This window comes from Parapedobacter lycopersici (assembly GCF_024643285.1).
GTDB classification, from domain to species: domain Bacteria; phylum Bacteroidota; class Bacteroidia; order Sphingobacteriales; family Sphingobacteriaceae; genus Parapedobacter; species Parapedobacter lycopersici.
Map to the genome: position 1 here is coordinate 57,672 of NZ_JAMSLW010000008.1, position 52,434 is coordinate 110,105.

The window sequence follows — 52,434 nt, forward strand, 5'->3', positions numbered from 1 at the left end:
GCACTGTTCCCGCTGTTTGTGACTGCCCAGATCGGGCGTAGCACGATCACTACAGGAGCGTCCTTTCTTTTGCTGAGCCCGGATGCCCGGACTACCGGAGTAGCCGAGGCAGGAACCGGACTTGTGCCGGATGCCAACTCGGTATTCACCAACGCGGCTAAACTGAACTTTGCCGGGGAGAAGGGGTTGAGCTTTTCTTATACACCGTGGATGCGCCAGCTGGTAAAGGATGAACATCTTGGTTACCTGACGGCTTTTCACCGGTTAAGCCAGCGCGAGGCCCTCGGTATGTCCATCAAATACCTGGATATGGGCGAGATCACCTTTAGGGACGAAATGGGGAACCTATCGCAGCGATACAATGCCGGGGAGATTTCCATAGATGCCAGTTACTCACGCCTGCTTGGCGACCACTTCGCCATGGCACTTACGGCCCGATACATCCACAGTAACTTAGGTTCAGGCGCCTATAATGGATTAGACATGGATCGCGCCAACGCTTTTGCGATGGATGTGGGGCTGTATTCCGAAAAAAGCTACATCACTTTGAAGCAATTCAGCAAGCGGTTTGCCTGGGGAATAAACCTGACCAATATCGGTACGAAGCTTAATTATACCAATGCGAAGGAAAGCTTTCTGCCAATGAACCTGCGGATGGGGGTTGGTTACGGATTAAACAACGACCCGGATAACCGCTTGACCTTATTGCTTGATGTCACCAAACTCTTGGTCCCGTCACGGCCGCAGTACCGGGTGGATGAACAAGGTAATGTAACTGCCGAGATCGAAAAGGGGAAAGACCCCGATCGAAGTGTGCCTTCTGCACTATTTACGTCGTTTTTTGACGCACCGGGCGGATTTTCGGAAGAACTATCCGAATTTACCATCTCCGGAGGCTTCGAGTTTTGTTACTACCGGCAGTTTTTTATCCGTTCGGGCTATTTCTATGAAAATCCTGCCAAAGGAAACCGGCAGCATTTTGCGGCTGGCGTAGGGCTCCGGGTTAAATCGCTGCAGATAGACATTGGCTACCTGACTCCAATGGCACGGCGTTATTCCGTTCGCAACGAATTGAAATTTACACTCAGTTTCCACCCCATGGATGTATTGGGTGGGGAAAAATAATCATGCAATCGAATTAAAATATAAATACATGAAAAGACAGACAATCTACCCCCTGCTGATCGCGACATTGATGACGGTCCTCGCAGTGCATGCCCAGGCGCAGACCAGGCAGGATCATGTGTCGGAAGCGCGTATCCGTCGCCTCTTATCCGGGGATGGTACCGAAAATAAGCCGATTCAGTTCGGCGCGGGAGCCATAAATAAAATACAGACGCTTTCGATTAATCCCAAGTCTGAAGTTTCTCCGAATTCATCCCAGGAACTGCGGGCACTGATTTTCGAAAACTATACGCCCCCCGGATCCAATCGTGCAGCCCTGAGGAGTGCGGCGACACCGCAACTGTCCGGAGCCGCCAAGCTGCCATCGGAGTCAGCAGCTACAGAAATCATCGGGACTGAAACCACTCTCCCGGTGCAGGCGGTACCGACGCAGGGCGATGTAAAAGAGGAACAATAATGACATGCTAACTAATCAGATACATAAGCATATGAAACGATATTTTTCTTATTGCGTGGTTGTCGTCCTGATGCTGACTGGCCTTATGGCACAGGCGCAATCGGGATTGACCGGCATCAATTATCAGGCTGTCGCCCGCAATCTTGACGGGACGGTTATGGCAGGTAGGAATGTCGATGTGCGTATATCCATTATCGGTGGCTCGGCCAATGGTGTAGTGCAATACCGTGAAGAACACCGGGTAAAAACAAATACACTCGGTCTTTTCACCCTGCAGATCGGTAGGGGTACCGCATCACAGGGGACATTCGCAACGATCCCCTGGCAGGATGCCAATCAATTTGTTAAGGTAGAGTTGGCCGTTGACAATGGTGGCTATGCCGATTTGGGCACTACGCAATTGATGAGTGTACCATTCGCATTATATACAGCCGGTGGTAACACCGGTCCCGCTGGTCCGGCAGGGCCTACCGGCCCCATGGGACCTGCAGGTCCCGAAGGTTCCGCCGGTCTGCGGGGAGTAAAAGGAGATACAGGCCCCGCTGGCCCTGTCGGCCCGCGAGGCTCGCAGGGTGATTCCGGCCTCCAGGGTCCCGCCGGCCCTATCGGTCCGCAGGGACTACAGGGTGACCCCGGTTCCCAAGGCCCTGTTGGTCCTGTCGGCCCACGGGGTTCACAGGGTGATACGGGTCCCCAAGGTTCTGCCGGCCCTATCGGTCCACAGGGGTTACAGGGTGATACGGGTCCCCAGGGTCCCGCTGGCCCTATTGGTCCGCAGGGGTTACAGGGTGATCCCGGTCCCCAGGGCCCGGCTGGTCCGGCTGGTAGCGATGCTGCCATAACCGATGTGGCGGCAGGGGGAGATCTGTCAGGCACTTATCCAGATCCCGTGGTCGCCGGCCTTCAAGGTATTCCGGTTAGTAACACTGCACCTTTGGCCGGGCAGTCGCTGCGGTTTGATGGTACGCAGTGGACCCCTTCGGCTTTGGGCGGCGGCGGATTCGCGCTTCCTTATGCCACGGTTGAAAACAATGCGGCCACATTGTTTTCCATAGCGAACAATGGTGATGGGGTTTCACTCGAAGGCATTAATAATACGACGACTTCTAATATCGCGGCTGTCCGTGGTATTGTTTCGTCGACAGCCCCCGGTGGATTTTCGTCAGCTATTCGTGGGATTAATAATGGTACCGGCGGGTTGGGCGTTGGCGTATATGGTTCTCAGAATGGCTCAGGATGGGGTGTATATGGCACCACCCCAAATGGTTTGGGCGTATATGGCAACGCAACAGCCAACGGAACCGGTGTGTATGCCAACAGCAACACCGGCACCGGTTTGACGGCAACCAGCAATAACGGTATCCCGGCAAGCATTTCAATTTTCAATAATGCAAATAACAACAATGTGCTTGTCGCAAACACGGTGGGAAACGGTACAGTAATCAATGTCACCACAACCGGCAACGGCGCCGGTGTACGTGCATCAACGGTAGGCGGCTTTGGGATCCATGGCATTACAGCTAGTCAGACCTCCGCGGGTATCGTTGGCGATAACAATAACGGAGGCGAGGCGGTAGTGGGAAGGACAACCAGCGATATCGCCGGTGCTGTGGTTGGCCGCAACGACGGCGGAGGCTATGGTGTCCGGGGGTTTGTTGCAACGAATACCACAGGTACGGCTATCGGCGTGCTGGGACAGGTGGGCTTGAACAGTAGTACGGGCCGTGCGGGCAGGTTTGAGAACTTCAATCAAACGAATACGCAGGGCAATACGTTGGAAGTTGAAACCAATGGTAACGGAAACATTCCAGACAATACGCAAGGGAACGCCGCGTCTTTTCGGGTGGACAACAATAACAGCGTGGCGGCGGCGGTCCGAGCCGAAGTAAATACCATTTTTGGTAATTTCGGCGCTGCCGCCATCTTCGGTACGTCCTCCGGCACCGGCGGGGTTGCCGGTCTCTTCCATGCTTCGAATCCAGCCGGTAATGGTCCGGCGTTAGTCGCATTGGCCGACGGCAATGGCAATGCAATTACCGCCAATGCAGAGAACACAGGCAACGGTGTGGAAACCTCAGTTAATGGTGAGGGTGATGCATTGCATGCTTGGGTACCAAGCTTTGCAGATGGACGCGCCGGCCGGTTCGAGATTTTAAACGCGGATAATGAGAACGAAGTAATTACCGTAAAGACGGTAGGTAATGGGGCCGCGGGTAGTTTCATAGTGGACCGCACGACAGGCACTTCCCCCGCCGTGCGCGGCGAGGTTAATTCGCAATTCGCAAACTTCGGCACGGCTGGAGTCTACGGCATTTCTTCCGGCACGGGCGGTTATGCAGGACTCTTCTATGCCTCTAATCCAGCCGGTAATGGACCTGCACTACTCGCACTCACCAACGGAAACGGAAACGGGGTTACGGCCAATGCCGGAGGGACCGGCGATGGTGTCGAGGCATCGGCCGATGGCAGTGGTAATGCCATTTCCGGCTTTACCCCCAATTTCGGCACAGGCAGGGCCGGTCGGTTCGCGAATTTTAACAGCGCCAACAGCCAGCCAACCGTTCAGATCAACTCGAACGGCACAGGCAATACCCTCTTGATAAACCACACCGGGGCGTCTGGCAACCTGGTGACATTCCAAAGCGCGAATGCTAACGTTGCGCGGATCAACAAAGCTGGCCGAGGCTTTTTCGATGGCGGCACCCAAACCGGCGGTGCGGATATTGCCGAAGCGTTTGATGTAATGGGTAATTTCGCTGCGTACGAAGCCGGTGATGTACTGGTCATCTCGGTAGATGAAGACCGCACCGTGGAGAAATCTAATGAAGCGTATTCAACACTCGTCGTCGGGGTATATGCAACCAAACCGGGCGTACTGCTCACCGAGGAAAGTATGGATACGGACATTTCCGATAAAGTACCCATGGGCGTGGTAGGGGTTATCCCGACAAAGGTGTGCCTGGAAGGCGGCGCGATCAAGCGTGGCGACCTGCTGGTGACGTCTTCGCAGCCCGGTGTGGCGATGAAGGCTGATCCGGATAGGGTAAGGGTTGGTCAGGTGATCGGAAAAGCCCTGCAGGAGTATGACAGCAATGGCATAGGCAAAATAAAGGTGCTCGTAAATGTGAAATAATGTACCTTTGCGGGTACGATGCGTATTCTCGCTTTTGACTACGGAACCAAGCGGGTCGGCTTGGCGGTGACCGACCCGTTACAGCTTATTGCAACGGCGCTGGACACGGTGCATGCCAAGGACGTGTTGGATTATGTGAAAGCCTACCTCGCCCGTGAGGAGGTAAGTACTTTCGTGGTGGGCGAACCCCGCCGGCTCGATGGTACCGAGTCGGAATCGGCCCAGCATGTACGGGGTTTTATCCGGTCGTTGCAGCGTACTTTTCCTGCTATTCCCGTGGAAACCGTCGATGAACGGTTTACGTCCAAGATGGCCTCAACCAGCATCGCGCAAAGCGGCATCGCGAAGAAAAAGCGGCAGGACAAATCTCTTATTGATCGCGTATCTGCCGTACTGATCCTGCAATCGTATCTTGAGCGGCGCGATTTTCAGGGATAAACTTCCTACCTTTGGCGCTGTCATCATATCACTGAACATGGGGAAGGTCCATTTTTTTACGGAAGATACGGCGTATCGCCTACATCAGAAAATTGCGGTACGCCAATGGATCCAGGCAGCTATCCGCGAAGAAGGGTATAAGCCCGGTGAAATCAGCATCATCCTATGCAGCGACACACAGTTGCTGGATATTAACAAACAGTATCTCCAGCACGATACGTATACAGATATCGTCACGTTCGACAACAGTGAGCAGGCTGAAATAATCGCCGGTGATATTTTTATCAGTATAGACCGGGTGCGTGAAAATGCAGCCGCCTTCGGGGTTACTGAAAAAGATGAACTGCACCGCGTGATGATCCACGGTATTTTACACCTCTGCGGTTACGGCGATAAGGGAAAGCAGGAAAAAACCCGGATGACGGAAAAAGAAGACTTTTATCTGGCCCGGAGGGGTTTCTAAGTAATTGAAACCTAACAGGCAACCGCCTGTTAGGCTTACACATTTTTAAAACCGTTCGAACTGCGAAAAGAAGAAGTTACCTTCAATTTCCGCATTCTCATCGGAGTCAGAGCCATGGATGGCATTGGCTTCAATGGAGTTCGCATATTTGTTGCGGATTGTGCCGGCGGCCGCTTTTGCGGGATCTGTCGCACCAATCAGCGTACGGAACGCTTCCACCGCGTTCTCTTTTTCAAGAATAGCGGCCACAATGGGGCCAGAAGTCATAAAATTCACCAGGTCGCCATAAAACGGGCGTTCGGCGTGTACCGCATAAAATGCACCGGCTGTTTCTTCAGAAAGGCGGATGTATTTCATCGCCACGATTTTGAACCCCCCCGCAATGATGTCATTTAAAATTGCACCCACATGGCCGTTGTTTACGGCATCGGGCTTAATCATGGTGAAAGTTTTATTTGTTGTTATCATTTAAAAAATTTTGCGCAAAAATAGCCAAAGTTAAGTAGTTGTGCAAACGGCAAATATGTCCTCTACAGTACGTTCGTCGTCAAGAATGATTTCTATATTTGGAAATCAATGAACAATATTCCGTATCGATACCAACGGGGCATTCGACTGCTGATCTGTTTTTTGCTGTCTTTTACCGCCGGACAAGCGGCTGCCCAATACCAGGTTGCGACCATTCCTTCGCCGAAGGAACAGGGGCAGGCGTATTACGTGAGTAACCCTTCCGGTATCCTTAGTCCGCTTACCGTGGATTCACTGAACCGGCTGGCGCGTATGGTGGATGCAGCTGCATCGGCCGAACTGGCCGTGGTGGTTGTGGATGACTTTGTGGGTGAGGATGACTTCCGGTTTGCGCTGGACCTCTTCAATACATGGGGCATCGGTAAGGCACCGGCGAATAACGGGCTGCTACTGTTCGTTTCTACAGACAAACGGGCTTATCGGTTTATTACAGGTTATGGCATGGAAGCCGTATTGCCGGACGCATTGCTGAAGCGTATTGGTGAAACACGGATGGTGCCGTTATTCCGCGAAGGCGATTATGACGGTGGCGTGCTTGCGGCAATGGATGCCGTAAAAACCGTTGTACTTAACCCCGATGCCGCGGATGACCTTCAGCGGCGCCTGTTGCATGAAAGCTCGTTTTTCTATAGGAACCAGGCGGCGTTCCTCTCCTTTGTGATTGCTTTCGTGCTCTATTACCTGCTGTGGAAGGTGGCTTCCCGTGCCTATAACCGCATTCCGACACGCAGTGGACGGAAGCCAGTGAAGACATCAACGGGTATATACCTGGTCTTTGGCGGTGTCGGACTCCTGCTTTTCGGGTTTTTTTCCATATTTTTTATTGCATTCTTCGAAATACCCGTTTCATGGCTGTACCGATGGTCTTACCTCCCGCTATATGCGACTGTCTTTTTTGGGCTGGGTATCACGATGCTGTATTTCAAGGGATTGTCGCAAATCCGGAAAACGTTTGCAAATGCGGCCAACCGGCTTAGCGTAACCGCCGATTTCAATAAACGGATGGCATTGCCCATACTTGCCATGCCGCTTACCTGGATGCTTGGCTACGGCGTGTTCCGGCGGCGGCAGGCCGACAAACTGCGGCTTGTCGCGCCACCTGGGGATGGTTGGCAGCGGATAGACCGTGATAAACAAAAAGACGTGTCGCGCTACCTCGACAGGGGCCAGCGTAAAGAGGAAAGTGTGGGTGCCCTCACGTATGAAATATGGGTGCGTGACGGCCCGGAAGGCATTCGTCCCGTCTCTTTTCCGGGCGAAAACTACGCCACATACGGGCCATGTCCATCGTGTGGTTACCGCACATTTTCCCATACGTTTCTGAAAGTGCTGAAACGGCCTACGGTAATCAATAAGGGGGAAGGCGAACGCATACAGGAATGCAGTAACTGTAAACACACCGTCTCGCATGGCAAGGTGGTACTCAACCGGACGAAGCCAGTCAGTTCTTCATCCGGCAGCAGCCGATCGGGTTCCAGTAGTAGCTCGGGTAGCGGTAGTTCCAGCAGCTCGAGTAGCGGCAGCTGGGGTGGTGGCAGCAGCGGGGGCGGGGGCGCTGGGGGGCGATGGTAAACCAGCGGTGCCGACGGCTGCCGGCGAACAACACCTGCCTGATTTGCCAATGCCGGGTCGATTACCTAATTTTGGAATACTTTAGTAACATCACGGGATTCACGTTAAGCCTATGCAATTCCGGTAGCACATAACAACATATGATTAGCATTAAATCACTTCACTTATTACCCGCAGTTTTTATCCTATGGGCTACGGTCTCCCGCGCCCAGTCGGCAGCAGAAACAGAAATCAACGCCATCATGGCCAAATATCAGGCCGTGGGTACATCCGTTGCCGTCGTTAAAGGCGACGCGGTTATTTACAATAAATCGTTTGGCCTGAAAAACACGGAAACCGGAGAGCCGCTTGAAAATGACGGCATATTCCGTATCGCTTCCATCTCCAAGTCATTTGTGACCACCGGTATCATGCAGCTGGTCGAAGCCGGGAAGTTGTCGCTGGACGATGATGTGAGTGACCTGATTGGTTTCCGTGTGCGTAACCCGGCTTATCCGGATTCGGTAATCACCTTGGGCCTGATCCTGTCCCATCGCTCCAGTATCAACGATAAGAATGGCTATTTTACATTGGATGCGCTCAATCCGGATAAAAACCCCGAATGGGCCAACGCATACAATGCTTATGCGCCAAATGACGGTTATCAATATTGCAACCTGAACTTTAACCTCGCAGGGGCGATCCTTGAAAAGTATTCGGGCGAACGTTTTGACCGGTACATTCACCGGCATATCCTGGAACCGCTGGGTATATATGGCGGCTATAACGTGGACGAACTGGATAGCGGCCGCTTTGTCACCCTGTATGCCTATGACGGCGAAACGAAAGACTTCACGGCATCCCCGGAAGCGTACCGGTCGCGCGCCGATGCCTTGAAGACGTATGTAATGGGTTACAGCACCCCGGTCTTTTCGCCAACAGGAGGCATGAAAATGACCGTAGCGGATCTTGCAAAGGTCATGACCATGCACATGCACCACGGCATCGTGGATGGGACACGCATTATTTCAGCAGCGAGCAGCCGTGCAATGCAGGTGGTACGGACAGCGGAATCAGGTTATGGGATGTCCCTGCGGACCATCGGAAACCTCATTCCCGGAAAGCTGATGACGGGTCACGAAGGGATCGCTTACGGTTTGTATAGTGCAATGTACTTTCAGCCCGAGGAACAATTCGGCATTGTGGTGATTACAAATGGCTGCAACACCGGCTTTTCGCATGGCGATGTCATCAATGATTTTTTACTGGAGGTTTACGGCAGCTTGTATAGAAACTTCTTGCAATAGTGATTTATTGTATACCTTTGTAGTAGGATGGCCTATCAGTTACAGGTAACGATTGACAAAGATTCAGGGTTCTGCTTCGGGGTGGTTTATGCCATTGACATGGCGGAGGAAATTCTCGAAACGGACGGCTATTTGTATTGCCTGGGGGATATCGTCCATAATGATGAAGAGGTTGCCCGGCTCAAGGCCAAAGGGCTTCGCATCATTGACCACAGTAAGCTGCCTGAGCTTAAAAATGAGAAGGTATTGATCCGTGCACACGGTGAAGCCCCCGAGACCTACCGCATCGCACTCGAAAACCAGATCACCCTCATCGATGCTTCCTGTCCGGTCGTGCTCAAATTGCAGAACCGGGTAAAAACGTCTTTTGACCAGGCCGAAAAAATCCTGATTTATGGCAAACACGGCCATGCGGAAGTCATTGGACTACAGGGGCAAACCAATGGCGAGGCACTGGTATTTCAGGACCTTGCCGAGCTGGAGGGGATAGACCTCCCCGACCGGTTTACGCTGTATAGCCAAACGACCAAAAGCACGGATAAGTTTTACGAAATCAAAGCCGAGTTGCAACATAGGGGATATGATGTAAAGGCCAATGATACCATCTGCCGGCAGGTATCCAACCGGTACGATGAACTGGGTAATTTTGCCAGTCAGTATGATAAGGTGATTTTTGTGTCCGGGAAAAAATCATCCAACGGCCGCGTGCTTTTCGAAGTGTGCCTCAAACGCAATCCGAACACCTATTTTATTTCCGATCCTGCAGAACTGGAACCGGCATTGTTCCAACCCGGCGACCGTGTTGGCATATGCGGCGCAACATCTACCCCCATGTGGTTGATGGAGCAGGTTAAAACCGTACTGGAGGGGTATTAACCGGAACCCTGCACAGGCGCATCGTCATCTAATTTTCAAATTATCATCGCTTTTTCCGCTACCTTTAACAAATCCGTACCTTTGTATGGATGAATAAGCCCAAAAAAGGCATCTTGCTGGTTAATCTTGGTACGCCGGATAGCCCTTCCGTGCCGGATGTAAAACGATACCTCAACGAGTTTTTAATGGATGGCCGTGTAATTGATATTCCGGCATGGCGACGTACTTTATTGATCAAGGGGATTATTGTACCGTTCCGGGCACCTAATTCAGCCAAATTATACAAGGCAGTCTGGGATGAAAAGACCGGATCTCCGTTACTACACTACAGCCTGATGCAACAGCAGTTGCTGCAGGAGCAGCTTGGTGATGAATATCACGTCGAGTTGGCCATGCGCTATCAAAACCCTTCCATTGAGTCGGCCCTGGCTAATCTTCAGCGCCTGCGAGTGGATCGGATATGTGTGATCCCATTGTTCCCGCAGTATGCATCGGCATCCACAGGATCGGTTATCGAAAAAGTAATGCAGCTTATGCGTAAGTGGCATACCTTTCCTGAGGTATCTTTCGTGAACCAGTTTTACGACAATTCCCTGATGATCGATGTATTTGAGGAGAATGCTCGTAAGCATGATATCCGTGCGTTTGATCACGTGCTGTTCAGTTATCACGGATTGCCCGTGAGGCAATTGCGTGCGGTGGGGCAAACGGGTATGCACGACTGTGACCAGGCACATTGCCGCGATCGGATTACAGCTGAAAATAAATGGTGCTACCTCGCACAGTGTTACGCCACTACGCGTCTGCTGGCCGAGCGCCTGGAATTAAAACAGGAAGATTATACGGTATGTTTTCAATCCCGACTGGGGAAAACGCCATGGATACAACCATATACTACTGATGTGCTCAAACACGTAGCACAGCTGGGCAAAAAGAAATTACTCATGTTTTCTCCTGCCTTTGTGGCCGATTGCTTGGAAACCATCTACGAGGTTGGCACAGAGTATGCGGAAGAATTCAAGGCCCTGGGCGGTGAAAAAGTGCAATTGGTAGAAAGTCTCAACGACCATCCCAAATGGATAACCGCGTTACGACAGCTGGCAACTGCCGGCGAAGCGTTGGACGGGCAGGAACATAGAAAGCGGTAACAAGCTCATGGCTATTTTCACTACAATTGTTTTACTGATACTGGATTTTTATATTTATAAAGCCCTGCGGGCTACGTCCATCAAATGGGCTGCTACCAAGGCATTTCCCCGAATCTGGTGGGGGTACAGCGTATTGATCACCATGGGGGTTTTTGTGAGCATTTATGTGAATATCCCATTAATGCTGCGGTCCATTATCCTGGTTGCCTTTTTCATTACCTTCTGCACGAAGTCCATTTTCATGGTCGTACTACTGCTGGATGATATCCGGCGGGGAGGGATCTGGATTAAGCGGCTTGTTTTACCGGTGAAGAAAATGCCGGGACCCGGACAGCAACCGCTGGAATCCGGTGCCGTATCGGAAGCCCCGCTTCCGGAGCAGCCGGTAAAGGGGATCAAGCGCTCGGAGTTTCTGACCAAGGCGGGAATACTCATCGCCTCGGCCCCCCTGGTACCCATGGCCTGGGGTGTCATATCCGGTGCTTATGATTATCGCATCCGCCGGCAGAAACTGTATCTGCCTAACCTGCCGAAGGCTTTTCACGGAATGAAAATCGGGCAATTATCGGATATTCATTCCGGTAGTTTCTACAACAAACGCGCTGTGCTGGGTGGTGTGGAGCTGTTGTTGGCCGAGCGGCCGGACGTGATTTTCTTCACGGGCGACCTGGTGAACCACCTAGCCAATGAAATGCGCGATTATCAGGATATTTTTGCTAAGGTGCAGGCACCGCTGGGCGTTTATTCCACGCTCGGCAATCACGACTACGGTGATTATCATTTCGGTCCGGAACCCTCTGCTGCCAAGGATAGAAACCTGCTGGACCTGAAAGAGACACACGCGGTGATGGGATGGGACCTGCTGCTTAATGAAAACCGGAAACTCCGGGTGGATCAGGAAGAAATCAGCATCGTCGGTGTAGAAAACTGGGGCACGGGGCGCTTCCCCAAATACGGCCGCCTGACGGAGGCCCTGAAGGGCACCGATGACGTGCCGGTAAAACTGCTGCTATCGCACGACCCCTCGCACTGGCGTGCGGAAGTGCTGGCACACCCCGATGTCGACGCCATGTTCAGCGGGCATACCCATGGCATGCAGTTCGGCGTACGTACGCGGCACCTGCAGTGGAGCCCTGCCCAGTACATTTATAAGGAATGGGCCGGACTTTACCGGGAAGGCCACCAGCAGCTGTATGTAAATACCGGATTCGGTTTCCTGGGCTATCCGGGACGCGTAGGTATTTTACCCGAGATCACCGTATTCGAATTGATCCGTGGGGAAGCCCCTGCACGAACGTAATCCTCCTTTTTCCACGCTTGTTTTTCAGCAGTAAAGTAGCTACTTTTACCGGCCGCACCGGTGGATAGGCGACCCATGCGGAATCGGACTACCAAATCAGACTACCATGAAATACACATTACTGGCTACCCTTACCTATCTAAGTATGATCACGGCCGTTTCGGCGCAGGATCTTTCGATGTATGAAGCGAACACGCTGATTCACCGGGGCGATACGCTCCCTTACCGGATACTTTTCCCCGAAAATTACGATCCCAATGGAAGCTATCCGATACTCTTTTTCCTCCATGGAGCCGGAGAACGCGGAAATGATAATGAAAAGCAGCTCACCCATGGGGGCAAGATCTTTCTGAATGATACCATACGGCGGGATTTTCCCGCTATTGTTGTTTTTCCGCAGTGCCCCGCAGATTCTTACTGGAGTAATGTCGACACACGGGAGCAACCCAACGGCGGACGCGAGTTCTATTTCAGCACGGGAGGTAAACCAAGCACAGGTATGCGCCTGTTTTTGCGGCTGGCGCGCCAGCTGCTCAGGGACGAGGCGGTGGATCCGCAGCGTGTTTATATCGGCGGCCTGTCGATGGGTGGAATGGGCACCTACGAAGCGTTGCGGCGTAAACCCAAATGGTTCGCCGCTGCATTTGCCATCTGTGGGGGCGATAATACGGCCAATGTTGCCCGGTATGCCCATGTGCCGCTGTGGATCTTCCACGGCGAGCGCGACGACGTCGTGCCACCGATGCATTCGAGGGTGATTATCCAGGAACTTCAGCGGGAAGGGGCAAACCCCAAATATACGTTCTATCCCGAAGCAGGGCACAATAGCTGGGATGCTGCGTTTGCCGAGCCCGAACTGTTTCCCTGGCTCTTCAGCCATAGCAAGAAATAGGGCGCCGGCTGTAACAACAACAGCAAACTGTTGTCTAACCGTTATCAATTTTTTTGGGTATGTCGGTAAAAATGTCGAATCGTGAAAATGTAAAGCTGTCGCTTCAATCGATCAACAGCAACAAACTGCGTACATTCCTTACGGCCCTGATCATCGCCATCGGCATAACAGCACTGGTCGGCATCCTGACCTCCATCGACGCCATCAAAAATTCACTGACCGATTCGTTTTCGGCCATGGGTTCCAATGCGTTTAATATCCGGAACCGCGGACTGAATGTCCAGATCGGGGGGAGCGGCACGCGGCCAAAGACTTTTCCGCCCATCACTTATTACGAAGCAAAGGCCTTTAAAGACCGGTTCGATTACCCGGCGGTGGTTTCCCTGAATACGTACGCCTCGTTTGGCGCTACGGCAACCTTCCGGAGTGAACAGACAAACCCCAATATCAATGTGCTGGGTGCCGATGAGCATTACCTTGAGACGGCCGGCTATAAACTGTCCGCTGGGCGCAACTTTTCTCCCCGTGAAATTGAATTTGGCAATAACGTCGTTATCGTGGGATCAGAGATCGTTGAGCGGCTCTTTAAGAACAACGAAGAACCCCTCAACCAGCACATCAGCATCGGGAATAACCGTTATACCATTATCGGCGTGCTGGAAGACAAAGGGTCGAGTGCGGGCTTTGGCGGCGATAAAACCTGTATTATCCCGTTGATTAAAGCACGGGCGGTCATGGCCATCGGACATCCTTCCTATACCATTACCGTGATGGCCACCAACCCGCAATATATGGATGCGGCGATTGGTGAAGCCACGGCACTCTTCCGCAATATCCGCGGAGCCCGGGTAGGACAGGAAACCAATTTTGAGATTACCAAGAGTGATGCGGTGGCCCAGATATTGATTGAGAGCCTGACGTATGTGACCATCGGTGCGATAGTGATCGCATTGATTACCCTGATGGGCGCATCCATCGGCTTAATGAATATCATGCTGGTTTCCGTCACGGAACGTACCCGTGAAATCGGAATCCGCAAGGCGATTGGCGCTACGCCAACCGTGATTCGCCGACAGTTCCTCACGGAGGCGGTGGTTATCTGCCTCATGGGCGGCTTCGCAGGTATTTTCCTGGGAATACTGATCGGCAATATCCTGGCCGTGGTGATGGGAGCCAGCTTTATCGTTCCCTGGAACTGGATCATCCTGGGTGTCTGCGTCTGCGTGGGCGTGGGTATGGTATCCGGATATTACCCGGCCTCCAAAGCGTCCCGGCTCGATCCGGTGGAAGCGCTCCGGTATGAATAAAAAAACCGTCACGGAATATCCCATGACGGTTTGGCTACCGGATCCTCCGGTATATCAACTAAATTTAATCCGGTAAAGCAAACGCCATAACCGATCCTGCAGGATTTTTCTCGTCTCCTCCCACAGAAATAGCAATGTATTGTTTGCCGTTAACCTGATAGGTACTTGCATTGGCGTTGGCAACGCCCGGCAGATCAAATTCCCACAGTTTTTCTCCTGTAGCTTTGTCAAAAGCCCTGAATTTCCGGTCCATCGTACTGCCGATAAATACCAGCCCCCCTGCGGTGACGGTCGGGCCGGCTGAGCCTGCCTCTCCGGTTTCTTCCGGACCGGTCTGCAACTCGGGGTTATTTCCGATGGGCACGCTCCAGGCATATTCTCCCGTGTGCAGGTTAATCGCGTGCAACATACCCCACGGCGGTTTAATACCCGGGCGACCTTTATGATCACGGAAATGGCCGTATGCCGTCAGGTTCAGGTACCGGTCAAACGTGTCAAGCACTACGGTGTCGCTTACTGCCTGCTGATTGCTCGTAATTTCCTCCATCATCCGTGACTCCCGGCTCGGCCGCTCGCTGTTTTCCTTCTCGAAAAGGTAAGCCAGTATGGCCTGCTCTTTCGCCCGGTCATTGACGACGCTGGCGAAACCAGGCATCTTACCGCCGCCGTGTTTAATGCGGTTCAGTACGTCTGTCTCACTCATCCGGCTCTTCAGTCCCACTAACGAGGGATTACCCAATTCATCTCCGTTACGGTCGCGGCCGTGGCAGCTTACGCAATAGGTGTTGTACAACGTTTCTCCCTGACGGTATACCGACTGGTTGGATACAGCACTTTCACGTTCCACCAGTTTCATCCGCATCAGTTCAGGCGAGTCGTTTGACTTCACGTAAAATAAACCGGATGTGGCATCGTAAGCACCGCCTCCCCAGCTTGAACCGCCGCGTGATCCCGGAAACTGCATTGTACCCTGTACAGAGGGCGGCGTAAACAGCCCTTCGTACCGCAGTGAGCGGAATACCTGGAGCAGAGAATCGTGTGATTCAGGGGAATAATTTGCCAGATCATCTTCGGTAAGCAAGTGACGGGCATAGGGCGCCGGTTTCAATGGGAACGGCTGTGTGGGCCATGATTCTTCCCCTGGGATATCGGACTGGGGTACGGGCCGTTCTTCGACAGGGAAAAGCGGTTCGCCGGTTTCCCGGTCAAGCACGTACAGAAAACCTACTTTGGTGGTCTGCGCCACGGCATCTATTTTTTTGCCGTCGTGCTCCACCGTCACCAGGTTGGGGGGAGCCGGAAGGTCATAATCCCAAAGGTCGTGGTGCACGGTCTGGAAATGCCAGATGTACTCTCCGGTCCGGGCGTTCACTGCTACTACGGAATTGCCGAACAGGTTTTCCCCTTTACGGTCGGCGCCGTAGTAATCGTAGGTGGGCGAGCCGGTTGCAAAAAAGACCATGCCCCGGTTTTTGTCAAGGCTCAGGCCGCCCCAGTTGTTCGCACCGCCCACATATTTCCAGGCGTTTGCCGGCCAGGTTTCATAACCCACTTCGCCGGGTTGCGGTACCGTATGGAATGTCCATGCCAGTTCGCCGGTGCGCACGTTATAAGCGCGGACGTGGCCCGGCTCGGCGCCGTATAACTCCGACACCTCGGTGCCGAGGATCAGCAGATCTTCGAACACAATGCCGGGCGAGGTAGGAATAACGGAAATTTTATCCGGATCGCCACGCATGCCGATGTTCAGGTTTACCCTGCCGTTTTCCCCAAATGTCGAAACCGGCTCGCCGGTTAGCGCGTCGAGGGCAAATAAGCCATCGCCGCCGGTAAATAATATCCGTTTATCGGCACCGTCTTCCCAATACGTTACCCCGCGTTTTACCCCGCCGCCGCGCTCTCCGTTAAACGGGTCGAAGCTCCAGCGCTGCTCGCCTGTTGCGGCGTCCACGGCATAGAGCCGTCCCCGCGCCGACGTGGTATACATGATGTTGTTGATGACGATCGGGTTGCTTTCGCTGTTGGCTCCCCGGCTCCCCTCGGGTGCATCATCGGGGTTAAATGTCCAGGCCACCTGCAGCTGGGAAACGTTCCCCGTGTTTACCTGGTCGAGCGGCGAGTAGGCGCTGCTTTCAGCGTCTCCCTTATACACTCCCCAGTTGCGGTATACCTCCGAGCTGTTGTTGCAGCCGGCAAAAAGCAGCATCAATGACGCTGCCATCGGTAGTTTTAGCTTCATCTTCACAAATAGATCTAATTTATCGATAATAAGTCGTCAATATTAATTATTTAATTACACTTCTTACATAATCAACGAGCAAATTGTTACCTGAAGTTACGTCCAGGCTGTCCGGCAATTCCCGGAGATACCAGGTGACTTCCCATGACAACGTATCCCCCGATGAAAGTGGGGTATAGTTTCCCTGATGCTCAATTTCCACGTAACTTTTTCCCGGCTTTACATCACTGGCAAATAGCTCGATCTCCCCCTCCTTGGGCGCATTTTTCTCCAGGGGAACGTCGGGGAATTTTTTGATCAGGATCGTCCGGCCGTTGATGTGCGCCATCCAGCCTTCCGAACCATCGGTATACAGCTGCCTGTCGCCTTTCAGGGGCAAACCCGCTGCATCATAGGTAAACCAGGCAATGCCGTCGGTTACGGTGGTCAGCGGCAGCAGACCTCCCCGCATGTCGCCTTCCCCCCTGGGGAAAAAGGTGATGCCCTCCGTGTGTACACGTGTGACCTCCCACGGGGCAGCATACTGCGGTATGGGTGCCTGGTTGGTGAGCGTATAGCGCAGGATATAACGCGCAGGGTTTTCGGCGGCCGAAAATTCCTTGGTCACCACCAACCCGGTTTGCGGATCCTGCTGGCTCACCATTTTCAGCGTGTTGTCTGCGGTAATCACCTCATACGGTTTATTGTCCAGCTCGGCCGAAGGCGGCCAATGCCAGACACTTTGCGGACTCGGCCAGAATGTGGATCCCCAGTTGAAGTCATTGACCTCCGGACCGGTCAGGAAATCTTCACCGTCCAACGTCAGCGAGGTGATCCTGCCACCAATGGCAGGATCAACCGCTAACTGTTGATTTTCGAGCTGGAAAAGGTAACGTCCATCTTGCTCCTTAATCGGCACCAACGCATGGTCTGTCGATGCCCGGTCATGGCAACCCCATCCTAAACAGGGAAGCAGAAAAATCAACCGAATGAATTTCATGACCCGCTAGTTCCAGTCGTTGGCTACATCGGCAGCCAGTTCCGCATTCGAATTCCGCTCATCGATAGGAATCGGGAACAGGTAATGCTTGTCCAGGAACGGTTGCTGGCCCGGTCCGGCGGGATGCTCTGCATTCAGCACTTCTTTGGCAATGCCCCAGCGGACGAGGTCGAACCACCGCGATTGCTCACCGGCGAACTCGATCTGCCGCTCCCGCCGTAATGCCGTGCGTGCGGCATCCTGGCCAAGTCCCAACGGGTAATTCTCGGCCATGACGCTGGCCCGGTTCCGTACATCATTGATGTAACCGATACCGGTAGCCACATCCGGGCTGTTTTTCTCAATATAACACTCAGCCAGCATGAGCAGTACGTCTGCATAGCGGACTACGTGCGTGTTGATGCCGCTCATCGGCGCTTCGGTATATTGCTGGAATTCATAAGGCTGGTACTTGCGGTAACTGTTGCCGAAGAATCCGTAATCGTAATCAATCGGCCCGCCTGAACAGGCATCGCAATATTTCGTGTCACCTCCATTCTGCGCAGTGCCGTAATACGTAAGCTTAGCACGCGGGTCGATATAAGGTGCACCTGACTGCGGATTCGCATAGGTATGGGCCTCCACCAATGCATCGGATGCGACCACGTTCTGCCAGTCATTAAAGCCATATTCCTGGGCCCTTCCGGTATGGAACGTTTTACCATTCGTGCCTTCCTGGCCGCCGAACATGTAATACTGTGTATTTGATGTAGTATAGGTATGGTTTACATCAAATACGGTTTCCGGGCTGTTGATGTTATCTTCACTGAAAAGATGGTCATAGCTGGGGTCAAGCGAGTACGTGAACGGTGCGGCGGTAAGCTGTGCCAATTGCGCAATTGCCTCATCGTACTTCTTTTGAAACAGGTATGTACGGCCCAGGAATGCGATCGCAGCGCCTTTCGTGGCCCGGCCTTTTTGCTCAGGGGCATGGGCAACCGGAAGATCGGGGATAGCGGCAGTAAATTCGCTTTCTACCACTTGCCAGACGTCGGCTACCGATGACCTCGGAAACGAGTTTGACTGCGAATCCTCAAATGTCATCCGCAGTGGCACCCGCCCCCAGTTGGTGACCAGGTTAAAATACGCAAAACCCCGCAGCCAATGTGCCTCGGCTATGTATTGCCGCTTTGCGGCGGCCTCGGCTTCCGTGGCGGTTTCCCATCCCTCGATTACTTTCAGTGCCAGGTTAGCCCTGAAAACCATGCGGTATAATGACGACCATAACCCCACAATATCCTCATTGTTGTTGTTGAAACTGTAATCTGCCAACTGCAGTTCCGTACCAACCAGCGGTGAGGCACGTTCCGCATCATTGGCCAGCAGATCAAAAACAAAATACCACTCCCGTGCCATCATCCCCGTATGACTGAAAACAGCATACGTGGCCAACACAGCTTCGTTAAACTGGGTCTGTGTTTTGAAATACGACACGTCGGTATAATTATTCTCATTTTTTACGTCCAGCAAATCTTCATTACATCCGCTGGCAATCAACATACCTGCTGTGGCTAATAAAATTCCTATTTTCTTTTTCATGTTACTTCTGATTAAGATGATACCCTGACTTAAAACCCTAGCTGTACACCGAACATAAAGGTCCGCGGCTGCGGTATCTGGCCGGTGTCAATGCCTCTGCCGAAAATGAAGTCGCCGCTTCCGGTAACTTCCGGGTCATAACCTGAATAGTTGGTGAAGGTGAACAGGTTCTGCGCAGTTGCGTATATCCGCAGGCTGGAAACCACGTTACCCGTCCAGTACTTCATCCCGTCGGAAGAAAAAGTATAGCCGAGGGTAACGTTGCGGATCCGGGCAAACCCGGCATTTTCAACAAACCAGGATGACGGGCGCAGGTTCGCGGAAGTGCCCGGATTCTGGCCGATACGCGCAATATCCGTGATGTCACCATTCTGCTTCCAGCTGCTTAACACGTCCGTTTTGGCATTAAACGGAAGCGCTACCCCTTCCAGGTAATACTTGGTGCCATTGATCAGCTGCACATCAGCAACGCCCTGTAATGACGCCATAAAGTCAAACTGTTTGTAAGACAGGTTGATGTTTAACCCGTAATTCCACTTCGGAATCGGGCTGCCAAGGTAGGTTTTGTCTACTTCGGTCACTACACCGTCGCCGTTTATGTCTTTGAATATGCGGTCGCCCGGCAGCAATCCCGACTGGTACTCCGCATTGGGATCGCCGGTAACCTGTTGTGCCAATGCATTGTATTGGTCAACATCATTGCCGTCTATGGCAACGTGATCATAGATAAAGCCATAGTAGGAACCGATGGCGTAACCCACGTCAGTACGCGTCATTGCCGGTACAGAGTAGAAAGAGCCGTCCATAATGGGAACCGCACCCTGTGTGCCCAGCGAGGTTACTTGGTTTTTGTTGTACGACCCGTTGACGTTAATGGCGTACTTCCAGTTGGTTGTATTTCCCTGATAGCCCAGTGACACCTCAAAGCCGCGGTTATAGGCAGATGCGGCGTTGATCAGCTGACTGCTGCTGGCGCCTGAAACACCACCATAACCTGTCGACAATGCCAAAGGCACTTCAACCAGCAGGTCTTTATTGTTACGGTCATAATAACCAAGGCTTACCGATACGCTATTGTTAAATAAGCTCGCGTCGATGCCTGCGTCAATGGTGGTTGTTTCCTCCCATTTTAACGAAGGCGTTGCCGGTATGGCAATGGTTGCTCCATTTTGCAGGGTTTCATTGGGCCCTAACGGATATACTACACTGTTTGCCCGGCCGGTCCATACGTTAGACTGGAACGAGAATCCCGGGATATTGGAGTTACCCGTTTTTCCCCAGCTTCCACGCAGTTTCAGGTCGGAGATCCATTCGATATCCTGCATAAATGCCTCGTCGGATAGCCGCCATCCCAGTCCGACAGAAGGGAAATAACCTACCCGGTTTGCCTTGCTGAATAATGAGGTGGCATCCCGGCGACCGGTCAACGTGATAATGTAACGGTCTTTAAAGGCGTAGTTTACCCGGCCGAAGTATGAAATAAACCGGGCACCGGAGTTGGCGGATCCCGAACCGAAAGAGACGGTCTTTGCCGCCCCGATCTGATGGATCTCATCATTCGGGAAATTGCTTCCCACCAGGTTTACCGACCGGGAGACGCCGCCGTCACGGTATGAATTTCCCGCCGTTACGGTTAAACTGTGATCTTTGAAGCGTTTATCATAGGTAAAGTAGTTTTCCCAGATGTAGCTCAGGTCGTAGCCGTAGTTTTCAGAAATCTGGTTTTGGGTCACCAGCTGGTTCGCTGCATATGTGGGGTTGTAGTTGTAATATTGGCTGAAGTTGTAGACACCGCCGATTTGCGACCGGAATTTCAGGCCGTCAATGATATCGATTTCGCCGAATAATTGCAGGTAGTTGTTCAATCCGCGGTCCTTGACGTCGCGCAGGTAAGGCTGTATCAGCGGGTTCTGGCTGTCGTTGCCGTCCAGTAAGCTGGTGGCAATCCCGAATCCGCCCAGCTCATTGCTGGGATCATATACCGGAATATACGGGGGCATCCGCAGGCCGTTTACCACATTGGCGCTGACGCCGTTAATGGTTTGATGGCGGATACTCAGCGATTGGCCCAGCCGGATCCGCTGTCCTACGTGTTCCTGTAGGTTGATACGGATGTTGGCCCGTTGGAAATTGCGGTCCACAATCTGGCCGTCCTGCTTGGTATAACCTGCCGAAACATTATAGGTAATCCGCTCCGTTCCACCGCCTACATTCAGGTAATGTTCATGGATGGTGCCTGTTTTGAACATTTCATCCTGCCAGTCCGTCCGGGTAATCAGCGCATCGTCAGAGCCCACACGGGATGGAAGTACCTGTCCCTGATTAGCATACCATTCTTTGACAATGCCGGTATAGTCGGCGGCGTTCAGCATATCGAACTGTTTCCAGGGATTTGATATACCAACATATCCGTTATAGGATATTTGCGGGGCGCCGGTTTTTGGCCGGCGGGTTGTAACGATGACAACCCCGTTTGCACCCTGCGCACCATAGATGGCCACGGACGATGCATCTTTCAGCACGGTAATGTCCTGTATATCGTAAGGGCTTAACGAATTGAAGGTCCCCTGGTCACTTTGGATCCCATCGATTACGTAAAGAGGCGCCGCGTTGGTAAACGATCCGGTACCGCGGACGACGATCTGCGTACCCGATCCCGGGGCTCCGCTGTTGTTGATTACCTGTACGCCGGCAATCTTGCCCTGGATGAGCTGCGAGGTGTTGCTCACGGCCACATCGCCGAAATCTTCGGATGAGGCGACACCCACGGCGCCGATAACATCGCGCCGGCTTTGTACACCATAGCCCACTACCACGACTTCATCCAGGTCGCTTACCTGCGCCCGCATGGTGACGTTGACTGGTCCCGCACCTGATATCGCTACTTCCTGCCGTGCGTAGCCTACAATGGTAAATACGAGTGTCTGTGCATTTTCACCCAAGCTAAGCTCGTAATTCCCCTGGTTATTGGTTACGGTTCCTCCGGTCGTTTCCTTGACCGATACCGTGACACCCTGTAGCGGCTCACCCTGTTCGTTGGTCACCGTCCCGCGGATTTCCCGCTGAAGACGGACGGCAGTGGCCGTACTTCGTTCCGCCCGTGATTTCCGGTGCAGCAGCACGGTATTGTCCACAATCTGGTAGGTTAACGGCTGATTGGAAAAACAGGCATCCAGCACCCGTGCCAGCGGCGCGTTGCTGAATTGAAGGTCCACAGGTCTCGTGCCCGACAAATGGGACGAATTATAGAGGAAGTCATACCCTGTCTGTTCCCTGATTTCGTTCAGGACATCCGAAATGGAAGCCTTTTTGACATTGATTGTCACGCTCTGCGCATAGCCTATTGCACTCGCGTGCAGGAATGAAGCAGTAATCAACACGATGACAAGTTTCATGGCTAATAGTAGTCTGAATAATTGCCGCTTATAGCAGCAAAATACAATAGAAGTTTTATACATTTGACTAAATGTTTGGTTAGTAAATCGGTTTTCTGCTCAGGAAATGGATATTACAGGCCAGCCATTGCTGCCGGAAGCGCCGCGAACGCTTCTGGCTTTTTTGTGGCCAAAGCATGGTATTACTATTTCATGATGACCACCTCCTTTCCTTCTATTCTGAATTGTATGGGTGCAATCCGTTCCAGGTGATCAAAGAGCTGGGCGATGCTTTTGGACCGTTGGAACGTGCCGGTAAACCGGTCGTTGAACTGTCCTTCATACGCTACTCGCTCGATATCATACCACCTTGATACTTTGTTGATAATGCTCTCAATGCGCTCGTCATTAAATCGGAAATAACCGTTTTTCCAGGCCATGGCCGACTGGATATCTGCCTTGGACTGCCAGATACGTCCTGTCGCGCCGTCGGAAACAGCCTGTTCGCCGGGTTTCAATGCGACACGGCTGCCATCCATGGAAACATCCACTGCACCTTCCAGCAGGGTGGTTACCACCTGCGGGTCATCGGCATAGGCCGACACGTTGAAGTGGGTGCCCAGCACCGCGATGGTACTTCCGTTCGCCTCAACCTTAAAGGGTTTGGCCGCGTTGTGCGCGACTTCAAAATACGCTTCTCCGGTAAGGATTACCCGTCGTTCATCTCCGGTGAATGCCACGGGGAAACGGATGGCCGATGAAGTGTTTAGCCAAACGCGCGTCCCGTCGGGCAGAACCAGCTGGTGGGAATGCCCCTTGGGCGTACTGAATGTGTTAAACGGTACCTGCGCGTTGGTTGCCTGCATCGACCGCGTATCGTACCAGACACTGCCGTCGGCCGTTATGCGGATCGCAATTCCCACCTGGCTGGCCAGCATGCCGACCATGCTGTCGTGCAGAACCAGTGTTTCCCCATCTGCAAGCGTAAGCATGGCCTGCGTGCCATCGGGTAACAGGATGTCGTCGGATGCTGCTGCTGTGGCCGGATGTTTCGACGGGTATGCGGTGGATCTGTAGGTATAATACAACAAAAGCGCAGCGGAAATAGCAACCGTCCAGAGCGCCGCTATGCGGATCCACTGCCGGTAGGCCGGTCTTCGGGGCAGGGTAGGGGGCATCACCGCTGCTGCGCTGTGTTGCTGGATATGGGCAGCCAGCTTGTCATAAATGCGTTCCTGCCGGTCGGATCCAAACAGCGCCGTCGACTGTTCCGTTTTCAGCAGTTCGTCAACGAGTGCAGATACCTGTTCAGGATCGCTGTCTTCCAGCTGCTGCAGCAGGACCTCGCAATCGCTTTTATCGATCGTATTATTAAAATAACGGGCCAGTAATTGCCGTAGCTGATTGTTCATGTTGTTGGTTAGTTAAGCGGGTCTTTCCTCCCGCTTACAATAAGAACACCAGGGAGCACCGATAGGACTAGTGCGGCATGAAAAAAAATGAATAAGCCCAGTGCATGAGTTGCTGGCAGCAGAGTAACCCGATGAGGTAAGTATATCCGGACTGGTGCAGGGCACTTTTCAGCGTCTTTAACGCTTGGACCATGTGGTTTTTCACGGTGTTGGGGGAAACACCGAGCTGCTTGGCAATCTCTTTATGCGAAAGCCCCTCCGTGCGGCTTAGGTTGAACACCAGCCGTTGCTGTTGCGGAAGCGTGGCAATGATCTCCTGCGCCTGCCGGTCCATGTCGGCGGCAAAAAACTCTTCTTCGGTCCGGTTATGGGCCTGCTCAAGGTGATGCATCAGTTCGTCAAACAGCAACGTGGATTTCCGGATTTCCCGGATGCGGTTAAGGCACAGCCGCTTGGTAATAACATATAAGTAAAACCAGGTATTGCCAGATTCGTCCAGCCCCTCGCGGTTCAGCCATAACTTTAAAAAGACATCCTGGACGATCTCTTCACTCCACACCGGGCTCTTTAGAAAGCGGAAAGCCAACTGATATACCTGCTCACTATGGACATAATAGATTTTGCGGAAAGCAGCCTCATCGCCTCCGATTAAGTTTCGAATATCCGCTGACGTGATCCGGTGTTGCAATGTTAAGTTTGAAATTGATTAATCAATAACAAACCTAACATAAAAACAAGATAATATAAAAAAATTGTTAAAGCAGGTTGTTCAGGTCAAACGGTAAGGTACCCTTTTAGGTAATGGCCCGTATGGGAGTCGGCCTGTGCAGCCAGCGCTTCCGGCGTGCCTTCAAAAACCAGCCGCCCGCCCTGTTCGCCTCCCTCGGGTCCGATATCGATCACCCAGTCGGCGCTCTTGATCATATCCATATTGTGCTCAATAACCAGGATGCTGTTGCCCTGTGCAATAAGCGCGTCGAAAGATTTCAGCAGTTTTTTGATGTCATGGAAATGCAGCCCGGTGGTGGGCTCATCGAAAATAAACAACGTGTTTTTACTGCTGTTCCCCTTGATCAGAAAAGAAGCGAGCTTAATGCGCTGTGCCTCACCCCCGGAAAGGGTGCTGGACGACTGGCCCAATTTGACATAACCGAGGCCAACGTCGGCAAGGGGCTGTAACTTAGCCCGTATTTTTGGCTGGTCCGCGAAGAATTCCAGCGCCTCATCGACACTTAGTTCCAGCAGGTCCGCCACGTTTTTTCCGTTCCAGGTAACATCCAGCACATGCTGTTTGAAGCGTTTTCCCCCACAGGCCTCACAGGGCAATACAATATCAGCCATGAACTGCATTTCGATCTTCACTTCCCCTTCTCCCTGGCAGACGTCGCAGCGCCCTCCCTCCACATTGAAGGAAAAGGAGGCCGGCTTCAGTCCGGCAGCTTTTGCGGCGGGCTGTGCGCTATACAATGCGCGCACCTCGTCCCAGGCCTTTACGTAGGTCACCGGATTGGAGCGCGACGAACGCCCGATGGGGTTCTGGTCAACCAGTTCCACTTGCTCCACGCGCTGGATGTCGCCATCCATGCTGTCGTAACGTCCCGTCTGTTCACCCGAGTAGTTGCCGGTGGCTTTCTGCAGTGCCGGGTAGAGAATCCGCTTAACCAGCGAAGTCTTGCCCGAACCCGATACACCCGTAACCACGGTGAATACATGGAGCGGAAAACGGACATCGATGCCTTTCAGGTTATTTTCACGGGCGCCCTTCACTACGATCGCGTCGTGCCACTTCCGGCGGCTGGCCGGTACGGGAATGCGGTCCCGGCCACTGAGGTAGCGGCCGGTCAGGCTATTTTCGTCGCGGAGAATCCCTTCATAAGTGCCATTGAAGATCAGCTGGCCGCCGTGCACCCCCGCTTCGGGACCGATATCAATCAGGTAATCCGCTGCCTGCATCATCTCCTGCTCATGCTCCACAACCAGTACGGTATTGCCGACATTCCGAAGGGATTTCAGCACGCCGATGAGCCGCTGGGTATCTCTTGGATGCAGCCCGATACTCGGTTCGTCAAGTACATAAATGGACCCGACCAGTGAGCTTCCCAGCGACGTGGCCAGGTTGATGCGCTGTGACTCGCCGCCGGAGAGCGTATTTGACAGCCGGTTGAGCGTAAGATAACCCAGCCCCACATCGCTGAGGAACTGGAGCCGGTTCGTGATCTCCGCCAGCAGCCGCCTGGCAATGGCAGCCTCGTTTTCGGTTAATTCGAGTGCATGGAAAAATGCCAATGCCTGGTCAAGCGGCATCAGGACCACTTCCGATATGGATTTACCGTTGATTTTTACATAGGCGGCATCCTTGCGTAACCGTGTGCCGTTGCACTCCGGGCAATCGGTTTTCCCCCGGTAACGGGAGAGCATGACGCGGTATTGAATTTTATAGGTCTGTTCTTCCAGCTCTTCGAAGAACTGGTTTAGTCCCCTGAAATAACGGTTACCTGTCCACAGCAGCCCCTGCTGGTCCGGGGTCAGGTCGGCATAAGCCCGGTGAATCGGAAAATCAAACTTCGTGGAATGCTGGATCAGCTGCTGCAGCCATTCGCCCATTTTTTCGCCGCGCCAGGGTGCAACGGCACCATCATATACCGACCGGCTCTTGTCCGGAATCACGAGGTCCGGATCAATGCCGATAACCCGTCCATAACCCTCGCAGCGTTTGCACGCTCCATAGGGGTTGTTAAAGCTGAAAAAGTTCGGGGTAGGTTCTTCAAAGGTTATATCGTCCAGTTCAAACCGGTCGGAGAAGGCATGTACAGTCTCCAGCGCCGCTACGTAACAATCGCCCTTTCCCTCAAAAAAGGCCGTCTGTACAGAATCGGCAATCCGGTTCCGCGTATCTTCCTCGGCGTCCACGGTAATGCGGTCGATCACGATCTGCAGGTCACCTGATTTGGCTGTCGGGTTTTCCAGTGTCTCATCATCGAGCAGCGCTTCAATTTTATGTGCCTGCCCCTGATAAATGACCCGCACAAACCCTTTCTGGAGTAAAATAGCCAGTTCTTCCTTTAGCTTGCGTTTGTTGGTAGGGTGCAACGGTGCACTGACGGTAACCACGGTGCCCACGGGCAGTCCGGTGATAAAATGGGTGACCGAGGTAACGGTATCTTTCCTGACCTCTTGTCCGGATACCGGGGAATACGTTTTTCCGATACGGGCATAGAGCAGTTTGAGGTAATCGTAAATTTCGGTGGAGGTACCTACCGTAGACCGCGGGTTGCTGGTAATGACCCGCTGCTCAATGGCAATAGCCGGAGCGATGCCTTTGATGTAGTCTACCTCGGGCTTGCCCATACGCCCCATAAACTGACGCGCGTACGAGGAAAGGCTTTCGACGTAACGGCGCTGCCCTTCGGCATACAGGGTGTCAAAAGCGAGGGACGATTTGCCCGAGCCCGACATGCCTGTAATGACGACAAGTTTGTTCTTTGGAATGGCTACGTCTACATTCTTTAGGTTATGTACACGTGCGCCTTTAATAATAATATGGGTTCTGGGGTCGAGCGTCGCTACTTCATTCATACGGATAAACCACCGGTAGGGAATGTGATGTATAGGGTCCTACAGATCGCGTATACAAAAATACGGAAAGTTGCCCGCTTCTAAAAAAATTAGGATCATAACATGCCGATTCCCCGGCATAACCAGGCCGTCGTGCCGGGGAATCGGTGTTGTTATTTAATTTCCAAGCACTTCCTGGATAGGCTGTCCGATATTGCCGTTGGGCTCTTCGATACGGAGCAGCGCGGCAAGCGTGGCTGCGATGTCGGTCATGTGTGTTTCGCGGTTGGTCTGGCCATGCTTGATGCCCCAGCCCATCCACACCAGCGGGATATGGGCATCATAGGAACCCCATGTGCCGTGGGTGCCGCCGGTGGCTCCCGGCGAGCCGCTGTACCATTGCGGTTCAAGAATGATCTGGATCACGCCGCTGCGTTTGGGGTTGTACCCATTAACGATCCGCTCACGGATACGTGCGGGAATGGTGGCGTGGGCCGCTTCCTCCATGTCAATGGCGAAAGCCACACCGTCTACCCGGCGCAAAAAGTTGATTGCGGCCGTTTTGATTGCCTGCTCATCCAGTTTATTTGCACGGATGACATCGTAATTCAGGTTGGCCTGGTAGTTCATGAAGTTACGCACGATATTGTCCTGCCCGAACTCCGCGGCCAGCGCCGAATTGAGGTCTGCCAGCGTACTGCGCGTATCGAAGTAGCCCGCGTTGCCTTTTTTATCCATAAAGAACTGGGCATTGTGCGACGCACCGTGGTCGGCGGTCAGGAATACGGTATATTCTCCCTTGCCAACGTTGCTGTCCAGGTAATCAAACAGTTTTTCCAGTTCGGCATCCAGGCGCAGGTAGGTATCCTCAACCTCAATCGAATTCACCGCAAACTGGTGGCCGACATAATCGGTGGATGAAAGGCTGACCGCAAGGAAATCCGTGAAGCCACCCGGATTGCGGCCCAGCTGCTCATGGGTAATGGCAGCCTTGGCCAGGTCGAGCGTAAGGCTGTTGCCAAACGGCGTATTGCGGATGAGTCCCGGTCCGTTAGTTTTAACCAGTTCGTTCAGCTTTCTGGGGAATACCGGCCGTTCCTCGCCCCGGAACTTTCCTTCGTACCCATTGTCGTCTTCCACGCTCTGCGTGTAGGTGTCAATGGGGTATAGCGTATTCCAGTCTTGCTGGAGGTATTTTTCGGTCAATTTCTGTGCATTGAAATCCTGCACCCATTTCGGTAATTCTTCCATGTAAAATGAGCTGGAAATCCAGTTGCCCGAACTCCCTTCAAACCAGTAAGCCGCGTTGGCAAAATGCCCGGCCGGCAAAATGCCACCGCGGTCCTTTATGGCAATGCCAATCACTTTGGACCGGAAATTCGTGGCCAGCTTAAGCTGGTCTGTAATGGTGGAAGTCAGCAGGTTTCTGGGCGACATCTTTCCCTCGTCTGCCGTGGTGCCTACCCCATGCACGTGGTCGTCCTGAGCGCAATACATTGATTGGCCGGTTTGCTGGATAATGAATTCATTGCCGGCGATGCCGTGAATGGCGGGTACGCTGCCGGTATAGACCGTGCTGTGTCCGATTGCCGTTACGGTGGGCACATAATTAATATACGTGTTCTCGCAGGTGAACCCGTCGTTAAGCAGCCGCTTGAATCCGCCGTCTCCATACCGCTCATAATACCGGTACAGGTAATCCCAGCGCATCTGGTCGACCATGATGCCGACGACCAGTTTTGGCCGGGGAATGGTTTCCTGTGCATAGGAGGAGCTAATAAAAAGAGTAAGGATAAGGATCCAGCTGGTTTTCTTAAAAAAATTCATTTGTTTCATTATTAAGCCAATAGGGATATGACTGGCTAAATTACTAAAACCATCCTGCTTTGCAAGTTATTTTACCGTGATGAATATGTGAAATAGGTTTACCGGCTTACCCGACCATCCCGTCCGCTTTGCGGACGGTCGCCAACGCACGTGCGTGGGTGGCAATAGCCGCTGCGTCGTAACCGCATATTGCCCATAGCTCGTGTTGCTCGCCATGCTCGACCACCTCATCGGGAATACCCAGCCGTACCACGGTCGCCTGGTATTGGTGGTCGGCCATAAACTCCAGTACCGCACTGCCCACACCGCCCTGCAGACAACCGTCTTCAATGGTGATGATTTTACTGTACTTGCCAAAAACTTCATGCAGCAGTGTTTCGTCCAGTGGCTTGGCAAAACGCAGGTCGTAATGTGCCGGAAAAATACCTTCCTCATTCAGCGTCACGCAGGCTTTTACTGCCTCGTTGCCGATGTGGCCGATACTCAGCAGGGCAAGCTCTTCGCCGTCACATATTTTCCGGCCTTTCCCCACTTCGACCGCACGGAGTGGACGGCGCCAATCCGGCATCACGCCCTGTCCCCTTGGATAGCGGATCACGAACGGACCCCTGCCGTCCTGCTGGGCAGTATACATCAGGTTCCGCAGCTCCTCTTCATTCATCGGAGCGGAAACCGTCAGGTTGGGAATGCACCGCATGTAAGCCATGTCGTATGCGCCGTGATGCGTGGGCCCGTCGGCTCCGGCAATACCTGCACGGTCCAGGCAAAACACCACATGCAGGTTCTGGACGGCTACATCGTGTATCACCTGGTCATATGCCCGCTGCATAAAACTGGAGTAAATATTGCAGAACGGCACCATGCCCTGCGTGGCCAGTCCAGCGGAAAAGGTAACGGCATGCTGTTCGGCTATCCCCACGTCAAATGCCCGGTTGGGCATGGCCTTCATCATGATGTTCATGGAAGAACCCGACGGCATGGCCGGGGTGATGCCCATGATTTTATCGTTTTTTTCCGCCAGTTCCACCAGCGTATGCCCGAACACGTCCTGGTATTTGGGCGCCGCGGGTTTGTCGGGTTTGGATTTTTTAATCTCCCCCGTAATCTTATCAAAAAGTCCGGGTGCATGCCAGGTGGTCTGGTCCTTTTCGGCCAGCGCGTAGCCTTTTCCCTTTACGGTGATGCAGTGCAGTAGTTTAGGACCCGGGATATCACGCAGGTCGTTCAGCGTGCGGACAAGCCGTTTGACATCGTGACCGTCTACCGGCCCGAAATAGCGGAAATTGAGTGATTCAAAAAGGTTGCTGTTTTTCAGCAGGGTACCTTTGATGCTCTTCTCAATTTTCTTGACGAGCCCGAGCGCATCCGGCCCGATTTCGGAGATCTTGGTCAGCACATGGGCAATATCGTCGCGGAATCGATTCCACGGCTTGGATGTAGTAATGTTGGTCAGGTATTCCTTGAGCGCGCCGACATTCGGATCGATTGACATGCAATTGTCGTTCAGGATGACCAGCAGGTTGGACTGTTCGATGCCGGCATGGTTCAGCGCTTCAAATGCCATGCCTGCGGTCATGGCGCCGTCGCCGATGACAGCCACATGCTGCCGGTCGGTCTCTCCTTTATAATGCGAAGCTACTGCCATGCCCAGCGCGGCGGAGATGGAGGTGGAAGAGTGACCTACCCCGAATGCATCGTACTCACTTTCGTCACGTTTCGGGAAACCGCTGAGACCCCCCAGTATCCGGTTGGTATGGAACTGTTCTCTCCTCCCGGTCAGTATTTTATGGCCGTAAGCCTGATGGCCGACATCCCATACCAGCTGGTCGTACGGCGTATTGAGGACGTAATGCAGCGCAACGGTCAGTTCTACTACCCCGAGACTCGCGGCAAAATGGCCGCCGTGTACAGATACCACATCGATAATGTACTGACGCAGTTCACGGCACAGCTCCGCCAGATCACGTTCGTTGAGCTGCTTGATGTCTGCAGGTGTGTGGATGTTTCTTAGTAGTTTTCCGGCTTCAATCTCCATATTTGCCCAGATTTGGAAAATCGGTACAAAGTAACTAATAATTATTGATACCGCGTCGTTTAAATTGTAGCTGGCAAGCAGGCGCTGTAATAATGGGAAAACAGGAAAAGGAAGGGAATGTTTGGTGATTCACCGAATAGCATACAATAGGTTATCGCCCAAATGCTTACTTTTGAACCGGCATGCAACCCGATGAAGGTTATGAAATAAAGCTTCCCCAATTTGAGGGACCCTTTGATTTGTTGTTGTTCTTTATTGAACGCGACGAATTGAATATCCACGATATTCCCATTGCCAAAATCACCACGGACTTTCTGGGTTACATCCAGCAGATGCAGGCGCTAAACATGGAACTCGCCAGTGAATTTATCGTCGTGGCAGCCACGTTGATGCGCATTAAGGCCAAAATGCTGCTGCCGCGTCCCGAGCTGGATGAAGAGGGCAATGAAATCGATCCCAAGGAGGACCTTGTCCAGAAACTCGTACTGTATAAACAATATAAGCTGGCGGCAGCGGAGCTGGAAGCCTTTGCGGAAGAACGGGCAAAATTATTCCGCCGCGGGAACCTGGCGGCCGACCTTCTCCTGGCAGCCGATCAGGCGGATATGGGCGACGAGCTGGCGACACTGGATCTGTACCGGCTGATGGTGATGTATGAGAAACTGATGTACAGCTACGGCAACCGCAGCAGGGAGGTACGGCACACGGTTGAGAAATATCCCTATACCATCGAACAGCAGAAGAAGGCCATCGCCTCCTTGTTGGAGATAAACCAGCAGCTGGATTTCAGCCTCGTCGTGAAAAACTCAGCCAATAAGGTACATTTTGTCTATAATTTCCTGGCGATCCTGGAAATGCTGCAGCAGCAGCTATTGGAGTTACAGGTGGGCCTGGGCTTTAATAATTTCTGGGTTTCCGCAAAAGAAAGGAAAGAAGCGGGCCCCTGATCCGTTTTGAAAAGGCCGGCGTCGGAGGGTCAGCCTGGTTGCAGGATGCTCAAATACTGCTTCCGGGCTATCATCCTTGCGCCGAGCGAAGCCAAATGGTCGGTATACACCTGACAATCGATCAACCGGTATCGCGCCGTTTCGCACAGGGCAATCAGCGCGGTTTTAGATGCGTTCGCACGGAGGCTGAACATGCTTTCTCCGCAGAAGACATGACCTACAGCAACGCCATATAAGCCGCCCGCGAGTTGACCTGCGTGCCAGACTTCCACGGAATGGGCATGGCCTAATTGATGTAACACAATGTAGGCTTCCTGCATTTCCCGGGTAATCCAGGTACCATCCTGCCCCGGCCGCGTGTGATTGGCGCAGTGCGCAATGACAGATCCAAAAGCTTGGTTATGGGTTACTTCAAATATCCCCGAACGGTATACTTTTCGCATGCTTTTGCTGATTTTCAGTTCTTCGGGGAAAAGAACGAAGCGCTCGTGGGGGGCGTACCATAGGATGGGTGTATCGTCGCTGTACCAGGGGAAAATCCCCTGCCGGTACGCCATCAGCAGCCGATCGGGCCGCAGGTCACCGCCTACGGCAAGCAATCCGTCCGGTTCGGCCAGTGCGGGGTCTGGAAAAGCGATGTCGTCGGTATCGAGTCGGAAAATCATTTCAGCGGTAAAGATAACGATAACGGGTCGAAACGAACGATGCGGGAATCGCTCGGAAAAGGTGTGAAACTTCTTCGGGATGAGTCCACCATGTGTCCACGGTGAGTCCACAGTGAGTCCACGTTAACGCGAAGGAATTGCGCATGCACCCCGTACCTACCCTGCACACAGGGTGTGCCCATTACGAAGCAGTCCGGTAGCGGTCTGCAGACATGGTCGGGGGAATCCGCGCAACACAGGAGTTATTCGTCGGTGTCCGGTTGCCGGGGTTCCTTGCTGATTTTATCGAACAGTTTATCCATGTGTTCCACATATTCGTTGGTGTCATCCAGAAAAAACTCCAGCTGTGGTACAATCCGAGCCTGGTTCTTAATGCGGGCACCGAGCTTATAGCGGATTTCGCCGGCATGCGATTTAATATTAATCAGGTCCTCCTTTGCGGTCTTGATATGGAGAAAGCTCAGGTATACACGGGCGATGGCCAGGTCGGGTGTTACACGCACGCGGGTGACCGTAATAAATGCGCCCGGAGCCCAGGTATTTCCTTCGCGCTGGAAAAGTTCACCCAGATCCTGCTGTATAACGCCGGCAAACCGTTGCTGCCGCTTGCTTTCTGTGCTCATGATTGCTGTTCTTTTTACGTGTAAACTGGAAGAAAGATGGCCGGTCTGGCCCGTAGGCCGATGCCGTGTTCATCGATTCCCAGCCGGTCATACAAAGGTAGTGAATTTTACAACAATTCGTTGGCGAGGTTGGCCAGTTCGCTCCGCTCGCCCCGCTGCAGGGTGACATGCGCATAGCGGGGATGGTTCTTTACATTTTCGATGAGGTAGGACAGGCCATTGCTTTCCGCATCCAGGTAGGGCGTGTCGATCTGGTAAATATCGCCGGTAAAGACAATTTTAGTGTGTTCGCCGGCCCTGGAAATAATGGTTTTGATTTCGTGGGGAGTCAGGTTCTGCGCCTCATCCACGATAAAGAAAATCTTGGTAAGGGTACGGCCGCGGATGAAGGCCAGCGGTGCAATCGCGATTTTTTCCGTAGCGATCAGCTCATCAATTTTCGCGGTCATCCGGTCATCATCGGCATACTGTTCCTTGATGAAACGGATGTTGTCCCAGATCGGCGCCAGGAACGGGTCGGTCTTGGACTTGGCATCGCCGGGCAGGAACCCGATTTCCCGGTTGCTCAGCGGAATGACGGGGCGGGTGATGTAGATCTGACGGTAGTTTTTCCGTTGTTCCAGGGCGCTGGCCAATGCCAACAGTGTCTTTCCTGTGCCCGCATTTCCCTGGATGCTGACGAGCTGGATATCGGGATTGGCGAGTGCGTGCAGGGCGAAGGCCTGCTCCGGGTTGCGCGGCTTGATCCGGAATACCGGGTCGGCGGTTACCGGAATAAGCGTGTGCGTGCGCCGGTCGTAAAATGCGTTGACCTTTTTGCGGCCGTGCATGAGGCTGTAAAACTGATTGGCCCCGGGGTGGTCCAGCGGCAATGAATCCGCGGGCACGGCGGTTTTATGCTTCAGGGTGTCGATCAATGTTTCGGGGATATTCTTCGCCGTGGTCTTTCCCGTATAAAGGGCATCCACATTTTTTATCTTGCCGGTCTCATAATCCTCAGCGGCTAGGTTCAGGGCCTTGGCCTTCAGCCGCAGGCAGATGTCTTTGGATACCAGCACAACCTGTTTGCCCGGGTTTTCCTCCATGAGCATGAGCGCGGCATTGATGATCTGATGGTCGAACTTGCTGTTGCCAAAAATCTGCTCCGCATCCAATCCTTTGGGCCTGCCCGACAGGATGACCTTGAACTTTCCCTTAACCTGGCCTTTCAGGTGGATCCACTGGTTGATCAGTTTTTTCCGGGATAGCTGATCGATCATCCGGATAAACCCACGTGCTTCAAAATTCCGGGTCTCATTCCCGCCTTTCATGTTGTCGAGTTCCTCCAGCACCTGGATGGGAATGGCCACGTCATGCTCCTGGAAGTTATTCAGTGCATTGTGGTCATAGAGGATGACGGAAGTGTCCAGTACGAAAATTTTACGGGCAGCCATTCGTTGTCATTTAAGTGTGCTGAAGGAGGCATAAAATTACAATTTAATACACTCCGGGGAGGCGTTTTTGTCATTTTTTTTAATATATCTTCCGGTATTGGGAAGAAATCCAGCGGTTTCCGAAAACTTAAATTAACCTGAAATGTTAATAAACTAAAGATGTAGTGATGTGAATAACGCGGATTGGATTGCCATTAAAAGCGTTTGAAGCCTGCCAATGGATAAAAGCAATGTGGAAAAGCAGTGGAATTAAAGTGGAAAAGGTGTGTATAAAATCAAGCATTTTTTCTTGACAGGTAAGGATGAAGTGCTTACATTAGTTATATCAAGTACGAAGTTCTTTGAATCGCCCAACAGGCATCCGCAAAATGAAAACGTAGCCGAGAGGTGAAAATTTCTGGATCGCTTACAGCAGATGATAGGTTCCGAAGCGTAAATGCTGAAGGAAGTTTGTCCGAGACAATTTTTCGAAATTGTTGACCCGTCAAATGCGAAACATTGGGATTGCACTGCAGCTATATACGCTACGGCGCATAATGGCGAAAAGCAATTGCATTTACGAATACCGTCTTTTTAGAAGGATATTGACGAAATGCCGACGAAGCACAGACGACTTGTACCTCGATTATAGCTATGGCTGTAATTAAGGTTAAAACGGAGTTTCCAAATCGAAAGAAGCGGAGCTCCGTTTTTTTATTTCACCAATTCCTGATCCCCCCGGCTGTTACCCGGCCACTTTTTACTTCTGTTATATATCAATTGACCCCCTGCTGTGCGGTTGCCATGGGCAGGTACGGGACCGGCTTGCCGGTTACCTGCAAAAAAAAGACGGCAGGAGATTTGAATCTGCCTGCCGCTCTATTAGGTTTATAATTGGTTAGTGATGGTTTCCAGATTATAGACTTGGCGGTCTTCATTTATGCTTATAATATCGAGTAACGTTGTCTTAGTCTGGCCAATGGAAAAGCAACTTGTCTGTTACATTCCCATCTGGTGAGTACAAACGTATAAATATAAATTATTATCGCAAAAGGTTTTTTGAAAAATAAGTAAGTGGACACTTACATCTGTCTTTTTGCTATATCAATTTAGCAACTCCTGCCGCTGTTTGCGGGCAACTGCCTGCTGCTGGTTCCGAATTATAAAAAAACCGCAGTTAACGGCGACGTAAGCCGCCTGGAAAAATCACGGAGATAGTGTTCCCATGCTTCGGCTGTCTTAAAATGCCCGCTTTTTTCCCAGGCAAAACCAGCATAGAAAGTGGCCTCGTTATGCACGGGGGTTGTGAAGACCAACAGGTGGCTCTGGTCCCGGGCTTCGGTTCGGTAGTCCCTGAATCCGCTGACACGCGACGGATCCATCACGATAGCCGTTCCCAGCCACGAATCGTCCATAGGCTCCCAATAGCGGAACCAGCCGGCTTTGCTATCGGCATTCACCTCGCCCTGTTTATCGTGGAGTGTTATCCCCGCCACGATATTGGGGACGGGCTTATCCGCCCGGATCCGTTCAGTCACCCTGAACAGATGGCTGCCCAGGTCAAGGCTGATCCGTTTGGTTTCCATCACGGTGCGGCCATTGGCGTCCCAGGGGGCATAAGTGAGCTCGAAAATGGTTCTTAAGGGGCCCTCTGCGATTGTTTTGGCGCGAATGAAATGGGACGACACAAATAGCGAATCATCTTCCCATATGCCGGTGCCACCCAATCCACGGCTGGCGCCCACCTGATACGGATCGTATCCTTCCCCGGTATCTATATGATAAGCGCCTTCCCGTTCCGCATTATTTTTATACCACCTGTTAATGATGGGATAGCTGACGCGCTTCAGAAAAGCATCAATGCCGCCACCCGGCGGTTTCCTGGCATTGGCAGCGGTGTCCTGCAATCCGTAAATCCGGAAGGCCACCCGGTCGTTTTCCCATGCATAGTCGTTCTGCCGCTCGGGCACGAAGCGCGAGTAAGCGGCAGGGGTATTATTGCCGGGGACAGCCGTAGCGGCGTCACCGGTGGTTTCCAAAATAAATGTTTTTGTTTCACCGGGGCCGATTGATACGAGGAATAACAGCTCGTCTGTTTCGCCATCCAGGTTATTGTCGACGGCCTGTGACCGCAGGTAGGTGCGCTGATCCGATTCCCGGGCCTGCACGTAACTGATGCTGTCCGCAGGGATAAACCGGCGGACTTCGTCCATTGGGATGCCGACAATTTCATCGACGCGGGGAATATCCAGGTGATTGGTAACCGTAAATGACTGCGAGCGCGTTGCTCCGGGCAGGCCCGCGAGTAAAAAACCAAGCAGGGCGCCCAAATGTGTTGCCGGATGTTTCATGGGATGTGTCATCATAAATCGGGATTATCGGTTAAAGTTACGCAAGAATTGGACCGCATGTCGTATTATATCGGGAAAATGACATAGAGAATTCCTATTTTTACCGTCCGTTACAGCGGGCTGCCACACGCAAAAGCAGGCAGACCGGCAGCTAAAGGCAAAAAAATGAAAATCTGGCAAAAGAATACGGATGTAAACCAATTGGTGGAAACGTTTACGGTGGGCAACGACCGCGTGCTTGACTTGCAGCTGGCTGAGGCCGACGTACTGGGGTCGCTGGCACACACCCGGATGCTTCACCGGATCGGGCTGCTGGGTGATGCCGACCTCGACGCGGTGCAGCAGGGGCTGAAGGCGATATACCGCGAAGTGAAGGCGGGCGAGTTTACCATAGACGACCATGTGGAGGACGTACACTCGCAGGTGGAGCTTCTGCTGACCAAACGCGTTGGCGACGCCGGAAAAAAAATCCATAGCGGCCGTTCACGGAACGACCAGGTGCTGGTAGACCTGAAGCTGTTTTTCCGCATGGAGATCGAGAAACTGGTGGGTAACGTGCAGGCATTGTTTACGCAGCTTATCCACCTGAGCGACACACATAAAGCCGTATTGCTGCCCGGTTATACACACCTGCAGATTGCTATGCCTTCGTCGTTCGGGCTGTGGTTCGGCGCCTATGCGGAAAGCCTGGTGGACGACCTGGAGATGATGCATGCCGCGTGGAACGTGTGCAACAAAAACCCATTGGGTTCGGCGGCAGGCTATGGTTCTTCCTTTCCGCTCGACCGTACAATGACCACGGAACTGCTGGGGTTTGCCGACTTGAATTACAACGTGGTGTATGCGCAGATGGGGCGCGGCAAGACGGAACGGCTGCTGGCCCAGGCCATGAGTGCTGTTGCGGCTACGCTGGCCAAACTGGCTATGGATGTCTGCCTGTACATGAATCAGAATTTCGGGTTCATTTCCTTTCCGGACCACCTCACAACCGGATCGAGTATCATGCCACATAAGAAAAACCCGGATGTGTTTGAGCTTGTCCGCGGGCGATGCAACAAGATCCAGGCGTTGCCCAACGAGATCGCATTGATGACGGCCAACCTGCCGTCGGGCTATCACCGTGATCTCCAGTTACTGAAGGAAAACCTGTTCCCGGCATTCCGCTCGCTGAATGAATGCCTGGAAATCACAGTATTTATGCTGGACCATATCCGGATAAATGACCGGATTCTCGATGACCCGAAATACGATTACCTGTTCAGCGTGGAGGTGGTTAATGAAGAGGTGCTCAAGGGCGTGCCCTTCCGTGAAGCATACCGGAATATCGGGCTGGCCATTGAGAACGGCACCTATAAGCCACAGAAAGCGGTAAACCATACACACGAGGGCAGCATAGGCAACCTCTGCAACGATGCGATCAGGTTGGCTTTTGACCGCGTGGCAGGATCGTTTCGTTTCGGGGAGGTGAATGCGGCCCTGGACCGCCTTATTCAGTGATGTTTTCCGTAAAATTTGTATATTTGCAGCCGCAATAATTAAATCTTATATGTAAGCAATCATTTCTTTCGGACAAAATCAGGTGGCGGGAAGCGTTTCCCTTCCATCAGTTGTTGACCCCTTCACTGGAAAGAAATTATGCTTACATTACAACACATTACCTATTTACATCCCGATAAAACGCTGCTGTTTGATGACATCAGCCTTTCGATAAATCAACGCGAGAAAGTCGCCCTCATTGGCAATAATGGCTGCGGCAAGTCGACCCTGCTCAAAATCATTGCCGGTGAACTGCAGCCCGCCGGCGGCCAGCTGGACCGGGGCGGGCCGTTGTATTATATGCCGCAGGTATTCGGGCAGTACAATGAGCTGACCGTTGCCCAGTCCCTGGGTATCGCCGACAAGTGGAATGCCCTGAACGAAATCCTCAATGGCAACGTAACAGAAGCGAACCTGGAACTGCTGGACGACGACTGGACGATCGAGGAGCGTTGCGCGGAGGCCCTGCAGCATTGGCAGCTGGGCCGGCTTGACCTCGCCGGAAAAATGGAAACGTTGAGCGGCGGCCAGAAAACGCGGGTTTTCCTCGCGGGGATTTTCATCCACCGGCCACAGCTTATCTTATTGGATGAGCCGAGCAACCACCTGGATATGGACGGAAGGCGGTTGTTATATGACTTTATCCGCAATACGTCGAGCACCCTGCTGGTGGTCAGTCACGACCGTAAATTACTGAATCTGCTGGATACGGTAATGGAATTGCACCGGAACGGGGTTACGGTGTACGGTGGAAATTACGACGCCTACGCCGAGCAGAAACAGCTGGCCAGCGAAGCGCTGAACCAGGACATCAGGAACAGGGAAAAAGCCCTGCGGAAAGCGAAGGAAAAGGAGCGGGAAACGTTGGAGCGGCAGCAGAAACTGGATGCCCGCGGAAAGCAGAAGCATGAAAAGGCGGGCGTTGCCCGGATCATGATGAACACCCTGCGCAACCACGCCGAAAGCAGCACGGCGAAAATCAAGGGTGTGCATGCCGAAAAAATCGGAAACCTTTCGCAGGAACTCCACGAGCTGCGGGCAACGGTGTCCGATACCGATAAGATGAAGATTGGGTTCGACGGCTCGGCATTGCACCGGGGCAAGCGGCTGTTTGCCGCCGAGGACGTGAATGTCAGGTATTGCGATGTTCCGCTCTGGGCCACCCCCATGACATTTCAGCTGGCCAGCGGCGAACGGGTTGTGCTGAAAGGAGCGAACGGTTCGGGCAAAACGACACTAATTAAGCTGGTCCTCGGTGATCTGGAGCCGGCATCCGGAATCGTTTACCGGGCAACCGGCCATACGGTATATGTCGATCAGGATTACTCCCTGATTGACAACCGGCTGAGTGTATACGAACAGGCACAGCGGTTTAATACCGGAGCGCTGCAGGAGCATGAAATAAAAACAAGGCTTAGCCGGTTGCTTTTTCCGGAGGAGGACTGGAATAAACCCTGTAGTGCATTAAGCGGCGGGGAAAAAATGCGGCTGACGCTCTGCTGTCTGACCATTCAGCAGCTTTCACCCGATATCATCGTGCTGGACGAGCCCACCAATAACCTGGATATCCAAAGCGTAGAGATACTGGTTTCCGCTATTAACGCCTACCAGGGAACCCTGATCGTGGTGTCACACGACGACTATTTCATCGAACAGCTCCGTACGGACCGGGTTATTGCCCTTGAAATGTAACGGAGCGGCCTTGATTTTTTAACATGTCTTAACATTTCAGCGTGAATTAAGGCATGCAATTTGATCATTTATCCGTATCATATTTAGGTTTATAATTGGTTAGTTAGAAAAGCCCTGATCCTCCCCGTTTCAGGGCTTTTCATTTTTTAATCAGTTTTTATCCCACCATACCCGCGATAAAAAGGAGTCCCCATCGGAAAGCCTGCTCACCGCCGCTGCATAGTTAGCTGAATTCAGCTCGGCCTCTTCTGCGGAATAGATTCCTCTCCGGGGGATTTCGCCATTGGTGGAACCCGGATTTGGCCCGGGGGTAAGCCTGGGGTAACCGGTGCGGCGCCACTCGGCAAATGCTTCCATGTTTCGGCCGAAGAGGTGTATCCACTTCTGAATGGCAATTTTTTCCATTTTCTGCTCGCTGGTCAGTCCGGCAAAGCCGAGTACCCCCGCCTCGTAATCAGCCGGAATAGCGGAGAGGTTATAAGGCGGTACCGCAAAAGCGGCTTTTACCCCTTCTATAAAAAAAGCATGGGCATCAGCTTCGGTGGCGCCCCATCCTAACAGCGCAGCCTCCGCCTTATAGAAACAGATATCTGAATAAGTCATGGCATAGCTCGGAATCGGCGGAAAGGTCCGACTGAACCAGGTGTCGGTATTCGGTGTGGAATAGTTTGCCCGGATCAGCTGGGAAAGCTGATCATCGGTTAATGCGACGCCGATGCCCTGGTATACCTGATTGCCGTTGATGGTTACCGGCTCGGCCAGTAAGGGCAGGCGGGGATCATCATAAGCCTTCAACTGGTCAATTAACGTATTGGCCAGGTACCTGAGATCCGAGCTGCCGGTTATCGACTGGCGGAGGATGGGATTCTGGTTTTCCGCCTGGGCATCGTTAAATGTAGGTATGGCTGCATTATCCTCGTTGGAAGCCAAAAGCCCGTAGTCGGACCCCATCGCCTCCTCAACGGTCTGTTGTGCCAGTTCCGGATTGGCATAGCGGATACGCATCCCCAGCCGAAGCTTAAGCGAATTGCCGAATTTTTTCCATTTATCAATATCGCCGTCGTAAAAAAAGTCGGATGAGCCATACGACTGGTCGCCTACGGTCAGGCTGGCCAGTGCCGCATTCAGGCGATCAATCAACGCCGGATAAATGGCTTCCTGCGGATCAAACTTCGGTGTACGGTTGATTTCCGTGTGGGACCGGGTGACTTCCGAGAAGGGAATGTCGCCGAATAGATCGGTCAGCCGCTGGTAAAGATACACTTCATAGATGGATGCAATAGCCAGTTTGCTGCGGCCGGCGGGTTCATTTTCCAAACCGGCGAGTTCTTCCCTGATCTGGATGATGTTGCGCAGTAATACATAGTGCTGTGACCAGATCAGGTTTTCCGGCCCTTCGAAATAGCGGGAAACAGGCACTACCGGCCCTCCGGCCCAATGCTGAATCCATGAACCGAATTTGTTGTTCGGCACTTCACCGGATTCCTGGAATGTGCCATCGCGCAGTATGCGGGAGAATAACAATCCCGGATCAACGGCGGTGACGGACGTTGGCGGTGTATTGATCCTTTCGAAATCCTTTGTGCACGACGATATAACGCCGGCGATCACCCCGATATAGATAAGCTTGGTTAAAAAACACGTTTTCATAATTTGTAATCTTAAAATCCTACGGATAAGTTAACGCCGAAATTGCGCATCATGGGTAGCGAGGTAGATTCGATACCGATAGACGAATTATCGACATTGAAAGCCGCCCCTTCGGGAGAAAAGCCATCTGTTTTGCGCTGGAAATAAAACAGGTTTCTTCCATAAACCCCCAATTTGGCGGATTTAACAACCTTATTCGGCAACAGCCTCGCGGGCAATTGATAAGTGAGGTTTATTTCGCGCATGGCGATGTAACTCATGTCGTTGATCATCTCCTCGGATACCATCACCTCTTTGTCGCTGGCTACCATGTTCCAGTAGTCCTGCGCCGCAACCGGCTTACTGTTTTTTACACCGCTGTTTACCCATTGCCCCGAACCGTCCTGACTGGCAACATATCCGTCGGCCACATACGTGCCGTCGCGCCCCGGAAGTGTCCTGTTTGTCGTGCCGTAGATTATCTGTTCGCGGTTAGACTGGGAAAAGATGACCCCGCCCTGGCGGATATCCACCAATGCATAGAGGCTGAATCCTTTATACCTGAAGGTATTGCCGAAACCGCCGAGCCAGTCCGGCTGTGCATTACCCAGATCGGTTTCCACACGGCCGGTTGTGCGTAACGGGAGCCCGGTATCCGGATCGATAAGCCGGTTGCCCGCTTCGTCCTTGATCCAGGCAAACTGCGTTCCGATCAGCTGTCCAAATGGTTTGCCCACTTCGGCGACCACATTAATACCCCTGTCGGTTGCCAGCAGGAATGTCTCTACTCCCGGATACAATGATTCTACCTTATTCCGGTTCCGGTTAAAGTTGAACACCGTATTCCACTCAAAACCTGATTCCGTCCGGATGGGGGTAGCGCTCAGCATAAATTCAAATCCTTTATTGCTGATTTCACCGGCGTTGATGCGGTTGCGGACGAACAGACTTGAGGGTGAAATCGGTACGTCAAGGATCTGGTTTTTCGTATTTGCCTCGTAATAGGTGAAGGACAGGGCCAGGCGGTTCCGCAGGAAGTTTACGTCGGCCCCTACTTCAACAGAGGTTGTCAGTTCATTTTTTAAATTGGGGTCGGGTATGATCTCGGTATAGGATGCCATGGGCACCCCACCGTGTGTATACTGACTTAAGCTATATGTTCCGGTTAACTGATAGGGGTTGCCCGAGCTTCCGGCCTGGGCCCACGATCCGCGGATTTTTAAATAAGATAATACATCCGATTGCCATTTGAAGGCATCCGACAGGACGAGGCTGGTGCTTACTGAAGGGTAGAAAAAGGAGTTGTTGTCCTTCGAAAGGGTGGATGACCAGTCGTTTCTTGCGGAGAAATCAACAAACCAGTAATCCCGGTAGCTGAACTGCCCGGAAAGGTAAGCTGAATTGATCTGCGATTCAATTAAATTGAACAGGTACGAGTTGGTTGTCGTGTTATTGATCACGAATAACGAGGGTACAATAAACTGGTTCCCCGTATTTCCGGTTAGCCGAAGGAAACGGCTCTGGTGGCTGCCGCCGACGTTGAAGTTCAGTTTTATGTCGTCGGACACCTCGAAATTGGATGTGGCAAGGATATCGTAGTTGTTTTCGCGGGAACGGATAATCTCTTCCCGGATATCGCCCTGTCGGTTCAGGCTTTGGTAGGTGCCGATGGGCCGGTAGCGGAACCGCTGGTCCGTATAAAAATCGGTGCCTCCTGTCGCCGTTACCGTAAGCCAGGGCGCAAATGTATACGAAAGGCGTAATAGCCCGATGAGGCGATCCCGTCTATCCTCGTTGTGGTTCTCGTTCACGGTCCAGTACGGGTTGGCGGTTGAACTGTTTGTCGCATATGTTTTCTCAAGCCCTTCGAACACATTGGAAAAACCGAGCTGCCGCTGCACTTCTTCGGCGGTCCATTTGTATTGCGACATGATGCCATTGCTCAGGCTCCGCGGCTGGCTGATCAGTAAATAGGCCGGGTTGTCGGCTGCATCGGATAGGGTCGGCCGATTTTCCGCGTTTTGAATAATGTAATTCGCTTTTAAATCGATCTGGAACTTGTCGGTTATTTTGCCCTGGGTACGTAAACTGAAATTGTTCCGGTTTAGCGTATTCGTTGGGATGTAACCATTAACATGTGTATTGGCATATGAGAAGCGATAGTTCAGCCGATCGTTACCGCCATCTACACTGAGGTTATTAATAAATTGCTTTTCAGTCTGGAAGAATGATTCGTATGTGTCGGGCTGCGGGGTAAGATTTAGGATGTTTCCGTATTGATCCTCATAAGGCTGGCCCTCCATCCGTGCACCCCAGCTTGCGCGCGCGGTACGGTCGCGACCGGCACTCATTTTGGGCATACCCTCAAGTCCTCCGGCGATGGCTTCGGCCATGGAAATGATGCTTCCATCCGCTTTGCGGAAATGGGTAAAAGTACCATTGAGCCCCTGCCCGTATTCGTTCTGGAAATCCGGCAGGATCAACGCGTTGCCTATCGCATAGTCTGTATTGTAGTTAATGCTTGTCCGTCCCGCACTTCCGGACTTCGTGGTGATCAGGATGACGCCGTTGCTGCCGCGTTGGCCGTATAGCGCGGCGGCATTCGGCCCTTTTAATATGGACATGCTTTCAATGTCATCTGGATTGATGTTGCCGATGCCATCGCCGTAATCCGTGCCGCCCCATTGACTGGCCGGCGAAAGATTTTGGTTGTCAATTGGTACGCCATCCACCACGTAAAGCGGTTGGCTGTTTCCGATGAGCGAATTGTTGCCCCGGATCACCACTTTGGCTGAACCTCCCGCACCGGAGGCGGCGCGGCTGACCCGTACGCCGGCAACTTTGCCCGATAGTGCGTTGGCCACATTCGTCTCTTTTCCCTGCATGAGTTCTTCTCCTTTGATATCGGCAACGGTATATCCCAGTGCTTTTTTACCCCGTTTGATGCCCAAAGCGGTAACGACTACTTCGTCCAGTTCCGCAGCATCCGCTTCAAGCGATATGGTGATGGCTACCTTATCGTTGGCGGCGATGCGGTAATTGGCAAGTACCTTCGGTTTGAAGCCGATAGAGCTTACGGTAATGGTATAGCCCTGCCCCTCGGGTATTTTTTCGAAGACGAATGTGCCATCATCCGCGGTTGTTGTCACCCGCTTTAAATCGGTTGCTGCATTTTCCAAGGTTACGGTGGCGGCCAGGACTGGCCGGTTCATACCATCGCGGACAACGCCGCTTATCGTGGCCGAGGTTTGCGCAGAAACTTGCTGCTGCGCGAGCGTAAGGACCATGAGGAGTCCCAGGAAACATTTTCCCCGCGTGGCTTTCAATAAGGGTACCAACCAGGTATGGGTTGGGTACTTGTTACGTGAAAAAAGGTTCATAATTTATGTTTATTTGTTGTGTAATGATTGGCTGATGATATAGCCGGTTTACCGGCCGGGCGCATCAATTTGAACGTCAATGTGATGCAGGTATTCGATTTCGTTAATGACCTTTATATAAACGGCTGTGCTTTTTGGAAACGATCCCGTATAGAATTTTTGTCGGATATCGGATTCGCGGTAGGTAATCCGGATGTTGTAATTCTGCTGTAAAATCGCAAACACATCCAGCAGGGCCAGGTTGGTAAAACTAATGCCCTGTGCGGTTTCTTCAAAATATCCTCCCCGGTCCATGTTCGTGTTTTCCCCTGGTTTTCTGACTGCGGAAAGGACTTTTAATTCGGTTCGGTTAAACACGATTTCTTCCTCGGGTTTGAGTACACTGGTAAATGGCTTATTCGTTGCAGTTTGCCGGCCTTCGACACGGATGCTGCCCTCGATCAGCGAAACCTTTGTGGCATGGGAGGATACCAGTTCGTCGACCAGGAAAACCGTGCCCAGTGCCTGCGTCGTTAACCCCGACGAGTGAACGATAAAAGGTTTGGTTTTATCTTTGGCAACTTCAAAACGGGCTTTGCCTTTCAGGCGGAACACCCGGTTAGGGGCGTCCGTGAACTGCTCTGGAAACCGTATTTCGGACTGCGGATAGAGCAGTATGACCGAACCGTCAGCCGGTTCGAGACGCATGGGCTCATTACCGGAGTTGATGTAGTATAGATTACTGATGGGTGGGTGGGACACCACGGGATTGACGTTATCGATGGTGTCGGCACCGGTGGTTAGACGGATGGGTTCTGCGACAGCATAATCGGCTTCCTTTATTACACGATCGGGACGATTCAACAGCATTCCCAGGAAAATCAGTATCGCAGCGGCGCTGGCGCCTGCCATATACAGGAACTTTCGGCGCACCTGTTTTTTGCTGTCATGCTGATGAATGGCATGAAGGAGCTTTTGCTTGATCTTTTCCTCGGGATAGGTATCGGGTACGGTATCGTCCAGGTGTTGCCATTCATCAAAGGGGAGCCACTCCGCTAATTTTTCAGGGTGCCGTTGCAGGTAGCGGCTAATGTGTGCGGCCTCTTCGGGTGTACACTGATGCTGTAAGAAACGTTCGATGTGGTCTTTGGTTATTTTCATCAGTATGGTATACGGATGAAAACACGTTATCCCCCAACCAACAGCCTAAAAAAAATCAATGACAATGCATAAAAGGGAAAGAAGTGATTTTCTTAGCGCCTTGAGGGCTAAATTAATATGGTTTTCAGCAGTTTTGGGTGAAATGAGCAACCGGCTTGCAATTTCTTTGTGTGTGAGGTTTTCAAACCGGCTCATGATAAAGACCTTGCGCCGCATTTCGGGCAGGGCGTTGATGGCGTCCTGTAACAAGCCGGACATTTCCTTCGCGTTAAGTAATTCTTCCGGGGAGGCCGTTTGACGCGCTGGGATTACGAGGGATGTACGCAGTCTTTTCCGCGCGGTTTCTGTCCGGATGAGATCGATGATTGTCGTCCGGACAATGCAGAATAACTGTCTTTCGATGTCAATTTCAGGTTTTGGCTGTTGCAGGTTCCGCCATAATTTTATGAACGCTTTTTGCACCGTTTCCTCGGCAAGATAGCTGGAGTTCGTTTTTTTCAGCGCATAAGCATACACCCGTTTATTCCATTGGTCAAATAACGAATCGAAATCAACGGATGATGATTCGGTTCTGCGTTTCATAATTCATCGGGCTTATTGGATAGGCAATATACTATTTTATCAATAGTTTACCAATCCAGCGTCCGGTCCATGGCCTTCACCACAGAAAACCGATACGTTGTTTCCGATTGGAAGGTCTCGCCGGGCAAAAGCTGGGTGCTGGGAAATTTCGGCTGGTTGGGTGAGTCGGGGAAATGCTGGGTCTCCAGGCAGAACGCACCGTATTGTCCATAAGGTTTCCCCTGTTTACCGACATCCGCTCCGTCCAGTGCATTGCCGGTGTAGAATTGCAGTCCGGGTTCATTTGTGAATACCTCGAGGCAGATACCGCTGTCAGGCGATACGATGGCGGCGGACGGCCCCGGACCGGTATTCAATACATAGGTATGGTCGTACCCCCCATGGGGTGTCAGCTGGTCATGGGGTTGTCCGATATCGCGTCCGATCGTTTTGGCCTTCCGGAAATCGAACGGTGTGTTGGCAACAGACGCCACTGCCCCGGTCGGGACCTGGGCCTGGTCCACGGGCAGGTAGTGGTCTGCATTGATCCGTGCCATATGGCCAAGTACATCCCCATTGCCTTCTCCGTTGAGGTTGAAAAAGGCATGATTGGTCAGGTTGATAACCGTTGGCTCGGTGGTCTCCGCACGGTAGCTGATGATTAGTTCATTGTTGTCGGTAAGGCGGTATTTGACACGTACGGCCAGCTTTCCCGGAAAGCCTGCTTCCCCGCTGGCCGACACATAATAAAAATCGGCCTGCTGCAGGTAGTTGACCCGGCGGTCCCATACCTGCCGGTGAAACCCGTTTTCACCTCCGTGCAGGACGTTGCGTCCGTGGTTGGGTCCAATGGTATGTGTCTGGCCGTCAAGGGTGAATTTCCCGTCTGCGATGCGGTTGGCAAAGCGGCCGATGGTAGCGCCGTGGTACTGTTCCGCTGCATCGATGTACCCCCTGATGGTGGGAAACCCAAGCACCACGTCGGTGAGCAGGCCCTCGCGGTCGGGTACCAGCAGGCTCACAATCCGGGCACCGAAGTCGGATAGTGCCACGGTAACCCCGCGGTCATTTTTCAATATCAGCAGGTGTGTGTTTTTCCCGGCAATCCGGGTGTCGAAATCGACGGCATTTGGTAGCAGATTGTGCAGCATGGCTTATCGCTTGATTAGGATAACACTGTGGTCCCTCCCGAAGGCCTGGCCAGGTAAACCTGCAGCTCTTTTCCGGTCTTTCTCCTGTAGGTGTGGGTTATGGCATAAATGACATCCGGTACTTCCCCGGCTTTTACCATATTAATGGTACAGCCACCGAAACCGCCCCCCATCATGCGGGCACCGAGGACCGCTTCGCGACCCTGCATGAGATCCACCAACAGGTCCAGTTCGTGGCAGCTTACTTCGTATTGATGCCGGAGCCCTTCATGGGTTTCGAACATGCGCTTTCCAAAGGACATCAAATCATTCTTTTTTAAGTCGTCGCACCCGTCCTGTACCCGCTGGATCTCCGAAACGACATACAGGCAGCGCTGGTACACGGTTTCGTTGACCGGTTTTACATAACGGTTCAGCTGTTCGGCCGTCGCATCGCGCAGGCTCGTCACGGCGGGGTGATGCTTCCGGATTAACGCCACGCCACGCTCACACTGTTCGCGCCGTTCATTATAGGCCGATGAGGCCAGTGAATGCTTTACCCGGGTGTCAAACAGGATGAGTTGTATGTCTGGATGGTTAAATGGAATGTATTCATGGGAAAAATCCGCGCAATCCAGTTTGATCAACTGCCGTTCCTGCCCGAACAGGCTGGCAAATTGATCCATCAGCCCGCACTTTACACCCACGAAATCGTTTTCGGCCGCCTGGGCTGCCAGTGCCATATCCAGTCTGGAGATGTCCAGCGAAAACAGTTCATTAAGGGCGAATGCCGTTGCGCATTCGAGGGCGGCGGAGGAGGAAAGGCCTGCACCCTGGGGGATGTCGCCGGCAAAGACGAGGTTGAAGCCCTGCAGGGGGTACTGTGACCGGATGAGCTGCTGCACAACACCCAGTACATAATCCGGCCACAGGAGTCCGGAACGTTCGATGCCATGCAGCGTTGTGCTGTAGGTCTGGCCCTGGTCGAGGGCATGCAGCTGGATAAGCTGGTCATCCCGTTTCCCGATTGCGGCAACGATCTGCTTGTCGATGGCCGCGGGGAGTACCCAGCCCTGATTGTAATCGGTATGTTCACCAATCAGGTTAATACGTCCCGGCGAACGGACCAGCAGCGGGTCCTCGCTGAAAAGGGAGCGATACGTCTGGTGTACCAGGTCGGGGAGGGGAGCAGCCATTGCGGTATTTATGTGTTGTCCAAAGCCAGGTTTAAATGTACGATAAAAAACGGGGCTCCGCAACCGATGTTTACATTACCGCTACATCACTTTGTGATAATGTGCTACCTTTGCGGACTATGATCATGAACTGGCAGCAATTGCTTTCGGCTAAGCGGTGGGGGTACGAATCCCGCGTGATGGGCGACCAACACGATGCGCGTTCCGAATTTCAGCGGGATTACGACCGGCTGATTTTTTCTTCGCCGTTTCGTCGCCTGCAGAACAAAACCCAGGTGTTTCCCCTGCCCGGCAGCGTATTTGTACACAACCGGCTTACCCATAGCCTGGAAGTTGCCAGTGTGGGGCGGTCGCTGGGACGGATTTTCTACAACGAGATGAAAAGGGAGCACCCGGATATCGACCGGGAGCTGCCTTATCTGCAGGAAGTGGGGAATGTCATATCGGCAGCCTGTTTATCGCATGACCTCGGAAACCCGGCGTTCGGGCATTCCGGCGAATCGGCCATCTCCAATTATTTTACCGATGGTGCAGGCCGCGTTTTTGAAGGGCAGGTTTCACCGGCGGAATGGGCCGACCTGACCCACTTTGAGGGTAATGCCAATGCACTGCGGATTCTGACGCATCCGTTCGCGGGCAAAGACGAACATGGGTTCGCCCTTACCTACAGCACGCTGGCTGCTATTATTAAATATCCATGCGCCGCCATTGACGGACACGACAAGCGGTCCCACCACCGGAAAAAGTACGGTTATTTCCAGTCGGAACGTTCCGCTTTTGAAAAGATCGCCCTGGAAACGGGACTGTTGGGCGATTCGGGTGAACAAGCGGCGTATAAACGCCACCCGTTGGTTTACCTGGTGGAGGCGGCCGATGACATCTGCTATAACATTATTGACCTTGAGGATGCACACCGGTTGGGCATTTTATCTTACGAACAGGTGGAGCAGCTGCTGTTGCCGGTGTGCGATGACCCCGCGTTGAAGGTCCGGCTGGAGAAACTCGCGGACTTTGACAGTCGGGTAAGTTTATTGCGTGCAAAAGCAATCAATACCCTGATCACTGCCTGCGCAGCCGTGTTTGTCCGGCAGCAGGATACGATTTTACGGGGGCAGTTTACTCAGCCGCTGATCGACGCCGTGGACACCGGCCTGACGGATGCCATGCAGGCCATTGAGCGGATTTCAGTCGAAAGAATATACAACGCGCCGGCGGTGGTGCAGATTGAGGTGGCAGGATATAAGGTGATGGATGGTTTACTCGATGAGTTTGTTCCGGCATACTTAAAACCGAAGCAGTCGAAATACGAAGCCAAGCTGCTGGCCCTGATGCCCCGGCAATTTCTGGCGCAGCAGCAGGATACGTATTCCCGGATCCGTTCGGTGCTCGACTTTGTTTCTGGAATGACCGATTTATATGCGGTAGAGCTTTACCGTAAAATCAAGGGCATTTCATTTCCTTCATTAGATTAATTTTTATACGTTATTGCAATCCATGACTACCTTATATGATCCGTTCCAGGAATTCCGTTTTGATCACAGCACCTGCTTTCTGAGTGGTGAGAAACTGCAGTCGGCAGACGAGGAGATTCAGGTGTTCCCAATGTGGCTGATGCGGGCATATGAACTGGAAGAGAAACCATTTAAATTACTGGACGAGCATATCAGCACTTACAAACAGTTAAAATTGCCCTGTGCCGCGGCGACCGCGGGCCGGCTGGATGAACTGGAGGAGCAGATTGAGGCGGCGTTTACGGAAGGCTATGCGGCCGTAAAGCAGCTGGAGCCGCTGCAGCTGTTCCAGTGGGCGGGGAAGCTGGTTTACGGAATTATATTCAATGAAATCCAGTCTGGCATCCGCCAGCAGCAGCTGAGCGGGGAGGTCATGAATTTTTCGCAGGTACTGGCGCATAAATTCAAAAGTCTGCATACCATGCTGCAGTCGATACGGCTGCCCATCCAGTTTGACGGTGCACTGCCTTTCAGCGTGGTGGTGACCCGCGTGGCTAATCCGGAGGACACATTCAGTTACCGCGACGAGATTAATACACTGGTTTTTTCGTTGCGGATGAAGGATTTTGGCCTTATTGTTTGCTTGCAGGACAATGGGACGAATAATAACTACCATCGTGATTACCTCAAAAAAGTAGGTGCCCATTCCCTGCACCCCATCCAGTTTGAAGAACTTTGTGCCCGTTATTTTTATTCGACCTACTTGTTCAACCGGTTGCCCGAGTATGCGGTATTGCCAACTGATGAGCGGATTTACATCGAACCCATGCCACTGATGGATATGAGCAGGAAGCCGATTTTCGATCCATGGCAGGTAAAGGTATTTGGCCAGGTGCTGGAGAATTTCTGGAAACCCTGGGGCTTTACATTGTTTGAAATCATCAAGGATCCGGAGCACCCCATGTCGTATTTACTGGATGCTGAGGAAGCATGGATTGATATGGACAAAATTGATTTGCCGAAGGGATAGCGGGGTATTCATTTGGACAGTAACCCGTTAGGTTCTCCGATTGGCCGGATCAGCCTCAGGATTGTTAAATTCTTATGTATTTCGAGTTAAAAATACTTGCACGGTTTATAGAAAAACTATATCTTTGCAGCCCGCTTGGGAGGAAGGGAATAGGGCGGCAGTACATT

Annotated in this window: 37 protein-coding genes (1 of these 37 cut by a window edge); 17 read left to right on the forward strand and 20 right to left on the reverse strand. The window is 52.5% G+C overall.

What is annotated here, in order from left to right:
- The 5 genes in view from porV to ybeY are tightly spaced (at most 37 nt apart) and all read left to right on the forward strand, a layout consistent with a single transcriptional unit that may run on beyond the window.
- Positions 1–1,125: the 3' portion of a type IX secretion system outer membrane channel protein PorV gene (gene porV / locus NEV57_RS15350; RefSeq protein ID WP_257659233.1), read on the forward strand. It extends 45 nt beyond the left edge of the window; only the last 1,125 of its 1,170 coding nucleotides appear in the window; its start codon lies off the left edge, out of view; its stop codon occupies positions 1,123–1,125.
- Between the two features lie 28 nt (positions 1,126–1,153).
- Positions 1,154–1,582 carry a hypothetical protein gene (locus tag NEV57_RS15355; RefSeq protein ID WP_257659234.1) on the forward strand — a complete coding sequence of 143 codons (429 nt, stop codon included), beginning with the start codon at positions 1,154–1,156 and terminating at the stop codon, positions 1,580–1,582.
- 31 nt (positions 1,583–1,613) lie between these two features.
- Entirely contained in the window at positions 1,614–4,715 is a 3,102-nt protein-coding gene (locus NEV57_RS15360; RefSeq protein WP_257659235.1) for a collagen-like domain-containing protein, read from the forward strand.
- Positions 4,716–4,733: 18 nt separating this feature from the next.
- Positions 4,734–5,153, forward strand: a complete 420-nt coding sequence (gene ruvX, locus NEV57_RS15365; RefSeq protein ID WP_257659236.1) for a Holliday junction resolvase RuvX — start codon at positions 4,734–4,736, stop codon at positions 5,151–5,153.
- 37 nt (positions 5,154–5,190) lie between these two features.
- Entirely contained in the window at positions 5,191–5,616 is a 426-nt protein-coding gene (gene ybeY, locus NEV57_RS15370) for an rRNA maturation RNase YbeY (protein WP_257659267.1), read from the forward strand.
- Between the two features lie 45 nt (positions 5,617–5,661).
- Here ybeY and NEV57_RS15375 read toward each other — a convergent pair whose 3' ends face one another.
- The gene (locus NEV57_RS15375; protein ID WP_257659268.1) at positions 5,662–6,081 is read right to left on the reverse strand and encodes a nucleoside-diphosphate kinase; all 420 of its coding nucleotides are present in this window, start codon (positions 6,079–6,081) and stop codon (positions 5,662–5,664) included.
- Positions 6,082–6,192: 111 nt separating this feature from the next.
- Here NEV57_RS15375 and NEV57_RS15380 point away from each other — a divergent pair, with 111 nt between their 5' ends.
- The 7 genes from NEV57_RS15380 (at position 6,193) to NEV57_RS15410 (ending at position 14,525) form a co-directional block, all read left to right on the forward strand.
- A complete protein-coding gene (locus tag NEV57_RS15380) occupies positions 6,193–7,716 on the forward strand; it encodes a TPM domain-containing protein (protein WP_257659237.1) in 1,524 nt (507 codons plus the stop codon).
- Positions 7,717–7,856: 140 nt separating this feature from the next.
- The gene (locus NEV57_RS15385) at positions 7,857–9,002 is read left to right on the forward strand and encodes a serine hydrolase domain-containing protein (RefSeq protein WP_257659238.1); all 1,146 of its coding nucleotides are present in this window, start codon (positions 7,857–7,859) and stop codon (positions 9,000–9,002) included.
- Between the two features lie 27 nt (positions 9,003–9,029).
- The gene (locus tag NEV57_RS15390) at positions 9,030–9,878 is read left to right on the forward strand and encodes a 4-hydroxy-3-methylbut-2-enyl diphosphate reductase (protein WP_257659239.1); all 849 of its coding nucleotides are present in this window, start codon (positions 9,030–9,032) and stop codon (positions 9,876–9,878) included.
- 89 nt (positions 9,879–9,967) lie between these two features.
- Complete coding sequence (hemH, locus tag NEV57_RS15395) at positions 9,968–11,026, forward strand: ferrochelatase (protein ID WP_257659240.1); 1,059 nt, start codon at positions 9,968–9,970, stop codon at positions 11,024–11,026.
- A gap of 7 nt (positions 11,027–11,033) precedes the next feature.
- Positions 11,034–12,326: a metallophosphoesterase gene (locus tag NEV57_RS15400; RefSeq protein WP_257659241.1), complete on the forward strand. Its 1,293-nt coding sequence runs from the start codon at positions 11,034–11,036 to the stop codon at positions 12,324–12,326.
- 106 nt (positions 12,327–12,432) lie between these two features.
- Positions 12,433–13,218 carry a carboxylesterase family protein gene (locus tag NEV57_RS15405; protein ID WP_257659242.1) on the forward strand — a complete coding sequence of 262 codons (786 nt, stop codon included), beginning with the start codon at positions 12,433–12,435 and terminating at the stop codon, positions 13,216–13,218.
- A gap of 71 nt (positions 13,219–13,289) precedes the next feature.
- Positions 13,290–14,525 carry an ABC transporter permease gene (locus NEV57_RS15410; RefSeq protein ID WP_257659243.1) on the forward strand — a complete coding sequence of 412 codons (1,236 nt, stop codon included), beginning with the start codon at positions 13,290–13,292 and terminating at the stop codon, positions 14,523–14,525.
- Positions 14,526–14,589: 64 nt separating this feature from the next.
- Here NEV57_RS15410 and NEV57_RS15415 read toward each other — a convergent pair whose 3' ends face one another.
- The 9 genes from NEV57_RS15415 to dxs all read right to left on the reverse strand — a co-directional run bounded on the left by NEV57_RS15415 (position 14,590) and on the right by dxs (position 31,524).
- Complete coding sequence (locus NEV57_RS15415) at positions 14,590–16,764, reverse strand: pyrroloquinoline quinone-dependent dehydrogenase (protein ID WP_257659244.1); 2,175 nt, start codon at positions 16,762–16,764, stop codon at positions 14,590–14,592.
- A 46-nt stretch (positions 16,765–16,810) separates the two neighbouring features.
- Complete coding sequence (locus tag NEV57_RS15420) at positions 16,811–17,743, reverse strand: DUF4380 domain-containing protein (protein WP_257659245.1); 933 nt, start codon at positions 17,741–17,743, stop codon at positions 16,811–16,813.
- 6 nt (positions 17,744–17,749) lie between these two features.
- Positions 17,750–19,321, reverse strand: coding sequence for a RagB/SusD family nutrient uptake outer membrane protein (locus NEV57_RS15425; RefSeq protein ID WP_257659246.1), 1,572 nt, complete (start codon positions 19,319–19,321; stop codon positions 17,750–17,752).
- Between the two features lie 29 nt (positions 19,322–19,350).
- On the reverse strand, positions 19,351–22,716 hold the full coding sequence (locus NEV57_RS15430) for a TonB-dependent receptor (RefSeq protein ID WP_257659247.1): 3,366 nt from the start codon (positions 22,714–22,716) through the stop codon (positions 19,351–19,353).
- A gap of 185 nt (positions 22,717–22,901) precedes the next feature.
- Complete coding sequence (locus NEV57_RS15435) at positions 22,902–24,107, reverse strand: FecR family protein (protein WP_257659248.1); 1,206 nt, start codon at positions 24,105–24,107, stop codon at positions 22,902–22,904.
- Positions 24,108–24,174: 67 nt separating this feature from the next.
- Entirely contained in the window at positions 24,175–24,795 is a 621-nt protein-coding gene (locus NEV57_RS15440) for an RNA polymerase sigma factor (protein WP_257659249.1), read from the reverse strand.
- Between the two features lie 86 nt (positions 24,796–24,881).
- The gene (uvrA, locus tag NEV57_RS15445) at positions 24,882–27,683 is read right to left on the reverse strand and encodes an excinuclease ABC subunit UvrA (RefSeq protein WP_257659250.1); all 2,802 of its coding nucleotides are present in this window, start codon (positions 27,681–27,683) and stop codon (positions 24,882–24,884) included.
- 156 nt (positions 27,684–27,839) lie between these two features.
- Positions 27,840–29,489, reverse strand: coding sequence for an alkaline phosphatase PafA (gene pafA, locus NEV57_RS15450; RefSeq protein ID WP_257659251.1), 1,650 nt, complete (start codon positions 29,487–29,489; stop codon positions 27,840–27,842).
- A 106-nt stretch (positions 29,490–29,595) separates the two neighbouring features.
- Positions 29,596–31,524, reverse strand: coding sequence for a 1-deoxy-D-xylulose-5-phosphate synthase (dxs, locus tag NEV57_RS15455; protein WP_257659252.1), 1,929 nt, complete (start codon positions 31,522–31,524; stop codon positions 29,596–29,598).
- Between the two features lie 182 nt (positions 31,525–31,706).
- Here dxs and NEV57_RS15460 point away from each other — a divergent pair, with 182 nt between their 5' ends.
- The gene (locus NEV57_RS15460; protein WP_257659253.1) at positions 31,707–32,471 is read left to right on the forward strand and encodes a segregation and condensation protein A; all 765 of its coding nucleotides are present in this window, start codon (positions 31,707–31,709) and stop codon (positions 32,469–32,471) included.
- Between the two features lie 29 nt (positions 32,472–32,500).
- Here NEV57_RS15460 and aat read toward each other — a convergent pair whose 3' ends face one another.
- The 4 genes from aat to NEV57_RS15480 form a co-directional block, all read right to left on the reverse strand.
- On the reverse strand, positions 32,501–33,136 hold the full coding sequence (gene aat, locus NEV57_RS15465; RefSeq protein WP_257659254.1) for a leucyl/phenylalanyl-tRNA--protein transferase: 636 nt from the start codon (positions 33,134–33,136) through the stop codon (positions 32,501–32,503).
- Between the two features lie 242 nt (positions 33,137–33,378).
- Entirely contained in the window at positions 33,379–33,759 is a 381-nt protein-coding gene (gene rbfA, locus NEV57_RS15470) for a 30S ribosome-binding factor RbfA (protein ID WP_257659255.1), read from the reverse strand.
- A gap of 107 nt (positions 33,760–33,866) precedes the next feature.
- Positions 33,867–35,192, reverse strand: coding sequence for a PhoH family protein (locus NEV57_RS15475; protein WP_257659256.1), 1,326 nt, complete (start codon positions 35,190–35,192; stop codon positions 33,867–33,869).
- 1,139 nt (positions 35,193–36,331) lie between these two features.
- Positions 36,332–37,537 carry a BT3233 family polysaccharide utilization protein gene (locus NEV57_RS15480; protein WP_257659257.1) on the reverse strand — a complete coding sequence of 402 codons (1,206 nt, stop codon included), beginning with the start codon at positions 37,535–37,537 and terminating at the stop codon, positions 36,332–36,334.
- A gap of 150 nt (positions 37,538–37,687) precedes the next feature.
- Here NEV57_RS15480 and argH point away from each other — a divergent pair, with 150 nt between their 5' ends.
- Positions 37,688–39,019: an argininosuccinate lyase gene (argH, locus tag NEV57_RS15485; RefSeq protein ID WP_257659258.1), complete on the forward strand. Its 1,332-nt coding sequence runs from the start codon at positions 37,688–37,690 to the stop codon at positions 39,017–39,019.
- A gap of 138 nt (positions 39,020–39,157) precedes the next feature.
- Positions 39,158–40,750 carry a ribosomal protection-like ABC-F family protein gene (gene abc-f / locus NEV57_RS15490; RefSeq protein ID WP_257659259.1) on the forward strand — a complete coding sequence of 531 codons (1,593 nt, stop codon included), beginning with the start codon at positions 39,158–39,160 and terminating at the stop codon, positions 40,748–40,750.
- 150 nt (positions 40,751–40,900) lie between these two features.
- Here the strand turns inward: abc-f and NEV57_RS15495 are convergent, their stop codons facing one another.
- The 6 genes from NEV57_RS15495 to galK are packed head-to-tail and all read right to left on the reverse strand — an operon-like array spanning position 40,901 to position 49,786.
- Positions 40,901–42,400 carry a SusD/RagB family nutrient-binding outer membrane lipoprotein gene (locus NEV57_RS15495; RefSeq protein WP_257659260.1) on the reverse strand — a complete coding sequence of 500 codons (1,500 nt, stop codon included), beginning with the start codon at positions 42,398–42,400 and terminating at the stop codon, positions 40,901–40,903.
- Between the two features lie 11 nt (positions 42,401–42,411).
- The gene (locus NEV57_RS15500) at positions 42,412–45,759 is read right to left on the reverse strand and encodes a SusC/RagA family TonB-linked outer membrane protein (RefSeq protein WP_257659261.1); all 3,348 of its coding nucleotides are present in this window, start codon (positions 45,757–45,759) and stop codon (positions 42,412–42,414) included.
- Positions 45,760–45,807: 48 nt separating this feature from the next.
- On the reverse strand, positions 45,808–46,899 hold the full coding sequence (locus NEV57_RS15505) for a FecR family protein (RefSeq protein ID WP_257659262.1): 1,092 nt from the start codon (positions 46,897–46,899) through the stop codon (positions 45,808–45,810).
- A 45-nt stretch (positions 46,900–46,944) separates the two neighbouring features.
- The gene (locus NEV57_RS15510; protein ID WP_257659263.1) at positions 46,945–47,481 is read right to left on the reverse strand and encodes an RNA polymerase sigma-70 factor; all 537 of its coding nucleotides are present in this window, start codon (positions 47,479–47,481) and stop codon (positions 46,945–46,947) included.
- Positions 47,482–47,528: 47 nt separating this feature from the next.
- Positions 47,529–48,611 (reverse strand): aldose epimerase family protein, encoded by a 1,083-nt coding sequence (locus NEV57_RS15515; RefSeq protein WP_257659264.1) that lies wholly within the window; start codon positions 48,609–48,611, stop codon positions 47,529–47,531.
- A gap of 14 nt (positions 48,612–48,625) precedes the next feature.
- A complete protein-coding gene (galK, locus tag NEV57_RS15520; RefSeq protein ID WP_257659265.1) occupies positions 48,626–49,786 on the reverse strand; it encodes a galactokinase in 1,161 nt (386 codons plus the stop codon).
- A 125-nt stretch (positions 49,787–49,911) separates the two neighbouring features.
- Between galK and NEV57_RS15525 the strand changes: the two genes are divergently transcribed.
- Entirely contained in the window at positions 49,912–51,258 is a 1,347-nt protein-coding gene (locus NEV57_RS15525; protein WP_257659269.1) for a deoxyguanosinetriphosphate triphosphohydrolase, read from the forward strand.
- A gap of 22 nt (positions 51,259–51,280) precedes the next feature.
- Positions 51,281–52,267: a hypothetical protein gene (locus NEV57_RS15530; protein ID WP_257659266.1), complete on the forward strand. Its 987-nt coding sequence runs from the start codon at positions 51,281–51,283 to the stop codon at positions 52,265–52,267.
- Positions 52,268–52,434: the final 167 nt, after the last annotated feature.

Excerpts from the sequence above, each read along its gene's own strand:
- NEV57_RS15355 (WP_257659234.1), top strand. The coding sequence starts at position 1,154 with ATGAAAAGACAGACAATCTACCCCCTGCTGATCGCGACATTGATGACG.
- NEV57_RS15360 (WP_257659235.1), top strand. The coding sequence starts at position 1,614 with ATGAAACGATATTTTTCTTATTGCGTGGTTGTCGTCCTGATGCTGACT.
- ruvX (WP_257659236.1), top strand. The coding sequence starts at position 4,734 with ATGCGTATTCTCGCTTTTGACTACGGAACCAAGCGGGTCGGCTTGGCG.
- ybeY (WP_257659267.1), top strand. The coding sequence starts at position 5,191 with ATGGGGAAGGTCCATTTTTTTACGGAAGATACGGCGTATCGCCTACAT.
- NEV57_RS15380 (WP_257659237.1), top strand. The coding sequence starts at position 6,193 with ATGAACAATATTCCGTATCGATACCAACGGGGCATTCGACTGCTGATC.
- NEV57_RS15385 (WP_257659238.1), top strand. The coding sequence starts at position 7,857 with ATGATTAGCATTAAATCACTTCACTTATTACCCGCAGTTTTTATCCTA.
- NEV57_RS15390 (WP_257659239.1), top strand. The coding sequence starts at position 9,030 with ATGGCCTATCAGTTACAGGTAACGATTGACAAAGATTCAGGGTTCTGC.
- hemH (WP_257659240.1), top strand. The coding sequence starts at position 9,968 with ATGAATAAGCCCAAAAAAGGCATCTTGCTGGTTAATCTTGGTACGCCG.
- NEV57_RS15400 (WP_257659241.1), top strand. The coding sequence starts at position 11,034 with ATGGCTATTTTCACTACAATTGTTTTACTGATACTGGATTTTTATATT.
- NEV57_RS15405 (WP_257659242.1), top strand. The coding sequence starts at position 12,433 with ATGAAATACACATTACTGGCTACCCTTACCTATCTAAGTATGATCACG.
- NEV57_RS15410 (WP_257659243.1), top strand. The coding sequence starts at position 13,290 with ATGTCGAATCGTGAAAATGTAAAGCTGTCGCTTCAATCGATCAACAGC.
- NEV57_RS15415 (WP_257659244.1), bottom strand. The coding sequence starts at position 16,764 with ATGAAGCTAAAACTACCGATGGCAGCGTCATTGATGCTGCTTTTTGCC.
- NEV57_RS15420 (WP_257659245.1), bottom strand. The coding sequence starts at position 17,743 with ATGAAATTCATTCGGTTGATTTTTCTGCTTCCCTGTTTAGGATGGGGT.
- NEV57_RS15425 (WP_257659246.1), bottom strand. The coding sequence starts at position 19,321 with ATGAAAAAGAAAATAGGAATTTTATTAGCCACAGCAGGTATGTTGATT.
- NEV57_RS15430 (WP_257659247.1), bottom strand. The coding sequence starts at position 22,716 with ATGAAACTTGTCATCGTGTTGATTACTGCTTCATTCCTGCACGCGAGT.
- NEV57_RS15435 (WP_257659248.1), bottom strand. The coding sequence starts at position 24,107 with ATGAACAATCAGCTACGGCAATTACTGGCCCGTTATTTTAATAATACG.
- uvrA (WP_257659250.1), bottom strand. The coding sequence starts at position 27,683 with ATGAATGAAGTAGCGACGCTCGACCCCAGAACCCATATTATTATTAAA.
- pafA (WP_257659251.1), bottom strand. The coding sequence starts at position 29,489 with ATGAATTTTTTTAAGAAAACCAGCTGGATCCTTATCCTTACTCTTTTT.
- dxs (WP_257659252.1), bottom strand. The coding sequence starts at position 31,524 with ATGGAGATTGAAGCCGGAAAACTACTAAGAAACATCCACACACCTGCA.
- NEV57_RS15460 (WP_257659253.1), top strand. The coding sequence starts at position 31,707 with ATGCAACCCGATGAAGGTTATGAAATAAAGCTTCCCCAATTTGAGGGA.
- aat (WP_257659254.1), bottom strand. The coding sequence starts at position 33,136 with ATGATTTTCCGACTCGATACCGACGACATCGCTTTTCCAGACCCCGCA.
- rbfA (WP_257659255.1), bottom strand. The coding sequence starts at position 33,759 with ATGAGCACAGAAAGCAAGCGGCAGCAACGGTTTGCCGGCGTTATACAG.
- NEV57_RS15475 (WP_257659256.1), bottom strand. The coding sequence starts at position 35,192 with ATGGCTGCCCGTAAAATTTTCGTACTGGACACTTCCGTCATCCTCTAT.
- NEV57_RS15480 (WP_257659257.1), bottom strand. The coding sequence starts at position 37,537 with ATGATGACACATCCCATGAAACATCCGGCAACACATTTGGGCGCCCTG.
- argH (WP_257659258.1), top strand. The coding sequence starts at position 37,688 with ATGAAAATCTGGCAAAAGAATACGGATGTAAACCAATTGGTGGAAACG.
- abc-f (WP_257659259.1), top strand. The coding sequence starts at position 39,158 with ATGCTTACATTACAACACATTACCTATTTACATCCCGATAAAACGCTG.
- NEV57_RS15495 (WP_257659260.1), bottom strand. The coding sequence starts at position 42,400 with ATGAAAACGTGTTTTTTAACCAAGCTTATCTATATCGGGGTGATCGCC.
- NEV57_RS15500 (WP_257659261.1), bottom strand. The coding sequence starts at position 45,759 with ATGAACCTTTTTTCACGTAACAAGTACCCAACCCATACCTGGTTGGTA.
- NEV57_RS15505 (WP_257659262.1), bottom strand. The coding sequence starts at position 46,899 with ATGAAAATAACCAAAGACCACATCGAACGTTTCTTACAGCATCAGTGT.
- NEV57_RS15510 (WP_257659263.1), bottom strand. The coding sequence starts at position 47,481 with ATGAAACGCAGAACCGAATCATCATCCGTTGATTTCGATTCGTTATTT.
- NEV57_RS15515 (WP_257659264.1), bottom strand. The coding sequence starts at position 48,611 with ATGCTGCACAATCTGCTACCAAATGCCGTCGATTTCGACACCCGGATT.
- galK (WP_257659265.1), bottom strand. The coding sequence starts at position 49,786 with ATGGCTGCTCCCCTCCCCGACCTGGTACACCAGACGTATCGCTCCCTT.
- NEV57_RS15525 (WP_257659269.1), top strand. The coding sequence starts at position 49,912 with ATGAACTGGCAGCAATTGCTTTCGGCTAAGCGGTGGGGGTACGAATCC.
- NEV57_RS15530 (WP_257659266.1), top strand. The coding sequence starts at position 51,281 with ATGACTACCTTATATGATCCGTTCCAGGAATTCCGTTTTGATCACAGC.